31 protein-coding genes, 1 tRNA gene and 2 pseudogenes (2 of these 34 cut by a window edge) are annotated in these 57,671 nt (G+C 56.6%); 22 read left to right on the plus strand and 12 right to left on the minus strand.

What is annotated here, in order from left to right:
* From ileS to ACUIAF_RS04055, 6 genes are all read right to left on the minus strand, one after another.
* Positions 1-800: the 5' end (the start) of a mupirocin-resistant isoleucine--tRNA ligase gene (ileS, locus tag ACUIAF_RS04030; protein WP_445339087.1), read on the minus strand. It extends 2,545 nt beyond the left edge of the window; 800 of the gene's 3,345 nt are visible here — the first part of the coding sequence; it begins with the start codon at positions 798-800; its stop codon lies beyond the left edge, outside the window.
* A gap of 275 nt (positions 801-1,075) precedes the next feature.
* Positions 1,076-2,350 carry a glutamate-cysteine ligase family protein gene (locus ACUIAF_RS04035; protein ID WP_445339088.1) on the minus strand — a complete coding sequence of 425 codons (1,275 nt, stop codon included), beginning with the start codon at positions 2,348-2,350 and terminating at the stop codon, positions 1,076-1,078.
* 70 nt (positions 2,351-2,420) lie between these two features.
* On the minus strand, positions 2,421-4,721 hold the full coding sequence (locus ACUIAF_RS04040; protein ID WP_445339089.1) for a glycoside hydrolase family 3 N-terminal domain-containing protein: 2,301 nt from the start codon (positions 4,719-4,721) through the stop codon (positions 2,421-2,423).
* An 83-nt stretch (positions 4,722-4,804) separates the two neighbouring features.
* Entirely contained in the window at positions 4,805-6,817 is a 2,013-nt protein-coding gene (locus ACUIAF_RS04045) for a beta-galactosidase (RefSeq protein ID WP_445339158.1), read from the minus strand.
* Between the two features lie 135 nt (positions 6,818-6,952).
* Positions 6,953-8,308 (minus strand): glycoside hydrolase family 30 protein, encoded by a 1,356-nt coding sequence (locus ACUIAF_RS04050; RefSeq protein WP_445339090.1) that lies wholly within the window; start codon positions 8,306-8,308, stop codon positions 6,953-6,955.
* 51 nt (positions 8,309-8,359) lie between these two features.
* Positions 8,360-9,694, minus strand: coding sequence for an MFS transporter (locus ACUIAF_RS04055; protein ID WP_445339091.1), 1,335 nt, complete (start codon positions 9,692-9,694; stop codon positions 8,360-8,362).
* A gap of 298 nt (positions 9,695-9,992) precedes the next feature.
* Between ACUIAF_RS04055 and ACUIAF_RS04060 the strand changes: the two genes are divergently transcribed.
* Positions 9,993-10,610, plus strand: coding sequence for a TetR/AcrR family transcriptional regulator (locus tag ACUIAF_RS04060; RefSeq protein ID WP_445339092.1), 618 nt, complete (start codon positions 9,993-9,995; stop codon positions 10,608-10,610).
* Positions 10,611-10,730: 120 nt separating this feature from the next.
* Here ACUIAF_RS04060 and ACUIAF_RS04065 read toward each other — a convergent pair whose 3' ends face one another.
* Both ACUIAF_RS04065 and ACUIAF_RS04070 read right to left on the minus strand, forming a co-directional pair.
* Complete coding sequence (locus tag ACUIAF_RS04065) at positions 10,731-11,375, minus strand: sugar O-acetyltransferase (RefSeq protein WP_445339093.1); 645 nt, start codon at positions 11,373-11,375, stop codon at positions 10,731-10,733.
* A gap of 86 nt (positions 11,376-11,461) precedes the next feature.
* Positions 11,462-16,882, minus strand: a complete 5,421-nt coding sequence (locus tag ACUIAF_RS04070; protein WP_445339094.1) for an acyl-CoA dehydratase activase-related protein — start codon at positions 16,880-16,882, stop codon at positions 11,462-11,464.
* Positions 16,883-17,389: 507 nt separating this feature from the next.
* On the opposite strand from ACUIAF_RS04070, the gene xseA reads away from it, so the two are divergent.
* Both xseA and ACUIAF_RS04080 read left to right on the plus strand, forming a co-directional pair.
* The gene (gene xseA, locus ACUIAF_RS04075) at positions 17,390-18,664 is read left to right on the plus strand and encodes an exodeoxyribonuclease VII large subunit (RefSeq protein ID WP_198203915.1); all 1,275 of its coding nucleotides are present in this window, start codon (positions 17,390-17,392) and stop codon (positions 18,662-18,664) included.
* A gap of 105 nt (positions 18,665-18,769) precedes the next feature.
* Positions 18,770-19,081, plus strand: coding sequence for an exodeoxyribonuclease VII small subunit (locus ACUIAF_RS04080; RefSeq protein WP_198203739.1), 312 nt, complete (start codon positions 18,770-18,772; stop codon positions 19,079-19,081).
* 6 nt (positions 19,082-19,087) lie between these two features.
* Here ACUIAF_RS04080 and ACUIAF_RS04085 read toward each other — a convergent pair whose 3' ends face one another.
* A complete protein-coding gene (locus ACUIAF_RS04085; protein ID WP_445339095.1) occupies positions 19,088-20,197 on the minus strand; it encodes an endonuclease/exonuclease/phosphatase family protein in 1,110 nt (369 codons plus the stop codon).
* Positions 20,198-20,321: 124 nt separating this feature from the next.
* Here ACUIAF_RS04085 and ACUIAF_RS04090 point away from each other — a divergent pair.
* A tRNA-Arg gene (locus ACUIAF_RS04090) sits at positions 20,322-20,394 on the plus strand.
* A gap of 1,393 nt (positions 20,395-21,787) precedes the next feature.
* Here ACUIAF_RS04090 and ACUIAF_RS04095 read toward each other — a convergent pair.
* Together ACUIAF_RS04095 and ACUIAF_RS04100 are read right to left on the minus strand one after the other, a co-directional pair.
* Entirely contained in the window at positions 21,788-25,726 is a 3,939-nt protein-coding gene (locus tag ACUIAF_RS04095) for a YobI family P-loop NTPase (protein WP_445339096.1), read from the minus strand.
* 181 nt (positions 25,727-25,907) lie between these two features.
* Entirely contained in the window at positions 25,908-26,771 is an 864-nt protein-coding gene (locus ACUIAF_RS04100) for an AraC family transcriptional regulator (protein WP_445339097.1), read from the minus strand.
* 719 nt (positions 26,772-27,490) lie between these two features.
* Here ACUIAF_RS04100 and ACUIAF_RS04105 point away from each other — a divergent pair.
* The 6 genes and pseudogenes from ACUIAF_RS04105 to ACUIAF_RS04130 all read left to right on the plus strand — a co-directional run bounded on the left by ACUIAF_RS04105 (position 27,491) and on the right by ACUIAF_RS04130 (position 31,829).
* Complete coding sequence (locus ACUIAF_RS04105) at positions 27,491-27,940, plus strand: MarR family winged helix-turn-helix transcriptional regulator (RefSeq protein WP_445339098.1); 450 nt, start codon at positions 27,491-27,493, stop codon at positions 27,938-27,940.
* 133 nt (positions 27,941-28,073) lie between these two features.
* Positions 28,074-29,362, plus strand: a pseudogene (locus ACUIAF_RS04110) (MFS transporter).
* Between the two features lie 229 nt (positions 29,363-29,591).
* Entirely contained in the window at positions 29,592-29,801 is a 210-nt protein-coding gene (locus ACUIAF_RS04115) for a hypothetical protein (RefSeq protein WP_445339099.1), read from the plus strand.
* 241 nt (positions 29,802-30,042) lie between these two features.
* Positions 30,043-30,426: a hypothetical protein gene (locus ACUIAF_RS04120; protein ID WP_445339100.1), complete on the plus strand. Its 384-nt coding sequence runs from the start codon at positions 30,043-30,045 to the stop codon at positions 30,424-30,426.
* A gap of 206 nt (positions 30,427-30,632) precedes the next feature.
* On the plus strand, positions 30,633-30,848 hold the full coding sequence (locus tag ACUIAF_RS04125; RefSeq protein WP_445339101.1) for a Fic family protein: 216 nt from the start codon (positions 30,633-30,635) through the stop codon (positions 30,846-30,848).
* Between the two features lie 402 nt (positions 30,849-31,250).
* Complete coding sequence (locus ACUIAF_RS04130) at positions 31,251-31,829, plus strand: hypothetical protein (RefSeq protein ID WP_445339102.1); 579 nt, start codon at positions 31,251-31,253, stop codon at positions 31,827-31,829.
* Between the two features lie 2,400 nt (positions 31,830-34,229).
* Here the strand turns inward: ACUIAF_RS04130 and ACUIAF_RS04135 are convergent.
* Positions 34,230-34,859, minus strand: coding sequence for an NAD(P)-dependent oxidoreductase (locus ACUIAF_RS04135; protein ID WP_445339103.1), 630 nt, complete (start codon positions 34,857-34,859; stop codon positions 34,230-34,232).
* A gap of 161 nt (positions 34,860-35,020) precedes the next feature.
* Here ACUIAF_RS04135 and ACUIAF_RS04140 point away from each other — a divergent pair, with 161 nt between their 5' ends.
* The 12 genes and pseudogenes from ACUIAF_RS04140 to ACUIAF_RS04195 form a co-directional block, all read left to right on the plus strand.
* Positions 35,021-35,362: a winged helix-turn-helix transcriptional regulator gene (locus ACUIAF_RS04140; protein WP_445339104.1), complete on the plus strand. Its 342-nt coding sequence runs from the start codon at positions 35,021-35,023 to the stop codon at positions 35,360-35,362.
* 759 nt (positions 35,363-36,121) lie between these two features.
* Positions 36,122-39,994, plus strand: a complete 3,873-nt coding sequence (locus ACUIAF_RS04145) for an RCC1 domain-containing protein (protein ID WP_445339105.1) — start codon at positions 36,122-36,124, stop codon at positions 39,992-39,994.
* Positions 39,995-40,528: 534 nt separating this feature from the next.
* Entirely contained in the window at positions 40,529-41,449 is a 921-nt protein-coding gene (locus ACUIAF_RS04150) for an ABC transporter ATP-binding protein (RefSeq protein ID WP_445339106.1), read from the plus strand.
* Positions 41,446-42,222, plus strand: a complete 777-nt coding sequence (locus ACUIAF_RS04155) for an ABC transporter permease (RefSeq protein ID WP_445339107.1) — start codon at positions 41,446-41,448, stop codon at positions 42,220-42,222. The genes ACUIAF_RS04150 and ACUIAF_RS04155 overlap by 4 nt, the downstream gene beginning before the upstream one ends.
* A 6-nt stretch (positions 42,223-42,228) precedes the next feature.
* Positions 42,229-42,894, plus strand: a complete 666-nt coding sequence (locus ACUIAF_RS04160; RefSeq protein ID WP_445339108.1) for a TetR/AcrR family transcriptional regulator — start codon at positions 42,229-42,231, stop codon at positions 42,892-42,894.
* A 277-nt stretch (positions 42,895-43,171) separates the two neighbouring features.
* Entirely contained in the window at positions 43,172-43,354 is a 183-nt protein-coding gene (locus ACUIAF_RS04165) for a hypothetical protein (protein WP_445339109.1), read from the plus strand.
* Positions 43,355-43,410: 56 nt separating this feature from the next.
* Positions 43,411-46,950, plus strand: coding sequence for an RCC1 domain-containing protein (locus tag ACUIAF_RS04170; RefSeq protein ID WP_445339110.1), 3,540 nt, complete (start codon positions 43,411-43,413; stop codon positions 46,948-46,950).
* Positions 46,951-47,304: 354 nt separating this feature from the next.
* Positions 47,305-47,505 carry a hypothetical protein gene (locus ACUIAF_RS04175; protein WP_445339111.1) on the plus strand — a complete coding sequence of 67 codons (201 nt, stop codon included), beginning with the start codon at positions 47,305-47,307 and terminating at the stop codon, positions 47,503-47,505.
* Positions 47,447-47,833: pseudogene (locus ACUIAF_RS04180) on the plus strand (InlB B-repeat-containing protein); the annotation flags it as partial. The gene ACUIAF_RS04175 and the pseudogene ACUIAF_RS04180, both read left to right, overlap by 59 nt.
* Positions 47,834-47,839: 6 nt before the next feature.
* The gene (locus tag ACUIAF_RS04185) at positions 47,840-51,178 is read left to right on the plus strand and encodes an RCC1 domain-containing protein (protein WP_445339159.1); all 3,339 of its coding nucleotides are present in this window, start codon (positions 47,840-47,842) and stop codon (positions 51,176-51,178) included.
* A gap of 827 nt (positions 51,179-52,005) precedes the next feature.
* Entirely contained in the window at positions 52,006-55,317 is a 3,312-nt protein-coding gene (locus ACUIAF_RS04190; protein WP_445339112.1) for an RCC1 domain-containing protein, read from the plus strand.
* Between the two features lie 277 nt (positions 55,318-55,594).
* On the plus strand, positions 55,595-57,671 hold the 5' portion of the coding sequence (locus ACUIAF_RS04195) for an RCC1 domain-containing protein (RefSeq protein ID WP_445339113.1). It continues 1,640 nt past the right edge of the window; 2,077 of the gene's 3,717 nt are visible here — the first part of the coding sequence; the start codon lies at positions 55,595-55,597; its stop codon lies off the right edge, out of view.

The raw sequence follows: 57,671 nt of genomic DNA on the forward strand, positions 1-57,671 counted from the left end.
ATGGCAAGGTTGGTGGGCACGGTCCAGGGAGTAGTGGTCCAGAAGACCGCATAGGCATCCTCGTCCCTGAGCTTGACGGCCACGGAGACGGTGGTGTCCTGCCGGTCCTGGTAGACATCGGCATCCATGCGCAGCTCGTGGTTGGACAGCGGCGTCTGGTCCTTCCAGCAGTAGGGCAGCACCCGGTAGCCCTCGTAGGCCAGGCCCTTTTCATAGAGTGTCTTGAAGGCCCACATGACCGACTCCATATAAGAGACATTCAGGGTTTTGTAGCCATGGTCGAAGTCCACCCAGCGAGCCTGACGGTGGACGTAGTCCTTCCACTCGCTGGTGTACTTGAGCACCGAGGCGCGACAGGCGTCATTGAACTTCTCGATGCCCATCTGCTCGATCTGATCCACGCTGTCGATGCCGAGCTCGCGCTGGGCCTCCAGCTCGGCGGGCAGACCGTGGGTGTCCCAGCCGAAGACCCTGTTGACCTTGTGGCCCTTCATGGTCTGATAGCGGGGAATGACATCCTTGACGTAGCCGGTCAGCAGGTGCCCGTAGTGGGGCAGGCCGTTGGCGAAGGGCGGGCCGTCGAAGAAGACGAACTCGTTGTCGGCGTGATCACCGGACGGGCGACGATCCACCGACTTGTTGAAGGTGTCGTCATGATCCCAGTAGTCCAGCACGGACTCCTCCATGTGGGGGAAGGAGGGATTGGGCGTCACCTTGGCCAGAGCCGGGTCCACCACCGCCTTGGGATAGACTTCGCCATCCCGACTTGTCGCATCTGAGGTATCAGTGGTCTGATTCACCGTTCACGCTCCTCGCTGGTCGTTCATATCGCCATGTCGAGGACGAGGGACCCATGGGGCCCACCGCGGTACCACCTCGCTTGCCCGGCCAATGACCCGCGCCGGACCGCTTGATCTGGGCTATGCGGGCCCACCCGTCGGTTCTACTGAGGACCGCCGCAGGCGATCCTGTTCTTCCGAGGGCTCCCCGCTGATGACGGATCAAGGCCCATTGGTGACCAGATTATACCATCCTCAGGAAACCGGTCTCGCCCGTTCGCATAACGAAACAGTCGTCAGGACTGGAAAAGATCGGGATGGCGCGGATCGCCCGGCAGATCTTCAAGGGTGTCCTCGGCGCCCAGCGCCTGCCGCCAGAAGTCCAGGGAACGACCATAGGGGCTGGCCTTGCCGCCGCGAACCTGCAGGTCGGCCTTGGCTGCAAGCACATCCTCCTCGCTCACCCCGTCCAAGAGCGTGGCAAGTCCGGCGAATCGATCCGAGTCGTAGAAGATGCCACCGACGACCTCAAGAAGTCGGCTGGCACGTTTCATGGGCAGTGAATCCCAGTGCCTGAGCTCGATGTAATTCTTCAGGCGGACGTCATTGAAGTGCGTGGTCAAAATGTGCGCTATCTCGGCATCGTTGAGCCGCCGATCCGGATAGATCTCCCCGGCGTTTTCATGCCAGGCTATGAAGACCTGCTGTCCCTGCGGCCCCTCCACCTCCGGGGTGTGGGAGACATCGGCCACCATGAGCGGAGTGGAGAGCATGTCCACGGCATAGTCCTCCCAGCCGTAGCCATCCTCGAACAGTCCAGGAATCAGACCCGTGCGCTGGGTGTCGAGCCAATCCCAGATCCGCTGACGCCTCAGGGGCATGCGGTTGGGCTTCCCCTCAAAGATTGGAGTGTTGCGGAAGAAGTAGGCCAGGATAGGCCCGATGGCCGTGCCCAGACGAATCTTGCCGATGGCATCGTCCTCGTCCTGGTAGTCGATGCTGATCTGGGTCGAGGCGGTGCTGCGCATCATCATGGGCCCGCACTGGCCGATGCGACCCAAGTAGGTGTTCATGACCGCATAGCGTTCCTTGGGGTTGACGCCCACATCCGCGTATGACCCGGCCGGACGGTACCCGTACTCGACCAACCGGAACCCCAGCTGCTCGGCGATGGGGTCGACCTCGGCACGGAAGCGACGGTAGAGGTCTTCGAATTCTCGACTGTCCCGCACCACACCCAGGGAGCACTCCACCTGGCTCCCGGGCTCCAGTGAGACCACGCAGCCCTGACGACTCAGTCCTACCAGGTGACCGTCCTCCCGATATTCCTTATCGCCGTCGTAGCAAGGCTCCAAGGCCGATAGCAGGGCCTCGATGCCCTGCTCCCCCTCATAGGGAACCGGGGCATCGGACCCGTCGTTGCGGACCGGCAGATGCTCGATCTCAATACCGAAACGCCACTGGGAACGTGGTTTGGATCCTCGTCTAAAGTAGTCGACCAGGCTGTCCACATGCCGCGGATTTGGAACCGTCAACAGGTGCGCATACCCAGCGCCTACGCTTTTCCTCATGCTGTCATGGTAGGAGCGGTCGAGGGCCCTGGGCAACCAACACGCGAGGAGTTCCGCTATCGGATGGTGGTCAGTCCACGGTCACCGTCACGGCCTGCAGGTCCTCCCTGCGCGAGGAGGATCCCACCAGCACCTGGAACTGACCAGGCTCGACCCTGCGGTTGCAGTCGGCATCGACCAGGATCCACTCGGACACCGGTAGATCGAAGACCACCTTCCGGGTCTGCCCTGGATCCAGCTGAATCCTTTGGAAGGCCTTGAGCTCGCGGTCAGCCCAGCTGACTGAGGTCACCAGGTCGCTGATATAGGCCTGGACCACCTCGGTGCCTGGCCGCTTGCCGGTGTTGGTCAGGTCTACAGTCACCTTGACCGTATCCTCGGGTCCAACGGTATCCGGTCCATCGACCTGTGGCTTTCCGTAGGCAAAGGTGGTGTAGCCCATACCCTGACCGAAGGCGAAGGCCGGATCCTGCGTCAGATCTGCATAGCGGTCTCCATGCTGGCCCCGGATCTGGTTGTAGTAGACCGGCAGCTGCCCGGCATGCCTGGGGAAGGTGATGGGCAGTCTGCCTGTGGGTTCAACCTTGCCGGTGAGTATCCTGGCCAGGGCACGACCGCCCTGCATGCCCGGGTCGGGCTGCCAGATCAGAGCCCTGGCCGACTGTGCGGACGGGGGCAGGATCAGCGGCTTGGAGGACATGAGCACGATGACCATGGGCTTGCCCGTCTGCGCCAGGGCATCCAGCAGATCGCGCTGAGGACCGTAGAGTTCCAGTGTGGCAGTCGAACGGCCCTCGCCCACCAGCTGGACCACGTCGCCGACCACGGCAACTACCAGGTCGCTCTGTCCGGCCAGGTCCAGAGCCCTGTCGAAACGGGCCTGATCGATTTTTGCCGGGGCCGCCACCTTGGGCCTGGGCTGGCCGTCGGGGAAGAGCTTGCCCGACGGGTCGTCAACCAGACGGAGCACGTCGACGCCCTGCTCGCAGCTGAGCTGCCAGTTTTCCGGCAACTCCTGGCGCAGACCGTCGGCCACGGTCGAGATCATCTCCCGCGGCTGGTCCTTGATCCAGTCGCACTGACCCGAGCCGCCGGCCCAGTCCCCAAGCTGGTTCTGGGCATCATCGATCAGCGGACCCACCAAGGCGATGCTATGTGCTGAATCATCACCAGGACGGCCATCTGCACCCACCCCACCGAACAGGGGTAGGATGCCGTCGTTCTTCAAAAGAACCGCCGACTCCTGGGCCACCTGAAGATTGAGCTCCTGGTGCTCCGGTGAATCGATGACCGCCTTCTGGGCCTCTGGGTTGGGCAGCCGCGGATCCTCGAAAAGTCCCATGCGGAATTTCAGAGCCAGGATGTGCTTGACCGCCCGGTCAAGGTCCTCCTCGTGCAGAAGCCCGGCATCCAGTGCATCCAAGGCTCCCTGGTAGAAGCCGGGCGTGGTCATGATCAGGTCGTTGCCTGCCTTGACGGCGGCCGCAGCAGCCCTGGTGTAGTCGGGCTGCACCTTCTGCTCCCAGACCATCCGGCCCACGTTGTCCCAGTCGGTGATCAGAGTGCCCTGGTATCCCCACTCCCCTCGAAGCACGTCGTTGAGCAGCCAGTTGTTGATGGTGACCGGAACCCCGTCGATGGACTCGTAGCCCAGCATGAAGGTGGCCACGCCCTCCTTGGCCAGGCGCTCGAAAGGCGGCAGGAACCAGGAGAGCAGCTTGCGGTGCGAAAGGTCGGCCTCGGAGGCATCACGCCCACCCTGGGTCTCTGAGTAGCCGGCGAAGTGCTTGGCCGTGGCCAGCACAGCATCCTTGGGAAGGGTTCCGGTCATGGCTGATCCGCCCTGGTAGCCGCGCACCATGGCCGAGGCCATCTCGCCGATCAGGAAGGGATCCTCACCGAAGGTTTCATCCACCCGGCCCCAGCGGGTGTCCCTGGCTATGCAAAGCACCGGAGAGAAGGTCCAGTGGACGCCTGTTGTGGCGACCTCCTGGGCTGTGGCCCTCCCCATCCGCTGAATCAGTCCAGGGTCGAAAGAGGCTGCCATGCCCAACTGCTCGGGGAAAATGGTGGCCCCTCGGAAGAAGGAATGGCCATGGATGCAGTCGTCGCCGATCAGCAGGGGAATGCCCAGACGGGTGCGGTGGACCGCTTTGTCAGCATTGATCATGTTCTTCGGCGAGACATGCAGCAGGGACCCGGCGTGCTGATCCACCACCTCCTTGTCGACCCCCTGGCGGGCATCCACCTGCATCATCTGGCCCACCTTCTCCTCGCGGGTCATCCGGCCCAGCAGGTCGGCCACTCGCTCATCCACACTCAGGTCGGGATCGCGGTAGGGCAGGTCCTCCGTCAACTTTCTTGATGCCATCTGGGCACCTTCCTTTCTTACTGAGCACTGATCCGCTCATATTGGCGTCCGGTCGGACTGAAACCGGTCAGACTGAAACCGGTCTATTGAACGATGACCGCCAGATCCCAGGGTCCAATGGTCATGGACTGGCCCTGATCCACATGCGCTTGAGGATCAGCCTGCCCGTCAGCCACCAGCAGATGCCCCCCGTAGGGCGTGTCCAGCCTGACCTCCTTGGATGAATAATTGAGCAGGTAAGCGACCCGCTCTCCCCGGGCGTTGATGCCCTCCCGCACGGTGACCAGGCCAGCCAGGTCCCGGGCAGGACCGCTCAAGCTAGCCGCATCCGCCGCATCCGAAAGCAGCATCCGCATGCCCTGGGCCGAGGGCAGGGTGCCGATCCACTCCGCGATCCCGTTGCCGTAATCATGACGGGTCACAGCCGCATACCGTCCCCAGACCGGATGCTCATAGGAGGCCAGGACCTGAGTGCCGGGGCGCGGATTCAGCAGCTCAATCAGCCCCTGGCAGGCAGGTTCGGCCTGGTCGGCCCCACGCAGATCCAGGCTCAGATCCTTGCCAGGACGGGTGAACTGGTTATAGTCGATGCCGAACACGTCGGTCAGCAGGTGCGGAGCCTTGTCATGCCAGACCTTGAGGTTCTCGTCCGCCACAAAGGAGCGCAGCGTGGCCACCAGGTGACCTCCCTGACGGACATAATCGGCCAGTGCCTTCAGCGTATCCTCATTGGTGCTGTACAAGGCGGGAACCACGACCATGGCATAGTGGCCCAGCCGGGACTGGTCGGCCTTGTCGCTGATGAAATCACACTCGATGTTGAGCTCGAAGAGGGCATCGTAGACCCGTCTGACCACATCGTTGTAGGAGATCTGCCCCTGCTGACGGGGGAAGCCGGTTTCCAGGGAGAACCAGTCCAGGGCGGTCAGGGAATCGTTGCCCACCATGATGGCGACCTTGTTGCGCTTTTGGAGGTTGATCAGACGCTCCCCCACATCCTTCTGCGCTATCTGCCTGCCGAACCGGCCGGCCTCCTCATAGGAGGGGTTGGGTTCCATATCCTGCGAAAGCAGCCCCTTCCAGTAGGTCTCAAAAGAGTTGTGGATGGAATGCCAGTGCCAGTACATGACCCCGTCAGCCCCCGAGGCCAGATGGCTGTATGCCTGCAGCCGCAACTGCCCTGGGTAGGGCAGCCAGCCGTTCTGCCCCTGGGCCTCGGTTTCCAGAACCAGGTAGTTGGCGCCACCCTTCAGACTGCGGGTCATGTCCCCGCCGAAGGCAATCTCCTTGCCGGTCAGGTCGTCCTCGGTGGGATGGTAGATGTCCACACCGGCCACGTCCAGGCATCCGGCCGCTTCGAAATGATCGACGGCTGGCTGAACACCGTATGACCAGCCAGGACCCCAATCGAAATCGAAGTTGTGGGTGACGAACTGGTCCTCGCGGGCATATTCGCGCACAATGCCAGCCTGCCAGGCCAGGTAGCGGCTGACCTGGCTTCGACGGAAGCGGTCGAAAGCCGAACCCAGCGATGCATTGATGGTCCCGGTCAGATCGGGAAAGTCCTCCCAGGAGTCGATCCTGTTTGACCAGTAGTCCAGGCCAAAGGCCGCATTGAGACGGTCCAGATCATCATCAAAGCGCCGCCGCAGATCCTTGACGAAGAGGCGCTGCATGTCAGGCGATACGCAGTCGTAGTACTTGGTCTCGTTGTCGACCTGGTAGCCGATCACCCGGGGGTTGTCGGCCACATGGCTTATCAGCCTACGTATGACGCGCTCGCCATAGTACCGGTAGGAAGGATTGACGATGTCCATGATCTGGCGGGCGCCATACCGGTTGTGGCCCTTGGGGGTGTCCGCCAGGACATCCGGATGCATGGCGACCAGCCAGGAGGGGACGGCATAGGTGGGGGTGCCCACGATGACCTGAATGCCGAAGCGTTCAGCAGCATCCAGCACACGGTCCACATGGCTGAAGTCGAATACGCCAGGCTGGGGCTCCAGAGTGCTCCAGGTGGATTCGGCGATACGAATGGTGTTGATGCCAGCGGACTTCATCATGGACATATCCTTGTCCACCCGCTCATAGGGCATGTATTCGTCGTAGTAGGCACAGCCGAAGATGAGCCTGTCTGGCAGGCGCGTGATGCCCTGCGAAACCGAATGGTCCTTGGTTCGGACTGCATTGTCTGTCATGATGAACTCCAATCTCGATCTACAGGTCTACATTCATAGGACGAAGGTGTTGAAGGATCGCGGCTCCAAGGTTGCCTGGAAACCTTGGCTCCTTTCGCTATCCCCTCCCGGCCCGGAGAAGGAGAAGGGCATGGCGCGATCCAGGGCGTTCTGGACCACGACAACAACCGATCCATCCGGATTTTCGAAGGCTGTGGCCATGGAGCTGAAATGACCGCGAGTATCCAGCAGCCGAGCGCCCGGGCGTACATAGTGCGAGTAGTGGCGCATGACGTAGTACTCGGGATTCCGACTGACCCGGCCGGTGGTGGTGTCGATGGAGAAGAGGGAGTTCTGCCGCCAGCCCCATGTGGATATGCCTTGGCCCAGGACCATGTTCCAGTAGGTGTAGCAGGTGGCTCCGGCCCGCAGATAACGGTTGACCAGCGAGAAGATATATTCGGCGTACTCCCAGGTGTTGCCGCCCATGCCACATTCGGACTCGGTCTGCTCCAACTCAACCTCAGGCCAGGACTGATGGGTGCGCTCGATGTCATGCTGGCCGGCCCACTGGTAACCGATGCCGGCAATGTACCTGCGGCAGTCCTCGTCGAAGAGGATGTTGTCCACGTACCGGTTGTAGTTCTCCAGGATCATGCCTTCGGGTCCGAATTTCATATCCTCGGGACCATTGAGGGTCCCCAGGAAGATGGCCGTATCCGGTGCCTCTTTGGCGAAGAGGGGCCCCAGATAATCACGGATGAAGATGCGCATGTCCTCGCTGGACCAGAGGCAGGAGGGGAACTTCTGGTCCGCGAAGACCTCGTTCTGCACATGCAGCTGGTCGATGTGGATGCCACGACGGTCATACTCGCGCACATATTCCAGAAGGTAGCGGGCATATGCAGTGAGATTGCGCTCGCTCATGTCGATCCGCCCGAAATTGTAGACCTTGGGCCGTTTCATCCAGGTGGGCGGACTCCAGGGGCTGGCGAACAGTCCCATGTTCGGCTGATACTTCTGAGCCTGGCGGATATACGGAATCAGGGTCCGCTCGTCGTGGTCGACGCTGAAATGCTCCAGGTCATAATCGCCGTCGGTCTCGTCGTAGCTGTACCAACCCGCGGCGAAGTCGTTGGCACCCACCGGCGTCCTGTTGAAGGTCAGATTCAGCTCGTCCGGACTGAAGAGCTCACGGATGACCCCCTCACGTTTCTCCTCCCCCAGCTCCTGCAAGGGCAGCCACCCCAACTCATTGAAGCAGCCGCCAAACCCTCGCAGAGCCTGCAATTCGGCACCGGTGCATTCCAGATCGGTTGACGCCTCCAGGTCGGAGACAGCCAAGTGCTGCTCCTGCATGGCCTGCCGCCGAGTGGTTGCAACCCAAATCGGTCCTGTATTCCTATTCATGGATCTTCTGCTCCTTTGCATAGTTTTCCTGTATGCCCGCATAGGCCGGGATCACTTGACGTTTCTGATCATCAGGATAAAGACGCATCCCAACAGTGCGAAAACGATAGCAGTCGGGAAGGCCGCCGCATAACCCCAGTTCAGCGTGATGAAGGACATGACCAGAGGACCGGCCATCTGCCCCAGCGTGGTGGCCAGGTTCAGAATGCCTAGATCCTTGCCGGCCTCCTCCTTGCTGGGCAGGACATCGACGTTGAGCGCCTGGTCGACGGACGAATAGACCCCGTAACCGAACCCGGCGATGCCGGCATACAGATACATGCCCATGACCGTGGGGCTGATCCAGGGCATGGCGATGCCGATGGCGAAGAGGACGGAGGCGACGACCACCGGCACCTTGCGCCGTCCGATCAGGTCGGAGACAGGCCCGGAGACCAACGAACCCAGCAGGGAAACCACCATGGTGATGACGGACATGACCGAAATGGTGGCGGCAGCCTGGGTTACGGTTTGACCCACATACTTTTCGATGATGTAGAGCTGATAAGCGGAGATCATCTGATAGCTCAGCAACATGCAGAGCCTTCCTGCGAAGGCCTTATAGAAGTCATGGGCCCCATGGAAGCGCGGTGGCTGGAAAGACTTGAGGACATCCATGAGGGTGCCCTCGTCCTTGGGCAGGTAAGCAGCCGAGCCTTCCTTGGGCATGATCAGAATGGCCACGACACCACCCAGGAACATGAGTACGCCGGCGAGAACAAAGCCGGTGAACATATGAGTCACCAGGGCCGCGCCAATCAGGGAGCCGATGGGCGAACCGATGGTAGAGCCTGCCCCATAGAAAGCGGACAGGGTTCCGCGCACACCGGATGGCACGCGGTCGGACAGAATGGCCACCATAGGGGCGATCATGCAGTTCAGACCGAACATGCAGAGGCAGTAGACGATGGTCAGCAGGACCGGGTTGGTGGTCATACCGGTCAGGAACAGGGTTACGCCGCCCAGGACTGCACCGCCCAGGACCCATGGGGTTCGACGTCCGTAGCGGGAGCGGCTGCGATCGGAAAAGTTGCCAAAGAGCAGGTTGGAGACCAACGAAGCCACAGCCGTACAGGCATTGACTATGCCCATCAGCGCCTCGGGCGCGATGCCCGGGACCTGCTTGAGGTGCTCGGGAAGCAGCACGATACTGACGATGCCCAGGCCTGACATCCACAGAATGCCGAAGGCCAGGAAGCTTGCCCCAAACCGAAACAGGGTCTTTTTTGGAACCGGTTTGCCCGTCTCGGGCGATAGGAGCGGATCCCGCTGGGCTGCAGCAAGGGCGGCCTTATGCGCCTGCAGAAGTTCAGAATCTTTTGATGCCGGGGTTGTTGAGTCGCTCATGGTGTCGACCTCTTTCAACTAGTCTTCTCTGACACATCCAATGTTTGGCAGCCAACCATATCTACCATCCATTAGATAATCATATATCTAGCAGTTATTCGATAGCTTTGTCAAATCATTGACTCGATGCAAATCAGCCAGTACCCAGTGCTTGTTTCCCCTTTACCAGTAAGGGACGAAACCTTATTGGGCCATACATCCGACGCTTTTATGAATTTGTCCCATGTACCATGGATATCAAAAGATCAGCAGCACCCAGGCGCTCAAAAATAGTGAGAAGGAGCCGCAAGACCAGACAATGGCGAGTCGAACCAGAAAATCACCAGAGGTGAGGCGGGCTGAAATCACAGAAGCCGCCGCCCACCTCATCAGCCAGCATGGGTACAACGGCATATCGCTCAAAGACGTCGCCGACATGGTGGGGATGTCCCAGCCGGGGGTCCTCCATTATGTCGGCAGCAAGGAAGGCCTGCTCTCCCTCCTGGTCACCGATATCTATGACGTCAATGGCACCCCGGAGGAATTCGTGCAGACAGGCCTGCCCGGGTCCGACCCCGATCATCCGCATCTTCCTGCCTATTTTGACTATCTGGTCGCCCACAACGCAAGCCAGCCTGAACTCACTCAGCTATATACGGTCCTGGAAGCCGAGGCCATCTCCACCAACCACCCTTTGCATGACTATTTTCTCCGCAGGCCTTCAGAAGTCTGGGAACACTATTCCAAATTCCCCTGGCTGCTTCCTGATGGCATAGAGTGGGCGACAGACATGCAGGGCAAGGTGAGAATGAGCCTGGAAGTCATGGACGGCATACAGATACGGTTGCTGCGTGAGCCGAGAATCGACTACGTCCGAGAGTGGGACCGGTTCAAGGCGCTGATCTTCCCCTCTCCGCTCTGGGATGGATATTGCTGATCAAATCAGACACATCAACAGTTCAACATTCAAAACCACGCCCACCGGAGTTAAACCAGCAATCGGATGCCGGAAACCGCCTGCAGAGGAATCAAGGGAGTCAGCCCTCAATCAACCCGCCTAATCCATCCTGAAGGGCCGGGCATCATAAGGCGGCTGAAACCGGCGATCCTTCCAGAAGTATTCATAATCGTGCTCGTCGATGGGACGGACGACCTTGCAGGGGTGGCCGTAGGCGACCACGTCGGAGGTGATGTCCTTGGTGACCAGGGAGCCTGCCCCGATGACCGTATTGTCGCCGATGGTCACTCCCGGCATGATGATGGCACCTGCTCCGATCCATACATTCCTACCGATGCTGACCGGAACCGTGAACTGGGGCGTTCCATAGGAACGTATATCGGGGCGAATGGCGTGCCCGGTGGTCACGATGGTGACATTGGGGCCGAACATGGTGTGGTCGCCTATGTCAATGCGTCCATCGTCGACCAGAACCAGGTTGAAGTTGGCATAGCATTTGCTCCCCCAGTAGGTGTTGCAGGCCCAGTTTGCCCGCACCGGTCCCTCAATCCAGCTGCCTTGGCCGAATGAACCGAACATCCGCCTGCAGAGGTCCTGCTTTTTCTCCACCTGAGTAGGACGGCAGGCGTTGAATTCGAAGACCAGATCCTGCTGAGCGTCCTGGACCTGCTTCATTTCAGGCGTATCGGCAATATAGATCTGGTCGGTGTCCAGCAGAGCCTTGATCTCTTTGCGGCTGGTCATGGGAAACCCCCTCTTTCCTTGATCCTCGTGGTTCAGCAATTCCGAGGCCGGCGCGTTGGCTCCGGACACCGGCCTCGGCCTGGCGGCTACAGGCTCTCCAGAACCCTCTCCTCGTCCTGGACGGGTGCTGCCTGCCCCGCATCCAGACCGGTCGATTCCGCTGCTTGGAATCCGGCGCCAATCTTACGGTCCTGGCCGGGCTTTTGCTGGTCGCCCGGCTTCTTGGCGGCGGCGATCATCAGCTTGATCCTGTTGAGCTGGTTGGCCTCCGAGGCGCCGGGATCGTAGTCGATCGAGACGATGTTGGCCTCAGGGTAGGTCCTGCGGATCTTGCCGAACATGCCACGTCCAGTCACATGGTTGGGCAGGCAGGCGAAGGGCTGTGCGCAGACTATGTTGGGGGCGCCGGACTGAATCAGCTCGATGATCTCGCCGGTCAGGAGCCATCCCTCTCCTGCTTGAACACCCAGGGAGGTGACCGATGCGGCCTTGTCCCTCAATTCGCTGATGTGGGCGGGAATGTCGAACTTTCCATGGGAGGCCTTGAAGCCGGCGATCATGGGGGCACGATAGACATCCGCAGCCTTGAGGACGATCTTCTTGACACCCACCTGGCCGCCGGTGCCCAGCATCTCCTCGTTCCATTCGGCGTTGGAGATGCCGTTGACCATGAAGTCGCAGACACCGGGGAGCACAGCCTCGCAGCCCTGGCTCTCAATCAGGTCGACCACGTGGTTGTTGGCATCGGGATGGTACTTGACCAGGATCTCCCCGACAACGCCGACCCTGGGCTTGCGGGGAATATTGCGCAGCGGAAGCTGGTCGAAGGCACGGATCATCCGCTTCATCAGGGTGCCATAGGGCAGATAGCCGTGGCCATAGACCTTCTTAGCGGTCTTGGAGTACCCGTGGTGCTCGATGGTCTCCTTGCAGATCGTGTCCCAGAGCTTGTAGAGCCTGTTGGCCGAGCCAGGCTCCTGCTCGTAGGGACGGACCCTGAGCAGGCACTCGATCATGGCATCGCCCAGGTAGAAGGCCTTGACGGCGCGGTGCAGCAAGGCTGGGGTTACCTGAAGACCTGGGTTGGCCCGGAATCCCTGGACGCTCAGCGTAATGATCGGGACGTAGCCATAGCCCGCATCAGCCATGGCCTTGCGCAGAAGGCCATAGTAGTTGGTGGCCCTGCACATGCCGCCGGTCTGGGTGACGATGACCGCGCACTTGTGTGGGTCGAACCGGCCGGACAGGAAGGCGTTGACCAGCTGCCCCACCACGATGATGGCCGGGAAGCAGGCATCGTTGTTGACGTACTTTACCCCGGTGTTGATGTCTTCGGCCGTGGCATGCTTCAGGAGCTCGAAGTGATAGTCCGCGCTGGAGAAGACCGCCTCCAGGAGGGAGAAATGCACGGGGGACATCTGCGGCGCTACCACTGTGAATTTGTGCCCCATCTCCTTGGTGAAGCGATGCTCAGTGGCGTACTTGGACAGGGTCGGCTTGGCAGCGGCCCCGCTGAGCTGGTCATCCTTGCCCTGATTGTCGGCTTCCTGCCGCTTTTGCTGCGATGCCATGGTCTCCCGGATGGGCCTGATGCCCATGGGATGGAGGCCTATCAGACCCTGATCGCTCTTGTCGTGCAGAGCCACGAACCGGGCCAGAGCCACAATGTCAGCCTTGCGCTGGGATAGGTTGATCTTCTGAGCGTTGGTGGACCGGAACCCATCGGATTTCGGCTTGTCAGACGCATCTGCATCCACTGCTTCAATATGGCTGGCAAGGTCTTGCAAATCCTGAGAGTCGGATGAATCCTGCGCCTGTACTTGCCCCTTGACGGGGGCTTCCTTTTGATCTTCGCTGCCCTCCTGGGCCAGATCCCGCTGGTGGCGTTCGTCCATGGCGGCCTTCAGCGAGCGCAGACGGATCTTGGCTGCACCCAGGTTGGAGACCTCGTCGATCTTCAGCTGCGTGTAGACATCACCCTTGTCGGCCAGAATCTCCTGGACCTGGTCGGTCGTGATGGCATCCACGCCGCATCCGAAGCTGACCAGCTGGACCAGCTGCAGGTCGGGATACTCGGAGACGAACCTGGCGGCGGAATAGAGCCTGGAGTGGTAGGCCCACTGGTCGGTCACCCTCAGAGGCATCTTCTGATGGTCGTCACCGAAGCCCGGCACGGTCTTGCGGAACTTGGCGGCCGTGGGATTGTTGGAGGCCAGGGCACGCTCCCCCGCTGCCGGAATGATGTAGTCGCTCAGCTTGGGCAGGTCGCGCACGTTCAGCTCGCAGATGGAGTCCTCGGAGAGCACGGCCATACCCAGGGAGCAGATGGTCTCGGGAATGCCGTGGTTGACCTCGGGATCCACATGGTAGGGTCGTCCGGACAGAACCACGCCCTTGACTCCGTACTCCTGCATGTAGGCCAGGGCACGAAGCCCCTCCTGGCGGACATCCTCCTTGAACCGGGCATCCTCACGGTAGGCCTCCTGGACGGCCGTCCGGGCCTCATCCTCGCTCACATTGGCCCAGTCGAAGACCTTGACGATCCGCTCGACCATCTTCTCCTTGTTGGAGAGGTTGAAGTAGGGCCGCATGAAGCGGACGCCGTTCTCCTTGAGCTCGGCCATGTTGGCCTCGATCACCACCGGGTAATTGGCCACGATGGGGCAGTTGTAATGGTTGTCCGTATCGGGAACCAGCTCCTGCTCATAGGTGACGCAGGGGTAGAAGATGGTCTTGATGCCCTTGTCGACCAGGGAGTGGATGTGCCCGTGAACCAGCTTGGCCGGGTAGCAGATGTTCTCGGAGGCGATGGATTCCATACCACTTTCGAAGAGCTCATGGTTGGAACGCCCGGAGATCATGACCCGGAAGCCCAGAGAGGTCAGTAGGGTGAACCAGAAGGGGTAGTCCTCGTACATGTTGAGCACACGTGGAATGCCGATATCGCCCCTGGTGGCCTTGTCCGGGGTCAGACGGCGGTAGGCGAAGGCCCGCTTGTACTTGAAATCGTAGAGGTTTGGCCTGTCGGAGCGCTGCCGATTCTTGTCTCCACCACGCTCGCAGCGGTTCCCGGTCACATAGCGGCCGCCGTCCTCGAATTCGGTGATGGTCAGCTTGCAGTGGTTCTGGCAGAGCTTGCAGACATCGTGGGTGGTGGTCATGGAGAGGTTGTCCAGATCATCCCCTGCCAGGATGGAGCTGACCACATGGCCGTCTTCCACCCTCAGATCGGGTAGAGTCGTCTTGAACCCCCGGTCATTCTTGGAGGCAATCTTGTTGACGGCGGCCGGTGACAACTTTGGCTTGGTGGAAGCCGGGACCGAATTGGGAGTGGTGGGCGTGCCGCCCACGGACTTCGCCCCGTCGACCACGTTCAGTGAAGGGTGGGCCATGTTGGAGTTGGCTGCAGTAAGATCCTCGACCTCTTCATTCTGCGGGCAGTGCATGCGGGCCGTCAGCGCGGCACCGTAGGCCCCCATGAGCCCGGCGATGTTGGGCCTGGTCACCTTGCGACCGGTCAGGAGTTCAAAGGCCCGCAGAACGGCATCGTTGAGGAAGGTGCCTCCCTGGACCACGACCACCGGCCCCAGGGCATTGGCATCACGCAGCTTGATGACCTTGTAGAGGGCGTTCCTGACCACCGAATAGCATAGCCCGGCGGCGATGTCCTCGGGGGAGGCGCCCTCCTTCTGAGCCTGCTTGACCGAGGAGTTCATGAAGACCGTGCAACGGGAGCCCAGATCGGTCGGGGCCTCGGAGGCCAACGCCTGCCTGGTGAACTCCTGGATGCTGATGCCCATGGACTGGGCGAAGGTCTGCAGGAAGGACCCACAGCCTGCCGAGCAGGCCTCGTTGACGCAGATCGAATCGATGACCCCGTCGTTGACGGCGATGTACTTCATATCCTGTCCGCCGATGTCGATGACCGAGGTGACCCCGGGGCTGATCTCCTCGGCGGCCCGGTAATGGGCCATGGTCTCGACCACACCCTCGTCAACGTGCAAGCCTGCCTTGACCAGACCCTCACCATAGCCGGTAGCGCAGGCACGGGCGATGTAGGCGCCCTCGGGCAGGGACTTCCTGACTTCCTTGACGATGTTGGCGGCTGCGATCAGAGGGCTGTCCTTATGCACCCCGTAGGTGGACCAGACGATGGTCTTGTCGTCGTTGACCAGCACGGCCTTGATGGTGGTGCTGCCCGCATCGATGCCCAGGAAGTGCGGCCCCTTGGCCCCGGACAAGTCTCCGGTGGGGATGATCTGAGCCCCATGACGGTCATTGAACTCCTTACGCTCCTCCTCGTTCAGGAAAAGCGGACGGATGGTTCTGGCCGTCGAGGGCATGTTCTCCAGGCCCTTCAGGGCGGAGAGGACGCCCTCCAAGGAAGTCAGATCAAAGTGCATGTCTTGATCTTGGCGGGCATCCTTGGCGGTTTCCGTTGCGGGAACCTTTTTCTCGCCGTCGACCAATGTGGTTGTGCGGCCATCCTGCATGGCATCCTGAAGAGCCATCTTGTCCAGGTTCGAAGCCTTCTCGGACCGCGCCCGGTCGACCTCCTCCTGGTCCAGTCCCCAAGCCGGGCCGAAGGGATCGTTGACATCAGACTCAGGCGAGTAGTCGGTCTTGACCTGCGCAGCACTGTCCTGATCGTCCTGGTTGTGGCGGCCAGCCATGATGGCGGCGCCATAGGCCACATAGAGGTGCGCGTTCTCAGGGATGATGTAGCGACTGACCCTGTCCTGGAGGATCCGCTTAAAAGCCTCCCTGAGCTCGCTCATGAAGAAGAGGGGCCCGCCCAAGAAGATCACGTTGCCGCGGATGGGGCGTCCGCAGGCCAGACCGGAAATGGTCTGTGTGGCAACGGCATTGAAGATGGATGCAGCCAGATCCTCCTTGGCGGCTCCGTCGTTGATCAGAGGCTGGAGGTCGGATTTGGCGAAGACCCCGCAACGTGAAGCGATGGGATAAATGGTCTTGTACTTGGAAGCCATATCGTTCAGGCCTGAAGCATCGGTGTTGAGCAGGGTCGCCATCTGATCGATGAAGGCTCCGGTTCCGCCAGCGCAGGATCCATTCATCCGCTGCTCCGGAGTGGGCTTCAGATAGGTGATCTTGGCATCCTCGCCGCCCAGCTCGATGATCACATCCCCCTCGGGATAGGTGGCGTTGATGGCCTCGGTCTCGGCAATGACCTCCTGAGCGAACTCAGCCTGAAGCTGGCTGGCCAGTTCCAGCCCACCCGAGCCGGTGATCACCAGGCTGATGGGATTGCCGGCCAGACCGACCCTGGACAGTGAAAGCTTGATGTCGGTGACCAGTTCCGCCACGCACTGCCGCACATTGGCGTGATGACGGCGATAGTCGCTGAAAAGCGCCTGATCCAGCCTGTCCCCTGTGCCAAGAACCACGGCCTTGACTGTGGTGGAACCGATGTCCAAACCCACACGCAGGAGATCCCGCGGTCCTGTGCCCTTAAATCGACCCGCTATGTCGACGCCATCAGACATGAAACAACCTCAATCCGTGAGACCGCCGCATGATGGGTTCAAAAAGCAGACACCACATCATATCCGGCTTACTCTATTTATGCTACCGCCGGAACGTAAACAACTTCTGCGATATCAGGGAATCAAGACTGTCTCCTTTGACACAGCCGCCGGCAAAACCGCCTCTGTTGCAGGCAAGCCGCAGACCAGGGCAAGTGCATCAAGGCCTTGGTTGCAACCCTTGTCCTCCAACTTTCACCTCAGTCCCAACCTCCTAGCTGGCGGGAGAAAGGCCGCTGTGCCCTCGGCGAAATCGGCTCAGGAGCAGCCGGCAGAGGGCCTGTAGGGAATTTGCAGAGCATATGGAATTGTCCCCGTATTGAGAGACCCTGAAAGGACGTTTCCTTCGCTGACCAACCCGAATACCATCCTGTACAGGCTATGCCAGATGAGTTGGTCGGGCTGGCGGAACCGATGGTCAGGAGGCATCAGGTGCGAGCATACATGGGTTCGAACATGCAGGGGTCGATGGGCGCACCGGCTGGCTCAGCCTCGTCCGGACTGGCCCCCAAACCCTTGGACCAGCTGCCCCGACTGGCACGGGATACCACCGAGGAAGACCCCTGGCCGGTCAGCGTGCTCAGCCAGAAGTACCACGACGCGGTGGCCCGCTGGCCGGGAGCCTGGGTGGAGGGTCAGATAGTGGAGATCAACACCCGCCGGACCGGTTCAGCATATTTGACCCTGCGCGACAACTTCGAGGACATCTCCATCAACGTCATGGGATTCCGGGCCTTCGCCACCCAGGCCAGGGAATTCCGCCAGGGCGACCGGGTGGTGGTACACGGGCGACCCGACCTGTGGATCAAACAGACCCGTCTGAGCTTCATGGCCGACCGGATCAAGCGTGTGGGCACCGGCGACCTCAAGGAGCAGATCGACCAGCTCAGGCGCAAGCTCAAGGGCGAGGGCCTCTTTGATGCGGAAAACAAGGTTCCCCTGCCCGAATTCCCCCGGCGCATCGGCCTGATCTGCGCGCCCAAGGCCAGAGCCGAAGGGGATGTGATCACCAACGCCCGTCTGCGCTGGCCCACCATCGAATTCTCCGTTGTACATGCCCACGTCCAGGGACCTCAATGCCCGCCCGAGGTGGTCGAGGCCATCCAGAAGCTGGATGCCGATCCTGCTGTTGATGTGATCATCGTGGCCAGGGGCGGCGGCAGCTTCGAGGATCTGCTTGGATTCTCCGACGAGTCCGTGGTCCGGGCCACGGCGGCCTGTGTCACCCCCATTGTTTCGGCCATCGGCCACGAAGACGACTGGACCCTGATTGATCTGGCGGCGGATCTGCGCGCCTCCACTCCTACCGACGCAGCCAAGCGGGTGGTGCCCGACCTGGTCGAGCAGGAGGGAATCATCCAGGAGGCCCGGATGCGTATAAATGCGCGTATCGAAAATATGGTCGAAGGCGAGACACGTTTGATTGAGGGATATGCCAATCGTCCCAGCCTGACCAAGCCGCAGACCATGCTGGACAAGCCCCAGCGGCTGGTCGACGAGTCTTTGGTCCGCCTGGACATCGCCCTTCGGCGGATTGTGGACGACGCCTCCCTGACCGTGGAAAAGCTCCAATCCTCGCTTACCGCCCTCTCTCCCCAGTCCACGCTGGACCGCGGATATGCGGTCGTGCAGGCCTTGGACGGGAAGGTGGTCGTCAGCCCCCAGCAGGTTCGGGTCGATCAGAATCTGACCCTGACTGTCAAAGAGGGCCGGATCGAGACCAAGGTCGTCAGCGGGCAGTGACCAATCCCACGTGGTCAGCCACATATAATCATTCGCGATGATCATCTGCGTCATCTGCAATTTGATAACGCGCCAAATAAGAATCAGACAAAAAGAGGAGCAGGCATGAGCGACACCAATGAGGAGCAGACCAAGGAACAGCCAGTACTAGCTTCGGCCCTAAGCCAGAAGGAACGCGAGACCATCGCCAAACTGCCTTATGAGCAAGCCCGCGATCAGCTGATCCAGGCGGTTCAGGCGCTGGAGGCCGGCGGGCTGGATCTGGATGCGTCCATGCGGCAGTGGGAGATTGGCGAGGCTTTGGCCAAGCGCGCCCAGGAACTCCTCGGTCAGGTGAGGGCCAAGCTCGATGCCGCCCAGCAGGAGCAGGCCAGCGCCGGGGCCCAGGCCGGAACACAATCCAACTTGGATGCCTGAAGTCCCCTACCCCACCATCACCGTGGCCAGCAGGGCCGCATGATCCGACCCCGAGATCGGTATCGTCTGCAGCCGATTGGCCCTGATGTCACGGTCCACCACAACATGATCGATGGCCACCAACCTGGGTAATGGGGCTCGGTTGGCCGGCCAGGTCATGCTCATGCCATGCCCGGCCTGACGGGCCCCATCGCTGAATCGCTCCCCCAGCATGTCTCGAAAAACGGCATGATCATAGGTGGCATTGAAGTCGCCCATCAGCACGTATCGAGTGTGCTCGTGTTTCCGCAGCTTCCCCAGGTCGGACACGCTGCGTCGCCATGCATTCCAACTGCCCGGTTGCGGCGAGGTGGTATGGACCGAGACGAATCTGACACTGGTCTGGCCCCTGCCGAAGTCGATGCTGGCCGCCGGCATCATGGAGGAGCGAGAGCCCACGTCGTCCCTTGAAGGCGACTGCATCGGGGCGGCCGTCCAAAGACCGTTGCCGTATTCCTTCGAAGATGTGGAAAGCTGCTCGTGTGGCAGGTAGCGGTCGATGCCTGCCTTGTGCAGACGGTCCACAAAATCGTTGCTGACCTCCTGCAGAGCCAGCACCTCCACCCGGTTGTCGCTGACAGTCTTGACCACCTGATCGGCATCGGCCTGACCCTTGTAGACGTTCAGCGTCATGACCCGGGCCACATCGTCGTACCGGTCGGGATGCTCGAGGGCCATGAGCTGATCAGCCTGCCCGTTGAGCTCGGATCCTTCCTGATAGAAGGGATACTGCCAGTAGACATTCAAAGCCAAGGCGGCGATAAGCACCAAAGCTGTGAACCATCTTGAAGCCATCAGGGCCAGGATCAGGGCCAGCAGACCCAAGAGGATGAACCAGGGCGTCAGAGCGGCCAAATCCGGCAGGTATGGTATCGACGACAGCCATTCCGGGCAAGCACGCGCCGCTAGAGCCAACAAACTGGCCAACGCCAGCAGCCTGGCCGTCCACCCAAAGACATGCTTCACCAGGAAGGACTGTCTGAATTTCGCCATGGTCTCCTCCAGCAAATCATCGCCGACCCGGTCCCCTTCCGAGGAATGCACAATCAGCTCGGCCGTTGAGCAATTGTAAACCATGACCGTATAGCGAGCCGGTATAGGAGGCTGACTTCCCCAAGAAGAGCACGGTACCAAGGCCTTCCCTCGGTCTGCACACCAGCGACCTGTCCAAGTCTCACTTCGTGGTACAGTAGTTTCCGTTGCCCCGGTAGCTCAGGGGATAGAGCACTTCTCTCCTAAAGAAGGTGTCGTGCGTTCGAATCGCATCCGGGGCACCCTGTATTTGCCAACGAAGTTGATATTCAGCGCTTTTTGGGTGGCTTTTCTTATGCAACGAAATGTGTTCAAGAAAGACAGACCAATCATAGAACGACAACCGACAACAAATAACATAGCAAATATACTACTGTGGGATAATTGAGATAAAATTAACTCAGCGGAAACAGGAGCTAGCAGGATTCTTTACATTGGCGGTGTAAACTAGACATCATTTTTTCTTTTCAAATCAGATCCACGGCTTGATCTCTACGAACCGCTGCCGATCATCGTCCGACGGTCGCATGAATAGTCTTTTCTCACCTCCCGATCGGCCAAGTCAAGTCTGAATCTTGAGTAAGAACGATGAACGAAAGCCATCTTCAGTTGGCAATCAGCTTTTCAGGGTGAAGAATGCCATTCCAGTATTGCTATGCCAAACGGCTTAATCTTGCTGAAAAAAAAAGAAATACACATACGTCTTTCCTGAATCACTTTCGAGCTTAACATGGTACGCGCTACGTATTGTTTTTTGAACTAAGCAACAAATGCTATCAGAGTTAGTACGTTCAGGCCATATTCCATGTGACGGAATGCTCATCCACACAAGATCACATTCATCGCGCGGCGCACTTGCATCTGTCGCCATAGATAATTCAAACTATTAAATTTATATCTTTCTAAATGAAATTAGTCAACTCGTATGCACAACCCTAAAAAAGAAGATACTCATCCGTCTACTCTAAACCGAGTAGAGACTATACTTGTTTTGAAAATTGATTCCTTAATATTTGCTAGCACGAAAAACGACTCCGATACCTAAAAACTACTGAAACCACCCGAGCAAGCAAAACAGTCAACAAAAGGATCTGAAAGTTACTTGGCACCTCATTATGGCCACTTGCTCATACACGCTTTCCACCGCAATCTATTTTGGCTAGCTTCTTTAAGTTCAAAGTAATTCTTGTCGGCTATTCTCCACTAATCCCCAAGACTTGTGGTCAATTCATAACGCTTTGCAAAGAAATTTTGGACATAGCTGGTAACTTTTTCAAAATCTGCTGGCATGTTCGAAAGCCTTTGAACTAGCTACAAGTAACTTAACAACGAATTAAACGATGTATTGAAATTAACATTTCGTATGATTTCCGCAGAATGCAGGGAACCAGAGCCGGTTATTCTTTAGGAAAAATCATAATCCGAAATATAACATTGACGATCTGCCGCAATCTACAAATGCCTTTCGAATCACTAATTGTGCCCATTATGCCTGTAACAAATAACTCAAGGTGAGCTGTGAAGACAATTCCTTCATTACCCGACGTTTTCAGCTCCTTGAGCATGTCTAAAAATGGTTGAAATTACAGAAAGAGACTTCTCCTTAGCTTACTTTTATATATGAAAGATAAAACATCAATCGTTATGGCACATAACGCATTGTAAAGTTCCTTTACCGGCATAGCCCTTTACGCTCTTTATTGTCTCAAGAAAACTCTGAACCCCATAAGCTATACTCCTATTGTCACCATTAAGAGGAAGATATATGGTTTCGTCCGTTTTGGCGGTTAACTTCGGGTACGGATTAGGTAGTACCCTTAATACAGAACTGAGACTCTCCCTCACTTTAGCCTTATTCTCGGGGCTATCAAGATTCGCATACATCGGAATAGCCTTTGCAAGCAGGTGGATGAAAGGCTCAAGAGCCTCATCAGAAGCGTCTTCAGAGGAGTTAACCTTCTCCTCAGATTTGTTGAAGAGATGCTCTGCAATCCAGTCTACAACTTCTAACTCGAGTTTCGCATCCTGCTTGGCCGCCTCTTTAACAGTGGATTCTAGGACTTCTTTATCCGCTTTCTCAAGATATTCTGGCAATTTAAGATACAATTCTGATTTAACTTCAGGCGATACCTGCGAATCGGCTATTACTGAAGGAATTTCGCTTGCTGGCATCCTGACTCCTTCCATTAGAGTTTTCCACTCTCTTATACAAGCCATACGAGCATTTTCACTATTAAGTATATTGAAATTATCAGCCGTCGAAGACAAAAGACCATTTTTCATGAGTTCAGCAAACATATCACTATCACGATCCATCAGCTTACCGGCATCGAGAGCATCAGATGGCAGATTTAAGCCCTGTACGAGTTGAATTTTCTTCGGAAAGTCAAAACCTGACGCATCAGAATTCAAAATCATCGCAGCCAATAAGGCCAAATGCTTATCATCAAGGTCATTGTTCTCCAAGTCTCTCACGGAAAGGGGCATATATTCCATCAAGTGATCAAAAAGTACCTTGTCTCCTACAGAAGCCTCGGAAGAAGCCTCGAAAGAAGCCTCGAAACCTGGATCCATTACACTCAAATAAACGAAAATATTGTTTGGTGTCGGTACAAATAGTCTATACTCCGCCATCGCATCGATCACATGTTGTGCAGGCTCACCCGTCCACTCCTCCTCAGTATTTGTGAAAATATCAGTTAAATCTGTAATGCGCTCATTTGGTTTAGATCTTTTTATTAAAGAATCGAGGTTATCGTATCTGCTATCATCATCGGGTCTTTTATTAAAAGTTTCAATAATTTCACGCACTATTTGAGCATATTCACTTTTATCACCATTTATAGTTACATTAGGATTGACTTTGCTCAAGTAGCAAGGCAAATAATCATTGCATAAAAGGTTGTATTCCTGCATATCTTGTTTACGAATCGCATTAAGAGAAAAGTCACATTGAGCACCGAAAATCGTTTCAAAATTTATTTGGTTTATTTTATAGTTATGTTGAGTCTTTATAGCATCCAACATATTGGGGCATAATGGACTTACATTTTTCAAAAATATCTTCGCGTTTTGATAATAATTAGCAATCAGCCTTGCTTGTTCTTTTGAAAGTTCAGGATTTTGCATACATTCTAATCTAGAATCGCAATTTTGAAGGTAGTCTTTGACAATTGCATCCCTACCTGCTCCATCTGCGGTTTCTACACGAAGATTGTTCAAAGCTACGCTTATATATTGTTCTCGCTCATTTTCCGATAACTCTTGAGAACCCACCAGAAAATCAAGTATTTTATCAGACTTTGCAGTCATAATGCCGATAATGTTATTACGATTCTCTCTGCTTACATCCCCATCACTCAAATATGCAACATAAAATTCTCGATCCCAATCATCATAGTCAGAAGGATCTCTTAGCATATTCTCTGCCTGTTCAGGATGCTGATTAAGCAGCCAATCGAGGAACTGAACATTATAGGCATCCCTGCTTTTCGTTATTTCCGGTCCGAAGTCTGTATATATGGCTTCACAGTCATCCTTTGTTAGCTTCCAATCCAAAGAACGCTCACCTTGTGCAAGGTTATGAATTTCGAAATTAACTCCGTTATTCGAAAGCCACTGACGATTACGAGACGCTGCGTACAGCTGATAATCGTCTGAAATGTAGCCCTCCGCTATGAGATCGCTACCTACAGTGTGCCCATAACTATCCTGGACAAACTCGTCAAGAGTACATTCTGATTTATCGGAAGAGGGAAGAGCCTTCCATTCGTTCTCATTCATTACCGTTTGAATATTGGCATGAGCCGTTTTGCGAAGTACAAGATTCAGTTGGTCGATCTCCGCCTGCTCTACTATAGCTAAGTTATCTATCCAATTCTCGTCATCTACTGCATTGGCAAAAAGATCATATAAATAACTAGACTTAACTCTTATACCGTCCGATAAAACAAGCTCTACCTCTTCATTCTTCTTATAACTGTCAGCTAGATAACGCCAGAAGTCGATGGAATCCAATTGCTTTTCGTTCTCGCATCTATACTGGCCTACTGTAAGAGGGAATGGCCCCTTAGAATAGATGTCACCAATGGCTAATAGCTTTAATATATTTTTTAGAATACTCCCCAGTCTTCTAGTTCTCTCTGTGGACCTATTACTATCAGCTAATTGCTTTTTTAATGCTTCGCTTCTGTGTAAAGTATTGCTTCTAACTTGTTCAACAATCTGAAGTTTAAATCTGTAAATATCGTCTAAGCGGCTCGTTCCCAAACGTAGCTTTTCAAAATCTCGTGGATACATATTTTTGTACGCCACCATAGCTAAAACACGGTTCACATCAAGGGAAGATTGTCCACGGGGCTCTTGCTTTCCAGGCATAAGTTTGGATCTGAAAATTAGAAACTCATTGTGAATGTTTTTTATAAGGCGCATGTCTGTTACGTGCCTTGCTAACAGACGAATGAGTCGTCTATCAATTCCTTCATCCTTAAATTCGCTACTAATCCAACCCTTCGCAGCTGTAGGCGACATGAACGGAACCATAGGAATAATCAAATCAAAGAACTTTGTTCTGTTGGCTCTCTCGAGATTTTCACTCCTCACGTAAGAGCCATCCTCTGAATTTATCGATTCCGATACATCGTTTTCGCCAAAGGTGTCGAAGATGCTGTCTCGTACCGCGTAGACAAAGCAAATCGACCTACCCTCATTAGCAGGGTCTTGATTGAGAATGGTATTAAGTTCTTTGAGGTCTTCAAATATACGAGTATTATCAAACCGATCTATATCCTCAAATATAACAACTCTCTTCTTTGACGAGCTAAAGAAGTATGTAATCTCGTCTAAATATTTATCAAAATAAGTCTCACTATCGTCTCCATCTAGTGATAATGAAGCAGAGCCTGCAGTCAAAGATTTCAACCGTATACGACCCTGTACGGTAGAGGGTATAAAAACAAAACAAGCGAGAATAAAGAAAACCAACAACGCCAAGACAATAATATTAGAAGTCCCGAACTGCTGATTAGGCGAGAAAAACGATCTGATTCTCCCTGTCCATCCAAGACCCGTACACAATAGAAACATCAAGAAACCGAGAATGATGCTGTACAAACAACGTCTTGCAGGCTTGATATTGCGCAACCTGCGAAAATGCGAAATAGTGCTACTTTCCTGATATAAAAGCTGCTTGACTATCTCTTTCTCAATTAAATCAGTCTGATCTGAACCGCTGTGTCCATTATCAGACGAGTCATCACCCTGTCCATTCAAGGAAGACAAAGAGATGAATAGACAGTTACTATTACCCTTATCATCTTGAAATCTTGAATCATTCTTAAACGCGCAAAGAACGCTACTTTTGCCGGTTCCGTATCCTCCTGATAAGGCAATATTACGCACTTTTGAGAAAGCGGAGCTTTTTGTAGAAGTCTTGTCCGATTCCAAAGCATCACAAAGAATCTTGGATAGCAGGTTATAAATCCCGCTATGCCTTACTTCGTCATACTGTTCCGTCAAAGGTTCCAAAACTTCGTTAGCTGGATAGCCTTCAGACTGACCCTTCATCTCACACATAAATACATTATACAGAACTATTTTAGTCGAATCTACTTAGACTAAGTCCAACCATTCTAAATATACAGGCAGCTTAAATCGCCACTAACCCCTCTCCCATGAACATCAGATCTCACAAATGAATGCAGAAGTATTAGTGCACAACCTCCTTGACGTAAAGTACCAGTATTGAGCTTTTTTCTCAGATGCTGCCAGAACCCTGCTTGAATCTGCGATACTGCATGGGTGTCATTCCTGTGCGCTTCTTGAAAGAGGCACACAGTGAGGATTCGGATGTGAAACCGCACTGCTGACAAATCTGTCGTATGGACATCCCTGTGTTTACCAGCAAATACTGCACAGCATGGATACGGGAATCCACCAGATAAGCATGGGGCGTGAGGCCGGTTTCCTGCTTAAACAAACGAATAAAGTGATACTCGCTGAGAAAGACCCGCTTGGCCAGCTCGGAGACGGTGAGCGGCTCGTACAAGTGGGAGGACACATAAGCGATCGTGTCTTCAACCACCTCCTCCTGCTTTCGCTTGAAGGAGCGCGGCTGCTCATCAGCAAACTCGGTGAGCAGGTCGGTGATGTATTTGGACATCCTAGCTTCCGAATAGCCGTTTTCCGCCGTCATCCAGGAGGTAATGGTACGCATCCGCTCCAAGGCGTAGGTCTCGGAGGAGAGCATGAAGACATTGCCCAGCTTCCTGATGATGTAGTCGTAGTAGGGCCGGGCCATAACGCCGTCGAAATGAAGCCATTGGGCCGTCGTCGGGACATCGGTACCGTAGGCATGGCATGCGTAGCAGTTGACCAACGCAAACCGGCCCTCCTCAGCCACGAACGAACCTTCAGGCAGATTCAGCGTCAGTCTGCCGCTATCGATATGAATAATCAGATAGCTGTCAAAGGATCGTCGCTCCAGCCTATAGCCGGATTCATAGGAGAATTTGCCCACCCGCAGCGGATAGAAAAATGTTGTTCGCGCAATAGCCGAAGGGGTGTGAATCAAAAAGTCAGAAGTATTGGCATCGATGCCGTGCTCGGCAGGCTTCGCCACGATGCACCCTCCTTTCCGCACAAACCACTTCCCCCACGAATCACGACGGCCGCTCCTGACGACCTCCAAACGAACTCAGGACCATTAAGAAAGCAAACGGCAGCTCCAACCTTGCACATGAAACCACGAGATAAGGCATAAATCAGTTATAGGCATCGTCCTTGCCGATACAGCAATGCGTTACCGCATACTCAAACAATACAAGGCAACGTCAGCATTTCTATTACTTTATAGAATCAGTGTACGTTGAAGCCCTGCTGCTCACCATATTCTTCAGGTGCTTCTGCCAGGCATCCACACCCTGCTTCAGACTGTCTTCTTGTCGGTTTAGGCAGAACCGACATCGTCGGCAAATACGGTCCGAGCGTAGACTTCGAAGGGTAGCTTGGCCTGACCTGGGATCACATCGTTTGCCGCCTTGCACCGGCCTGATGACGGCCGCTGAATTACCGATCATTTGGATGACAGCTCTAAATACAGCGTGGCTTGTAAAAGCCTGCTGATGCTCAAATAAGGAGCAATAATCATCGAGACTCAAAACTGAAGACGAATTGAACTTGACCTCGGTCCACAAAAGATCCTGTGTCCGATAGAATTTCGCAAATACGAGGAAGAAACGCAGAGCCTCAGGAGATTGCATCGACGACCTATATACGCAGGCTTGTCCATACTTGGGAGATTATTCATTAGGTAGCTAACAATCTAACCGAAGAGGGCCTTTGAGCGAAGACTATGGCAAGCGGATCAAACGGGCAACCAACCTCATGTTACGATCCATGGATGTCTATGCGGCCCAGTACGGGCTGACCGGCACTCTAATGTCCATCATCGACTACCTTGGAGAGTCCCAGGACCACACCCAGCGGGACATTGAGATGGAATTCGACATTCGCCCGTCCACAACGACAAAAATTTTGCAGCGAATGGAGGCCGGTGGACTGGTCGCCGCCAAACGCGACCCCAGGGACGGCCGCCAACGCATCATTGCCCCGACAGCCAAGGCCCGTGGCCTGCAGACAGCGGTTCGGTCCTACATAGACGACCAACAAACAGCCATGGAGCGCCGGTTCGATCAGCATGATCTGGCTGCCTTTGACCGCGTGTTGGCCTATTTCATCGCCTTGAATTCCGATGATTCCTCCCAGTCCGGAAAGGAATCTCGCTCATGAGCGCAACCCAAGCCACGCAAGCACAAAGCACAGCAATCCCCACAGGGTCATCGGCGCGGTTGTAGCCACTGGCATCATGTCCTTCTGCGGCGTGATTGTGGAGACGGCCATGTACATCACATTCCCGGCCCTCATGAGCCATTTCGGTATCGGGACCTCCAGCGTGCAATGGATGACCACCCTCTACCTGCTGGTCGTCGCCTCCATCACCCCGCTCTCAGCGGCCCTCAAACGCCGATTCCGCAGCCGGACCCTCTTTCTGTGCGCCAACCTGCTCTTCCTGGCAGGCCTGGTCATCGACGCGCTGGCTCCGGTCTTCCCCCTCCTGCTGCTGGGCAGGGCCATACAGGGTCTGGGCACCAGCATCGCCCTCCCCTGATGTTCAACATCATCCTTCAGGAGGTTCCGACAAAGCGCATCGGCACCATGATGGGCGTGGGCACCCTGATCACGACCATCGGACCGGCCGTCGGCCCGACCTTCGGCGGACTGATAGCGACCACCATCGGATGGCGTTACGTCTTCATCATCCTGATCCCCGTATTGCTGATGTCACTGGTGACCGGCCTGGCATGCATACCCTCGGTTCCGGTGGCGGCAGATGGTAACCAGGCCGGACTGGAGCCACTTGACATATTCCTTATGGTCCTGGGCTTTGCAGGTCTTATCTTCGGCATCAGCAACGCCTCGGCAGGATGGCTCTCCTGGAGATTCGGCGGTGCGCTGGTCCTGGGGCTTATCGCCCTGGCAGCGTTCACCCTTCGCGCCCGGCATCAGACCCAACCGATCATCGACGTGCGCTTGTTCACGGACACCCGCTTCTCCCTGCATGTCGGCGCTTATATCCTCTTTGAGATCTGCGCCCTGGCCCTCTCTTTCATCCTGCCCAACCACCTGCAGCTGGTTGATGGTTGCACCTCGCTGCAGGCCGGACTAGTGGTGCTGCCGGGCGCGGCAATCGGAGCTGTTCTAGCCCCGCTCTCCGGCAGGCTCTACGATCAGCTTGGCCCACGAATTCCCATCATCAGCGGCAGCTGTGTCGCCCTGATCGGTCTTCTGGGATTTGCCCTGACGGCCCGTCGGCTGACAGCCTTGACCATCCTGATTCTCTATATTTTCTTCATGCTGGGCATCGGGCTGAGTTTCGGCAACATCATGACCAACGGCCTGCACCGGTTGAGCCAGGAGCAACAGGCCGACGGCAACGCCATCTTCAACACCGTCCAGCAGTTCGCCGCAGCCATCGGCAGCAGCATGGCGGCCACCATCGTCGCAGCAGGTCAGGCAGCAGTCACAGACCGACGGCTTGGCACCATCAACGGCTCACAGCATGCCCTGACCCTGTTATTGATTGTCGGCGCCCTGGAGGTTCTGCTGATCCTGTCCGCCCTGCACCGTTCTCAGAAACCGCAGCGCGTTTGAGAGACGGCGACCTTCAGTCCACGTCCAGGAAAACCCTTATCTCGTTTTCGCCACGGTTGGACCAAACGAAATAACAAAATGAGGAATCAAAGTGGTCACGGTTGACAGGTGACGAACAGGTTGCCATTGGCGGTAAAACGGAGCAGCATCAGCCAACTCTGCAGACTCTCGCCAGGCAGGCACCCCGCAGTCTGACCATGCTGCGGCTGACTGCGGAGGCGCCCAGATCATGGATCGGCCTGTCGAAGGCAATGGAGGCATTATTGGCGACTCGAACACTTCCATCTCCGCCGCCAGCATCGAACACACCACTGAGGGCGCCGACGACAACAGGGACAGCATCCGAGGCCCGCTCAACACCAGGAATGAGCTGCACGAACACGATCCGACCGGCTACGACCTGCGGCGGACATCTATCCGTATACTGCCCTACCTCTGAAACACCAATCCGGTCAACCTTGACTACAGCGGGCATATGAACCAGCTGCCCTAAACGCGAAAATCAACAAGACAGGAGGTGAGAATTACATGTATGCATTGACTATCGCCAACATGCTGATCAACTATCGTCGGTCACACCTGCATCTGACCAATATAAAAATCAACAAGTTGGTTTACTTCGCACTGGTTGAATGCCTCCGAAGACATGGGCATAGGCTGTTCAATGACCCTATATAAGCATGGGATTACGGTCCCGCGGAACCGAGCGTTTATACAGCATTCAAAAAGTATGGTTCAGATCGAATCACTGCCCCAGCCATATCGAGGACAACAATCAAGCCAATTCCTTAGCGGACCTCCAAGACACAAAGGATGTGGTTCAAAAGGTTGTCGATTTATACGGACCATTGGCAGCTTTCGAACTTGTGGACTATTCACATCGCAACGGTTCAGCTTGGAAAGCGGTGTATGAGCCCTGCAAGAACAACGAAATCACTGAAAAAGCCATACGCAGCTGTCACGATAGCATCGGTCATCCTGGTTTGCGGAGGACCTTGGCCGGTGGTGTTCGTGCAGTGGATGAGCGATTCCACAATGCGCTGAAACTGTTGAAGGACTCATGAAGAATGAGAAGTTGGTTGCAAAGAACAAACCAGCAGAATATTTGATTTGCACAAGCTGGAAATACTGCAAACTGGAGGTTTTGGTAAAACTGATATTCGGGGCAAACAGAAACAACACCTAGTAGTTGAGAGCAAATTGCTGACTCCGGTTTACATAGTCTTCTGTATTTGCTTTCTTCTGCATCTGCTTTGGCATCGGCCCTGCTGTGCAATATGAATTCACTGACATTTTCAATCAGGTAAGCAGGTTGGCAGAAATGCTGGCAAAAGACCATATTTTCGGTGATGGCAACAAAAGAACTGCCCTGCAAGCTCCACTTTCTTTTCTCTTCAAAATGGGTATCGAATTGGGTGTTGACGATTCAGACAAGCCGAAGCGCAATGGCATGTATTGCTGGATACAAGAAATGGCCAGAGGGTAGAAGAAATTCACTGAGCTTGCCGCACAACCCAGGAATGCAGGCAGACTCATATAAATTTTCTAGCCGCTGTTTCTGTATTGGTAAATGGCCGGTAAGACAACGTTGTGGCAATGGCACACCTTCAAAGACTTCCCCAAAGCAGAGCACAATTCTTGTTGTGTTTCAGGCCTACTGAGGTTAGAGACCGCGCTCGTGATGCCAACCCGATTGGCAGGCGGAATAACGGCCAACCAGGTAAATATGGCCAGCATTCGACCACTGCAGATACCGATCGGCAAATATTTGTATATCTTAAATAAAGAGTTAAACTCGATTGAACTAATAACCGCTCTTCTGGGTTATGAAACTTAAATCTAATCAACAGCGTCGTGAACTCGCCCCCCACCTACCTAAGGAGAACTGATGAAGAAGACAAAGGCTTTTGAACAGACGGACTTTGATCCGGCAGAGGCGCATCAGCGGGATCCCCAGGGACACATGGGACGGCTCACGGCATTGTCGGCCCCGTTCCGTAGCGGGGCAAGAACGGCTGGGGCTATCTGGAAGAAACAAATAATTGCCGTCGTAGCAGTATTGATGAGTGTGGCCCTGTTCTCGGGCTGCCAGGGATCGAACCGTTCAGAGCCGTCCGTGGAACAGGTCTCCAATTATCTTTCATCTTTGACCAAATACGACGTTTCTGGTGACGGCACCGTCAAAACCATCTCTGCGGACAAATCGGGAACCCTGTATGTACTTGCAAAACGGGCTGACCTTAAGCAGACAGAGGCCGCGCAGTGCAAGGTGAATGGACAAGCCATGCAGCACTCTTCTTCAAACTTGAATTATCCAGCAGGCGACGGGCAGAACTTCTTCCCCTTTGCGAAAATCGACATTAGGCAGGGCAATCCGCACAAGCTCACATGCGACCAGCCCAATGGTGTCAAATTGATCGCATTGCTCGATCCCCACGTTCGAAGCTTGCCAAAGCAGGCCGCATAATTCCTGTTATGGCCTTTCCACACTGAAACGGCGAGTCAATTCCTGCGTTAATTGCTCGACTCCTATCAGTAAGTGCCTCCATAAATAACGAATCGTCTTTCGCCCGGTCTTTTCTGATACATAGGCCGATCGGTTTGCTTCAACCAGGCCTTCCCGGATTGCAGCTTTTAGTAGAAAGCAGAGAGGATCTGAAGAACCAGTCAAGTGTAAAGAATCCTTACCTACAACATTTGCACCTAAGCCGGGCCACATCGCATTCTCCGGCCAATGCAGTAAAGAATGGTTGAAATCCTACTGCGAAAAAACACGCTGGCGACTCAGCATCTACGTGGCCCAGGCGGCCACGGCCACCGCCCTGCACGCCCAGCCGGAGCCCGGGCGCAGGAGCCTTCCGGCCCAGCGTCCGATCTTTCCTGGTGTCATCATTGATGTTTCCCTTCCACTACTATGAAGGGGACGGCCTCATGGCCGCCCACAAGTAACGCCAGCGGGATAGGAGACCTGCCAAGCAACCGGTCCCGCTGGCAAATTCTTCAATTTTCTAATCAGTCAACCGATGCCACAAGATCCATCTGGATTGCAACCATGATTTCCAATCGGCTTGTGATTCTGCATCCACTGGTTCCAATCAAAGCCTCCGCCGCTGCCGCCGCCTTGCGCAGCTGCTGGAGCGGGCGCGGATCCGCCCCATCTACTCAAAACAGCGGCGGATTCAATCTTCAGGACTACCCCAACCTGTGGAACCAGTTGCAGCATTACCACGAAGGGCCAGCCATCGACAACCAGGGGAACTGCATCGCCGATTGTTATGGATGGACAGGTTCTAATTAGGCTTTTACGGAACCAGCGAGGGTCTGTTAATACAACGGAGTCGCTGTACTCAGACCCCTCAACCTTGGCCTGAACATAGCCATTTATAAAACGACTCCGGTCTTGATTCTGAAGCCGGAGTCAAAAAATCCCAAGTACTGCTATGAATTGGTCAGCATCTGACTCGGTCTTGACAGATGACTAAATCAAGTACTTTCACACGTATCAGCGATAAGTGCCCAAATAACCCTCTGAGGCCCATCAACACCACCTGGGCAGACCACTCTTCAATACTGTTATTTTAAAATTACTTATTAATCTTCATCCGTTTATCTCACTCACTCATCACTTCTACGCTCACGACGGTGTAACTCCTGGGCTGACTTCAGTCAGAATCGTATGACCTCACTAGCCTGCCGAATAGATTCTTCAGAGCTTTCAAATCCCCCATGTCCGTTCGGGACTCCAGCAGGGCGCCCTGACTCTGAGACATTCGTATGTAAGTCAAGACGAAACCGGGATTTACAAGGCATTCGTCCTCGTAGCTGCACCTACGGGAGCAATCTGGACCACGTCTTGTGTTTGAAGACCTTGATAAAGACTGGTCCAATTTGGTCAATAGCCGTTCTGAGGTATATGACATCTATGACATCAGTGTCATAACGTTTCTGTAGTGATTTGTAAGGAATCAGTACTTCATTGCTCCTTGGTTAGGTTTCACATGAAAAACCAGGTTTGTTATTTTTATCATCATGTCGTCCTATCTTCTCGTCCAATCCACGACTCAACCGCAGCAACCTTAACCCGATGTGTGCTTGGTGCACTTTAAAGAGAAGAAGATGCACATGTTGTTATCCCCCAGTGATCAGCGCACAACTTCCTGCTTCTCTATTGTCGTCGTCGGCTGCTTGTTCATCGCCGTTGTTGCCGGCGATCATCAAAGGAGCCGTTAGGTCATAACCCTCCTGGCATCTTGTTTCGGCAAGACCACCTTCATGAATCAGGACCTTACATTCATTCGTTGATACTTAGAGTCATTAAAAGTGGTAACGGTCTGAAAAAAATGTCGATGTTGCTTTAATCCTCTCCAACAGGAAAGCAGTTGTATCTTCAGGCCTCCTGGCCATCCCCCAAAATGACACCAATCCGGCATGCAGGCTTTCATGATCGTTCTTTCATTGTTCCCTCTAAAAACCCGGATCCTCCATCAACCAGCTCAAGGGCGGGGGCTGCCTGTGATGTGTTATTCCAAGACTAATGCCAAATCTGTTATCTGTTGAATGCCGGCAACACAAAATGCCGTCCTTAGCGTTTGATCCAACATACTAGGTGATGTTCAATGATTATAAAAATAGGGGGAAGCAACAACAACGAAGCAGAATCCAAGCACCAATTCACATGAGACAATTCCATCAGGTTCAGTCAAATAAACCGCATCTAGACTGTCGATCAGATAAAAAGCAATCCAACAATCAGAAATCGCCGTGTATAGGCATCTGCTTCGACTCCCTATAACAGAAACGGCGCAGTTCAAACAAAGCAGGTTACTCATACTGTATTTCCAATTCAAATGGCTTGGACTTTAGCCAATTACTTGGCATAAACAGAGATGCGTTCACCGACGTGTCTGCCCGACTCGGCTTCATCCACCACGGCAATTGCATAATCGGCATAGCTGATGAAACTCTCCCCTTCAGCATTCGCAATCAATTCTTGACCTGCCAACCCGTATGAACCGGTGCGTTTTCCATCGGCCTGGAAATCAGCGGCAGGACTGATGTAGGTCCACTTGACATCGGAACGGTTGCGCAGGCTTTCAAGCGCCTTGCTATGGGCGGCCGAGACCGGCTTGTAGTCATCCGAAAAATCAGGAGTATCTTTAAGCGCCAAGGTGTGCTCCTTATTAACAAACAAGCTACCGGCACCCCCTACCACAATCAATCTGATACCGGTTCCTGACAGTATGTCAGCAAGATGCTTGGCTGCATCCGGAATGACATGCAGAGTCTCCGATGTCCATGTGCCGACGGCATCCACAATTACATCGAAGTCAGCCAGATCCGCCGTGGTCAAATCAAATAGGTCCTTAACGATGGCGTGTGGGGCTGCCGACTTATTTTCATTTCGTACCACAGCGGTTACTTCGTCTCCACGCGACAAGGCTTCCTTGACGACAAGTTGGCCTTCTTTACCGTTTGCCGCGACTACTGCAATCTTCATAATGGTTCCCTCCATATTCGTTACGGACTAATTCTGTTTTCTGCTGTCATGATGTACCTTATGGTCATACAGAATAAAAAAGAAGTAGGCATAAATATGTTCTATAGTTACTTTTTGGGAACTTTTGCTGATTTCCCTGCATTCTTCTGATTGGAGCTTAGATGGAGCGCGAGTTACCGACGTGTCCAGTGGAGACCACTTTGCTGATGATCTCCGATAAGTGGAAGGCACTGATCCTGCGCGATTTGCTGAACGGAACCATGCGATTTGGCGAACTGCGCCGTTCCGTTGGCAATGTCTCGCAGAAGGTACTGACCTCGAACCTGCGCCAAATGGAGCGTGATGGCCTTGTGCACCGCAAAGTATATGCGGAGGTACCTCCTCGGGTGGAATATTCCTTGACAGAAACAGGCAAGAGCCTGAGACCGGTCATCAACGCTATGCGAGATTGGGGCGTTAGTTATCAAGCAATCCATGGCAGTCAAGAGCATCCTGCATCTTGAGTCGAAATAGTTCAACCCGGCAATTCAAAGAAGCATCTCGCAGATGGCTGGTCGGCAAAGCAATCCCGACCACGACGAACGACGCCCGACCATCACCAAGACCGCTAATGCAATAAAAGAAAGCAAACAAAAGAAAGCAAACACAACCATTTGCGACATACACCCCGACTAATCAGCATGCAAAAGCGGATAAGCCAGGGCTCCGCACCCGGATAGGGATGCGAGTGGCTGTCTGGTCGTCATCTGTTCCATCAGAGGGGCCAAAAGTAACGCCAAAGTGGCTCATAGTTTGCACACCGATTTAGTTTGCACACCGATTGTCAAATAGCAGCTTTACGTTTGCCGCTATTGGAGCTCGCTATGGACAGCATCGGCTGGGCAGGCATGCTCGGGCCCGATTGGCCATATACCTACGAAGACAACCGACATATACGAACAACGCCAGAATCCTTCTTTGGATCCTCCGGGCTTCTCTCTGTGAGAGCTGTAACAGCCCAAAGCTACATCAAGTAAGCCGCCGGGCCAGTGGTGCAGCTCCATAATCACTGCCAACTTGAAGCCACGCATTACTTTATAGATAGAAAAAGAAAGTCATACACAATATGATTGGCAGCATTTTTTCTTCTGTTATTTTTACTTCGCTTTCACATCTGTGGTAAAATTGTATTAAGTGGTCGTTGTTATTTTCGGCGCGCGACTCGCCGAATGTTGGGGATAATTGACAATGCGGCTGCGATTCCTGGGGAAAGGGATATACCTATGTCTCGTCAACGCTCGAACATATTGGTTCGACCGGCCTTGTTGGTCAGTCTCCTGCTGGCCATTATCCTGCCCACAAGCCTCCTGGTCTGCACCTATGCCACGGCAGACAACGCCGCAACCGAGTCAAGCGTGGCCGACGCGGTCGCACCGACCACACATGCAAATAGCAGGGGGGGGGGGGGGGGTCGTCAGACCCCTCTAGTAGCTGAGCAAGAGTCCAGTGATGCTCCTGACATCGCCGCCCAGCCAACCGGAACAGCAAACACTCCTACAGCAACAACTCCTACTTCTTCTACTTCACCGTCTCCCCTTACCACATCCTCTCCACTGAATCCCACACAGCAGACCCCCTCCCTCTCTCCCACGCCTGACAAGACCAGCAGCCCAGGCGACACCGACATCGCTAGTCTGCAAGCACGCGCCTCCATAACGCACACCGTCACCTTCAGCAATCCCCAAGGCACCGACACGACACAAACAGTAACTGACGGGGGGTGTGTGAAACGTCCAGCGGATCCAACCCGAAACGGCTACCTGTTCGACGGATGGTTCATTGGTGATACACCAGTAGCCTACAATTTCAGCAAACCAGTCATCAACGATCTGAAACTCACCGCCCATTGGAGCAAGGATTGGAGCATGAGCCCCGTGCATGGACCGGCCGCTGGTGGCACGAGAGTCACCCTAACCCCGCCTGGGCCGCGCGGAATCCGCTTCAGCCAGGTCAGCGCCGGAAGAGGACACACCCTTGCAGTCGCCTCGGACGGCAACATCTACGCTTGGGGAAGCAACGATTATGGCCAGCTCGGGGACGGAACCACCACCGAACGTCATGAGCCGATCCAAGTAAAGAAACCTCAAAACGTATCCCAGGATTTCACCTGGATCCAGGCTTCAGCCGGGTACATGTTCTCCTTTGGCCTGGGGTCGGACGGCAAACTCTACAGCTGGGGAAGCAATCTACACGGATACCTGGGAGACGGCACCACTAACGATCGACACACTCCCGGCCCAGTGGCTCTACCACCGAATGTGCCAACCGGATTCACCTGGAAGCAGGTCGCAGCAGGCAGCCTGCACGCTCTCGGTTTGGGATCCGACGGCAAGCTCTACAGCTGGGGCAACAACCTATACGGATACCTGGGAGACGGCACTACTAACGATCGTTACACTCCCGTCCCTGTAATCACGCCACCAAATGTGTCTGCCGGTTTTACTTGGAAGCAAATAAGCTGCTGGGGCTGGCATTCCCTGGCATTGGGATCAGATAACTGGCTCTACTCCTGGGGCTACAACCTAGGCAACGAGCTAGGCACCGGAACACCAACAGAAAAGGAACTCATCCCTGTGCGTGTAGCTGCACCGCAAAATACAGCTTCCGGATTTACTTGGGTACAGTCCAAAATGGGTGACTATTACTCTCTCGCTATCGGATCTGATGGCAACATATATGGGTGGGCATATGGCGGAAGCGGCAATATCGGCAACGGTGCCACTAATGATAAGCCTAGTCCGACCCAGGCCTTCAAACCCAATGGAGCTCTCCCAGGATTCGTCTGGAATCAGATCAGCAATCTATCTTTTGCATCCCTGGCTATAGGTTCTGACGGTAATCTCTATTCCTGGGGAGGCAACGCAAACGGTCAGCTTGGCGACAACACCACTACCCAGCGAAACACCCCTGTCAAAGTTGCAGCGCCGCCCAATACGACTTCCGGACTGACCTGGCTACAGGTAAGCGCCGGATGGGACAACACATCGTTCGGTCTGGCTTCGGATGGCAACCTGTACTCCTGGGGCAACAACACCAACGGTCAGCTGGGCGACAACACCACCAACGAACGACACATCCCTGGACGAGTGAACATGCCCGGTACTACCACAGTCACTGCGGTCAGCTTCGGTGGAACGGCGGGCACGAACATAACCAAGAACGCTAACGGCACATGGAGTGTCACCACGCCTGCGCATGCGCGAGGAAAAGTGGACACAGCCGTCTCATGGACTTTGAACGGCCAGCAGCCGGACGCCCAGCTGGCCTACAGATACCTGGACTCCTACACCGTTGCCTTCACCAGTGCGGATAGCTCCTGCCCGACACCCTCGGGCATGCCTCTAAGCCAGACCGTCACCGAAAGCAGACAGGCCAAACGCCCCTCCCCCGATCCGAAGGCAAACGGCTGCCTGTTCGACGGATGGTTCACCAAAGACGCCGGCAACGACTCCAAAATCGCCTACGACTTCAGCCAGCCCGTCACCGGCAACATCACCCTGGCCGCCCACTGGACCAGAACGGACACGCGCTGGGCCCTGAACCCCGACAAGGGCAACGTGCTCGGCGGCCAGCATGTGACCATCACACCGCCCACCATCAACCGGGGCATCCGCTTCAACCAGGTCAGCGCCGGAGGCCACCAGGCCACCAGCACCAGCAGCTTCTCCATCGGCGTCGCCAGCGACGGAAACGCCTACGCATGGGGCAACAACAAATACGGGCAACTTGCTCAGAAACCGGCCGACGTCAGCATGCAAAAAACTCCTATCAGAATCCCCCTGCCCGACGGCGCGGATTCCAACTTTACCTACACGCAAATTACAGCCGGTGACTCGCACGTCCTGGCCATCGGATCCAACGGCATCCTCTACAGCTGGGGACGCAACGACCACGGGCAGCTGGGTGACGGCACCACCACGGACCGGTACAATCCCCAGCCCGTCAAGGACACCGGCGGTCAGCCTTTCAAAGCAGTCCAGGTCAGCGCGGGCGTGGCAGACTCGGCCGCCATCGATTCTGAAAACCGCGTCTACACCTGGGGCAGCGAAAGCACTGGCAAGGGCCAGACGCCCGCGTACAGCACGACCCGGAAGAACCCCACTCCAGCCGCTGACCCGGACAATCCGGGACAGACCTTGCATGCGGTCCAGGTCAGCCTCAACTGGAGCTTCGTCATGGCCCTGGATGCTGATGGCAACGTGTACACCTGGGGATACAACACGAACGGCCAGCTCGGCAACGGCACCAGCGACAGCACCAGCTACGCATCCAACCCGGCCCGACTGCCCAACCAGTCCTTCCAGGCCACCCAAATCAGCGCAGGAAGCTGGCATGCCTTGGCCATCGATACGGACGGAAACACCTGGGCCTGGGGATACAACGGGTACGGCCAGTTGGGCGACGGCAGTACCAGCGACAAATACAAGCCCCAAACCGTGCAGAACCCCACTAATACCAGCCAAAGCCTTAAAGCCGCCCAGATCAGCGCGGGTGTGAACCACTCCCTTGTCGTCGACCGGGACGGCAGCCTCTGGGCATGGGGTTGGAACAGCAACGGGCAGCTGGGCATCGGCAACACCGTCAATCAGACCAAGCCGGCGACCATCAAGGACCCCGCCAACGAGGCCCAGACATTCAAGGCTGTTCGGAGCAGCGCTGGACAACTCCATTCACTGGCCATCAGGCAGGACGGCAACCTCTGGGCCTGGGGAGACAACCAATACGGGCAGTTGGGCAATAATCAAACGGCAGCCAAGAGCACGACCCCCATGCCGGTTGCATTCGATCCGACGCCTTTGGTTCTTACAGACGTCAGGTTCGGCGGCATCGCCGGGACCAGCCTGTACCGGAACGCCGATGGCACCTGGAGCATTACCAACCCGCCCCACGAAGCAGGGCCCGTCGACGTGGCCGTCGACTGGACCATAGACAAAGCCGCGCAGACGACCGCCCACCTGGGCTACACCTACGAGGGCATCCTGACCAGGGCCGGCAGCACCGGCCTCCTGGTCCTGCTCGCCGCAGGACTGCTCGCCGCCGAAGGCGCCGCAGCAGCGGCCTCCCACCAGCGAGAAACCAGCAGCCGCCGGCACTGAGCTCTTTGCCCGAGTAAGCGGGGTGACTCTGCAAAACCCCAAGATCGCAGAGTCACCCCATTTCTTTAATTTGCTGCTTTGATCCCAAGCTGGAGCTTCCTCGCAAGCAGGGCCATCATTCTTCTGTCCTTCTGTCATAGGCCAGCTACTGTATACGCCAGCTATTGCCATCGCCCACCAGGTCCCTGAAGGCTGGCATCTGCGGAATCGCTACCAGGATAACGGCCAACCGGAGGCACAGCAGCAAGGACAGGATCGTGTCCCGCTCACGCTTGAAATCCCCCGAATCTTCTTCATTGAAGAGCAATTATCGGATTCCCAACACTGCTAAGGAAAAGCATAGTTCTTCCAGGACGGTCCGAGGCGTATATCCCCGCCTCGCCACGCCAGAATCCCGCTGCCCACGAAAAGCATGATGAAACTTGGTTGTTAACAATGTTATTATAGTTAACGTTGTTAAACAAAATCGTCAGGAGGTATACCTTGCAACCCGCAAAAAACGATTCGGGGGAATATGCCCTGTCCTGTTGCCAGGTGCGTAAATCATTCGGGAGCAGGCAGGTGCTCAAGGGTGTGGATCTTCAGGTCAGGCGCGGCAGCATCTTGGGTCTGCTGGGTAGGAATGGAGCAGGCAAGTCAACCCTGATCTCGGCCTTGACCGGGCTGGGCGAGCCGGACTCAGGCCACATCTCAGTAGAGGGGCGCAACCCTTATCGAACCCCCTCGCGCATCTTCGGCCGGGTCATCGGACTTGCTCCCCAGGACCTGGGCATCTATCCCCATCTCAGTGTCCGAGACAACCTACGCGGCATGGCCGGCCTGCAGGGACTGAGCACCAAGCAGGGCAGCAGAAGGGCCGACGAACTGATAGAGCTCATGGGATTGGGATCCCAGTCAGGAACAGCAGCCGAGAATCTATCGGGAGGGCAGAAACGACGCCTTCACACTGCCATGGCCATGGTCCACAATCCCCCGGTGCTCTTCCTGGACGAGCCCACTGTTGGGGCGGATGTGGAGGCCCGCTCCAGAATACTGGACATGGTCAAGGCCATGGGCCGACAGGGCACCACCATCATCTACACCACCCACTACCTCAAAGAATTGGAAGAGATGGGCGCGGACCTGGCCTTCCTGATCGACGGGCGGATCCAGGTCCGGGGCTCCCTGCAGGAGGTACTCCATAAATATGCCCGGGCATCCCTGCGTATCTCATTCGTCGGCCCTGCCCCAGGCCAGGTCCCGGGATGGCGGACGGCAGACGGCTTCCTGGAGCCCGATCACCCGGTGTCCAGCCCAGATCAGGAGTTGGCCTGCCTCTTGCAGGAGCCGGTCATGAAAAGTGCCCGTCTGGCATCAATCACCATCGTCCAGCCTGACATCGAGTCGGCCTACATGACCGTCATGGGCACATCCTCAAGCGACCCTGCCGGGTCACGAGCATGGGAAGACAGGTGAGCGCCGTGCATTTCAACGGATATTTAGCAACATTCCGCCTCAATTTCAAAATCGAGCTGCGAAGCATCTGGCTGCAGGCGGTCATCGTGGCCATTCCACTGATCATCATCCCCTTCATGCTGCCCTCCTACCGGGACTCGCTGAGGGCCCAGGGGCATCTGGGCGCCAATGGATCCGAGCAGGCGCTTCCTGGGTTCGCCATCCTTTTCGCCATGTTTTCCCTGCAGCTGGTCCTCCAACTCTTCTTCCAGGAGCATGAATGGCATACCTGGGACAGAATGCGGGTGTCGGCAGTATCCCTCTTCGACCTGGTCATGGCCAAACTGAGCGTGTCCTTCATGGTGCAGGTGGTCCAGGTCGCTGTCGTCATGCTGATCGGGACGGCGCTCTACCACTATCGGCCCAATGGATCAGTCCTGGCCCTGGCTGCGGTCTGCCTGCTCATTTCGATTGTGCTGACCCTCTTCGGCCTGCTGCTCTACATCTTCTCGTCCTCGCAAAACATGGCCATGTCCTTCAACAACATTCTTGGCATGCTCCTGGCTGGCATGGGCGGAGCCCTCAGTCCTGTCTCCGGATTCCCGGACTGGGCACAGAAGCTGGCCAAGGGCAGCCCCGTCTACTGGGCCATGGATGCCATAGGAAAAATCAATTTCGACCATGCCGGAATGGCGGATGTATGGCCTGACCTGCGTATCCTGCTGGCCTTCCTGCTCGCCCTGGCTCTCCTGGCAACGGTACTATTCAAGAGAGGAGTACAGCGGAAGGAGTGAGGAAGCATGGCTGACCCACCCAAGGCACCCGTCAAGACGACGCTCAACCGAGACTACATTCTGCGCTCTGCCCTATATTTCGTCGACGAGCACGGACTGGAGGCCCTGAACATCCGCGCCTTGGGCAAGCAAATGGGGGTGTCAGGACCAGCCATCTACCGCCATGTACCCAGCAAGGCCGCCCTGCTTGATGGAATCGTCGAGCTCATCTGGCAGTCAGCCACCGACCTGAACTCCATACCCCAGGACATGGGATGGCGGCAAGCGCTTGAAGATGTCATGCTTCAGGTTCACCGGACGCTGCTTTCGCATCCCCGGGCGCTCCCGCTCATGGCCACGCATCCCATCAACACCGACCAGTCCTTCCACATGGTCAGCACCTGGTTGAAGCAGCTGACAACCCATGGGCTCAAGGTCGATTCCGACACCATCCACCTGCTCAACAGCCTGGCCGGACTGACCCTGGGCAGTGCCATCGCCCAGGCCTCTCCCCCTGTCGGCGGTGCGGGCGGCCAGACCAATACGGATCTGGCCAAAAGACTGGCCGAGGATACCCAAGGATTCGATGATCTGAAAACACTCTTCGCTTCTACGGACGACGGAATCAGCGCCCTCATGGAGACCAGCTACCGCAAGGGCCTGCACGCCCTGATCGCCGGTTGGCCCGCCTGATCAGTGGCCAATGGATCGTTCCCTGCCACGTACCCATAACACGCACTCATAAACTTCATGTTCTACTCAGAATTACTTCCCCGACATTCCACCTGAGAGAACCTTATCGGCACGTAGTATAGTTGAAAGACGCAAGGCTTCCTGCTTGTACCCTCGCACAGAGGGATGGGGATATACGCTACGTCATGGAAGCCTCCAAGGGTATTTCAACCGGTAGGGGCCGGTGGGTCAGCCTTTGGGGAAGGGGATTATGCTTAATAGGTGTCAGCATCAGCACATGTCGATCAGACCAGCCGCGGCCATCAGTCTTCTGCTATCTTTCGTCCTGCCTCTAGGCCTCCTCGCCGGCACCAGCGCCGATGCCAGCACCACCGCCAGCGAGCCTGCTGTGGCCGGCGCGAGCGCGCCGGCCACAGCAGGAGGCACCGGGGGGGGGGGGGTCGTCAGACCCCTCGCGTAGCTAAGCAAAATTCCGGCATTTCCCCCAGTAAGGCAACGCCGACAACCGTACCTTCGATGCCCCAGCCACCACTGGCCACACCATCGCCTTTACACACATCGTCGCCCCTGGAGCCAATTCAACCTACAGCATCCGCCGCGCCAAGCACGAACGTCGAAAATCCCCAGACCCGCTCAGCCACTCAGCACACCATCAGGTTCACTGATACAGAGGGCGGGACCACCACACCTGATCAGACCGTCGATGAAGGCGCCCAAGCGCAGAGGCCTGCCGACCCAGCCCGACCCGACTATTCGTTTGATGGCTGGTTCATCAGCGGCACATTGACCGCCTACGACTTCAGCCAGCCCGTCACCGGCGACATGACTCTGGAAGCCCGTTGGACCAAAAACGGTGATGTCTGGGACCTATCACCCGCTCAAGGCCCCACAGCTGGCAACACTCTTATCACCCTTACTGCACCTCCTGCCCGGACCATCCGCTTCAGCCAGTTCAGTGCAGGATACCAGTACTCCGTGGCGGTGGGATCAGACGGCAGCATCTACCACTGGGGAGAAATGTATGGCTCCGACTACAACTGGCAACCCAGCAGGGAGGACACGCCAGCCGGACTTCGCTTCATCCAGGTCAGCGCAGGTTACGATCACTCCCTGGCCCTTGATTCAGAAGGGAACCTGTACAGCTGGGGCAGCAGCAGTTATGGTCAGCTTGGGCGTGGCACCGGCACCACACCAGCCGATACTCCGGGAAAGGTGGATGCCCCTGCAGGAGTTCGTTTCACCCAGGTCAGCGCAGGAAAGTACCACTCAGAAGCATTAGCCTCGGACGGCAGCATCTACAGCTGGGGATACAACAGCGACGGCGAACTGGGACGCGGGACCATCACCACGCCGAGCACCAGGCCAGGCAAAGTGGACACCCCGACAGGAATCCGTTTCACCCAGATCACCTCTGGATATGACTACTGCATGGCTTTCGACACTGATGGAAACTTATACAGCTGGGGAGGCAATGGCCATGGTCAGCTGGGCCGCGACGCCAGCACTACACCGACCGGCAGTCCAGGGAAAGTGGATACGCCTGCTGCCGGAGTCCGCTACACACAAGTAATCGCCAAAGGCATGCACTGCCTGGCCTTGGATTCGAATGGGGTGCTCTACAGCTGGGGATACAACAATTTCAGCCAGCTGGGACGATACACCGGCAGCACAAGGATCAACCCGCGAGGCAAGGTCAACGTACCTACAAAGACACACATAATCCAGATCAGCGCGGGAGACTGGAATGGCTTCGCCTTGGACGACAAAGGGATCCTATATACGTGGGGAAACAACAGCCACGCACAACTAGCAAGGCCATATTGGAATGCGACAGATCCCCAACCAACTAAAATCGACCCGCCAGCGAAGAACGTCAACTACACCCAGGTTATCGGAGGCGGCGATCATGCTGTGGCAATCGGCTCCGACGGCAACCTCTACAGCTGGGGACGCAACTCCAATGGCCAACTGGGACGAGACACTAAGAAACGGGATTCTTATCAGCCAGGTACGATTCCCCTGACCAACCATGCCGCAATCACCAGCGTCAAATTCGGCGGGACACCAGGCACAGGGCTAGCTGCCAACGCGGACGGCACCTGGAGCGTCACCACTCCGCCGCACAGCAAGGGATGGGTGAATGTCACCATCACTTGGAGCATGAACGGACCTCAGCCGGACGCATATCTGTCCTACACATACACCGGGCCCAAATACAACGTCGGATTCACATCCACAGACGCTGCCTGTCCAACGCCTTCGGACATGCCAGGAGACCAGTCCGTCACAGAGGGCGGTCAGGCCAAGCGCCCCTATCCAGATCCAAAAGCAGACGGTTGTCTGTTTGATGGCTGGTTCCTCAAGGATGCCGAAGGTAATTCCAATGTGGCTTATGACTTCAGCCAGCCGGTCACCGCGGACATCACGCTGGTCGCGCACTGGAGCCCTGCCAACACTGGCGGTTGGTCGATCAACCCGGTCAAGGGCAGCTCGATGGGCGGCCAGCAGGTGACCATCACGCCGCCCAAGATAAGCCGAAGCATCCGCTTCAGCCAGGTCAGCGCCGGCGGCTACCAGGCCGGGGACTTCCACGGATTCTCCGTGGGCGTGGCCAGCGACGGGAACGCCTACGCCTGGGGCAGCAACCAGCACGGCCAGCTTGGCCAGGGCACCGCCAACAGCACCACGCAGAAAGCGCCGGTCAAGGTTCCCCTGCCCGACGGCGTGGCCGCCGGCTTTACCTACACGCAGGCCGCGGCAGGCGGCTACCACGTGCTGGCTGTCGGCAGCGACGGCATCGTCTACAGCTGGGGGGCCAACGACCACGGGCAACTGGGCGACGGCACCACCACCAGCCATTCCAAGCCGCAGCCCATGCCTGACCCATCTGACAAAAGCCAGCCCTTCAAAGCCGTCCAGGTGAGCGCCGGCGCCTACGACTCGGCCGCCATCGACCAGCAGGGGCGCGTCTACACCTGGGGCAGTGAAAACAACAACTACACCGCATACAGCACGTCCAAACTGGCGCCGACCCTGGCCAAGGACCCCAGGGGCTCAGGCCTGGGACTGCACGCGGCCCAGGTCAGCCTCGGCTGGAGCTTCATCATGGCCAAGGACACGGACGGCAGCCTCTACACCTGGGGATACGACAACTACGGGCAGCTCGGCAACGGAGCGGCCACAGGAGAATACAGCACCACATACGCCGCCGACCCGGCACCCGTGCCCGACCCTGCGAACACCAGCAGGACCTTCAAAGCCTCGCAGATCAGCGCAGGCGCCAACCACGCCCTGGCCATCAGCCAGGACGGCGCTACCTGGGCATGGGGATACGACGACCACGGGCAGCTCGGCGACGGGACGACAACCAGCCGGCCCTCCCCCAGGCAGGTGTCAAGTCCCACAGGCTCCAGCCAAGGATTGCAGGCAGCATGGATCAGCGCCGGCGTGCATCACTCTCTGGCCATCGACCAGAACGGCGCATCCTGGGCATGGGGATGGAACACCGACGGCCAGCTCGGCACCAACACCACCAACGACCAGCTAACACCTACGCGCCTATCACCGCCCGCCGGCCAAGGCAAGGCCGGCAGCGGGCTCTCAGCAGCACGCGCCAGCGCAGGACGAAACCACTCCCTGGCCATCGGTCAGGATGGCAACGCCTACGCCTGGGGCGACAACACATACAGCCAACTCGGCAACGGGAGCACAACACAGAGCAGCTCTCCGGCTCTGGTGGCCTTCAACCCGGTCCTGCTGATCACCGGCGTCAGCTTCGACCAGACGGGCGTGGACACCCTGCAACAGAACTCTGACAGATCCGTCACCCTGACCACCCCCGCCCACAATCCAGGACAGGCTGATGTCATCGTCGACTGGACCCTGGGCGGGATCGTCCAGCCCCAGGCGCATCTGGCCTACACCTACGAAGGCATGCTCCCCCACGCCGGTAGCAATGGCACCATGATCCTCCTGCTTGCCGCTGGACTGCTCGCCGCGGCCGGCGCCGTCGCGGCCGGACGCCACCGGCGGGAGGCACGCAGCCTGCAAGCCTGAAGACTTCACACGAGTAAGCAGCCAGACCATACCCCAAGGTGGCCCGGCCAAACAGGGTGGCCCCGCGCTCCCCCAACACAACGGAGCCACCCATTTTCTCTTTTGCTTCCGCTCGGCCGGAAGAATCAATAAGCCAGACAGAAGAACCAGATAGAACAAAACTCCTCAGGCGGTACAAGATCAATCTCCCTGAACTTGCCAGAACCTCGATGAAGCTTTGAATAGGCATGTCCACCAGAGTGATAAAGTTGTTGCAGATGAGGCCGGGATTGTGCCCGGCGCGCGGCGGGGGATCCGGACTGGGGAGTTCCGGGCATGTAGCCGCAGTTCCTGGGGAAGGGGATCATGCTTATCATGCGTCAGCATCAGCACACGTCTATCGGACCGGCTATGGCCATCAGCACACTGCTGGCTGTCATCCTGCCTCTAGGCCTGCTTGCTGGCACCAGCGCCGATGCCAGCACTGAGACCAGCGAGCCTGCTGTGTCCGGCGCGAGTGCGCCTGCCACAGCAGGAGGCACCGGGGGGGGGTCGTCAGACCCCTCGCGTAGCTAAGCAAAATTCCGGCATTTCCTCCAGCAAGGCAACGCTTCCAACTCCAACCACACCCCTATCTACACCATCACCCCTAGCTACATCCTCCCCGCTCAACACAACGCAGCTGCCGTCACCCACCATCCCAGAGCCTAATAAAAGAATCGCTGCCGATGAACATGTAAACGGCCGATCACAACCACGCTCATCCGCTCAACATACCGTCACCTTCAACGACCCTGAACAGCAAACCAGCACAGAACAAAAAATCACGGATGGAAATCGTGTAAGCCGACCTGCAAATCCCTCAAGAATCGGCTATATATTCGTCGGATGGCACATAGGTGATACGCCCGTGGCCTACGATTTCAGTCAGCCGGTCACCAGCGACATCACCCTGACAGCTCACTGGACAAAAGGCTCCAGTACCTGGAGCATTGATCCCGTCCATGGACCAGCGAGCGGCAACACCAAGGTCACTCTTACCCCACCCGTCATACCTAATATTCGGTTCAGTCAATTCAGCGCCGGAGATAATTTTGCCGTGGCCTTGGGATCAGACGGCAACCTGTACAGCTGGGGATTCAACCAGGAAGGCCAGCTGGGACGTATAGCCAGCAGTAGCCTATACGATCCAAATCCCACACCAGGTAAAGTTGACAAACCCGCAAACGTATCATCCGACTTCACCTGGGTTCAGGTCAGCGCAGGAGACACTTTTGCCCTGGCTCTCGGTTCGGATGGCATTCTCTATAGTTGGGGTTCCAACGAATTCCGTCAGCTTGGGCGGGACGGGGTTTTCAATGTCTTCGGCGGTGATCGGACGCCGAGGCCTGTAGACAAGCAGGAGACCATCAAATTCACCCGCATCAAGGCAGCAGCAAACCACGCTATGGCATTTGATTCCCTTGGAAATCTCTACAGCTGGGGATGGAACGAGTATGGGCAACTGGGTCATGATGGGGGAACTCAAGAAGTCAAAGAACCAACCAAAGTCGACAAACCTGCAAACGCTTCATCCAATTTCACTTGGATTGAGGCAAGCGGAGGGTTCTACGATACAGTGGCAATCGGTTCAGACGGCAACCTCTACAGCTGGGGAAACAACGACTTCGATCAACTGGGCCGCGACACTACCGATGCGACGAACAATCCCATTCCCGGCAAAATCGACAAACCTGCAGGTGTTCCCAGCGACTTCACGTGGCTCCAGACAGGATCAGCCCATTACAATTCCATGGCCCTTGGCTCAGATGGGAACATTTACACCTGGGGATCGGATGAGCAAGAAATTATGCTGGGACGCGATCTGAGCCTCAAAGTCGCCAACCGTCCAGCAGCCGTCTATAAACCCGCCAACGTCAATTACATTGACTGCATGACGACTGACTACCACTCCATAGGGGTCGGCTCAGACGGGAACCTCTACAGCTGGGGAACCGACGGTGACGGCGAGCTTGGGCAAGCTACACCAGTAAACGGCCCGGGAATTGTGTCCAAGCCTGACAGCAATCAGGATGACTTCACCTGGAAGCAGGCCAGCATAAACAATGGCTACACGATGGGGCTCGGCTCAGACGGCAACCTGTATACCTGGGGCTTCAACTATTACGGTGAACTCGGACACGGAGCCGTCAACGACGAAGAGCGCGGAGTGGTGTCGGCACTCGGCACACCCAACCTCACTGGCATGAAGTTCGACGAAACAACCATTACAGATCTGTCGAAGAACACGAATGAGGACACCTGGAGCGCCACTGCCCCGCCACATGCAAAGGGGAAGGCGGACGTGACTGTTCAATGGACCATAAATGGGGCGTCACAGCCGGATGTGCATTTGACCTATCGGTACGACGGACCAAAATACACCGTCTCCTTCAGCAACGAAGACAACTCCTGCCCGGCATCTTCCGACATGCCCCAAAACCAGTCCGTCACTGAGGGAGAGCAGGCCATGCGCCCGTACCCCGATCCGAAGGCGGGCAGCTGCCTGTTTGATGGTTGGTTCATCAAAGATGCCGATGGCGATTCCAAGGTCGCCTATGACTTCAGCCAGCCGGTCACCGCGGACATCACGCTGGTCGCCCACTGGAGCCCCGCCGACAACGGCAAATGGTCGATCAACCCGATCAAGGGCAGCTCGATGGGCGGCCAGCAGGTAACCATCACGCCACCCAAGACCAGCCGGGGCATCCGCTTCAACCAGATCAGCGCCGGCGGCTCCCAAAACAGGGAGATGCGCGGCTTCTCAGTAGGCGTGGCCAGCGACGGGAACGCCTACGCTTGGGGCAACAACAGGTACGGACAACTGGGCACCGGCGACAATAAACAGCAGGACAAACCAATCGAGATTTTCAAGCCGGAGGGCGTGAAGAAAGACTTCACCTACACGCAGATTTCGGCAGGGGGCGCGCACGCCCTAGCCATCGGCTCCGACGGCATCCTCTACAGCTGGGGGCATAACGATTTCGGCCAGCTAGGCAACGGCAGCACGGACACAAACATCCACGCCAAGCCGGTAGCCGTCATCAATCCCAGCACGGGCCAACCATTCCAGGCCACCCAGGTCAGCGCCGGAGCCTGCGACTCGGTCGCCATCGATACTGCGGGCAAGGTCTACAGCTGGGGAAGCGAAACTACGACCCTGGGCGACAATGTCAACACCGTAAACTCCGATGCCAAACCGAAGCCCACTGTGGTCGCCGACCCGAGTAGCAACGACCAGGTTTTGCATGCAGTCCAAGTCAGCGCCAACTGGAGCTTCATCATGGCCTTGAACGCGGATGGCGACATATACGCATGGGGATACAACAACTGGGGGCAGTTCGGCAACGGGTCATCAACCCACAGCACTTGGACCGCTTACTCCTCCATCCCCACGCTGGTGCTCGATCCCACGGACACCAGCAAAGGACTGCACGCCACCAGGATCAGCGCAGGCGCGTGGCACGCCTTGGCCATAGGCCAGGACGGCACGGTCTGGGCATGGGGAATGGACAACAACGGCCAGCTCGGCTTCAGTACCGACTATCAGTCGTTGCCCAAGCAGGTGCCCAATGTCAAAGCCCAGCAGGTCAGCGCAAGCACATGGAATTCCTTGGCCATTAGCCAGGATGGCACAGCCTGGGGATGGGGCAACAATGCCAACGGCCAGCTGGGCGACGGCACCACCAGCAAACGGACCACACCTCGGCCCGTCTCACCTCCGAAAGGTCAGAGCAGCGCCGACACCGGATTCGCGTCCGTGCGGATCAGCGCGGGATGGAGCCATTCCGTAGCGATCGGCCAGGACGGCAAGGCCTACGCCTGGGGCGACAACCGCTACAGCCAGCTTGGATCCGAACAAAGCATGACGCAGAGCCGCACGCCGACTCTGGTGGCATTCAACCCGGTGCTGATGATCACCGGTGTCAGATTTGACCAGACGGCCGTAGACACCCTGCAACAGAACTCTGACGGCTCTGTTTCCCTGGCCACGCCCGCCCACAATCCAGGGCAGGCTGATGTAATCGTGGATTGGACCCTGGGCGGAACCAGCCAGCCCCAGACACATCTGACCTACACCTACGAAGGCATGCTGCCCAACGCCGGCAGCGGCGGGACCATAATCCTGCTGGCCGCAGGACTGCTCGCAGCAGCTGGTGCCGCAGCCGCCGGACGCCACCGGCAGGAGACCCGCAGACTGCAAGCCTGAAGACTTCACACGAGTAAGCAGCCGGACCATACCCCAAGATGGCCCGGCCAAACAGGGTGGCCCCGCAGTCCCCCAACACAGCGGAGCCACCCACCCCCTCTTCACCTCATTCCCCTGTCGCATCAAGCCCAGCAGCAAAAACAACGCAATGTAGACACCCACAAGGCAGCAGCTGGCACCGGCAATCCCGCCGAATTCCAGTCCCGCAGTCAATGTGTGTAGAGCGTGGTAGCATGATGAGATAGAAGCCGGGACCGTTCCCGGCATGCAGCTCGTTTTCTTGGGATTTTTATTAACGGGCCGTTGATTTTGAGGAAGGGGATCGCACCCATCATGCGTCATTGTCGGAAAAAGCAGATTCGGTCATCCACTGTTGCTGGCCTTCTGCTCGCGATTATCCTGCCTACCAGCCTTCTGACTGGCCTTGCTGCCACTGCCGAGCCAGTCACGGACGATTCCAGTGCAGCCAGCGCGAGCGCGCAGACTGCTCTGGAAGGCACCGGGGGGGGGGGGGTCGACCGACCGCTCGGGTAGATAAGCAAAACCCCGGCACTTCCTCCAGCACCATAATCTCGCAGAGCCCGTCAACAAAACCCGCGACACCTTCTTCGCCTACAGCAACCCCAAACACCTCAACAACCCCATCAACGCCTTCCACTGCCCCAGACACATCGGAATCGCCGTCGGCTACTACCGCACCCCAGAATCCCACCAAGCCGACTCCCTCTTCCGACTCCTCCCCTGCTCCTACGGCCACCCCATCTGACAGTGATTCCAATAATGCTGACAAGGCAAACGAAAGCAACGGAAACTCGGTCCAGCCACGCTTGGCCACAACATACACAGTAACTTTTGACAGCACAATAGGTTCGTCAACACAAAAGTCAACGCTCAGCCGTGGAAGCAGGGTGGTACGTCCCCCAGACCCCTACTGCAAAGGCTATTCCTTTGTCGGCTGGTTCATTGGGGATGTCGCTTATGACTTTACCCAGCCCGTCACCGAAAACCTCACGCTGACAGCCCGCTGGGTCAAGGGTCTCAATTCCTGGAGTCTTAGCCCCAGCCATGGTCCTGTCACCGGCAACACGACAGCCACCCTGACCCCGCCGGCCATAGGGGATATTCGCTTCAGCCAGTTCAGCGCAGGAAAAGACTTTTCGATAGCCATCGACTCGGTCGGAGTGCTATACAGCTGGGGCAACAACAGCGAGGGGCAGTTGGGACGCATACCAAGCGCCAGCGAACCTGCCGATCGGCCTGGACGAGTTGACGTTCCAGGTGGCACCCGCTTCATCCAGGTCAGCGCAGGAGACGAATTTGTTGTGGCCATCGATATCAGTAACCATCTATACAGCTGGGGAAGCAATGAAAAAGGCCAGTCAGGACTTGGACCCATCCACTCATCAAGTCCCGTGCCAAATCAGGTGGTCCCATCTGTAAATTCCTCCAAAAGTTTTGTTCAGGTCAGTGCAGGATCAAACTATGTGCTGGCCGCATGCTCGGACGGAACTTTGTACAGCTGGGGAGACAACAGCAACGGCCAGTTGGGACGCGAAACCGACGAACTCCATGGTGACTCGTCGATTTATGGGCACGCGTATCCGAACCCAATACCGCTTCCAAAAGGCGTAAAGTTCACCCAGGTGACCGCAGGCGGCAATGCCTCCCTTGCACTCGCATCCGACGGCAGCGTCTACAGCTGGGGAGACAACAGCTACGGCCAGCTGGGACGCACACCCACCGCCAGCGAACCGGCCAATCAGCCATACAAGATGAATACTGCGGACGGTTTGAGCTTCACCCAGGTCAGCGCAGGATACCGCCACACACTGGCTGTTGATTCAGATGGCAATGCATACAACTGGGGGTATGGCAGCACCAGCCAGCCCAGCAAGGTAGCCCTGCCTGACGGCATCAGAACAAGGCAGGTCGGCGCGGGATACGACTACTCTCTGGCGACTGGTTCCGACGGCAACATCTACAGCTGGGGAGACAACAGCAGCGGCCAGCTGGGACGAGATACGGGTGGTGAAACCACAAACCAGCCGGACAAAGCGAACATGCCCGACGACATCACCTATACTCAATTCAGTGCGGGTTACAGGCACATCCTGGCTATGTGCTCGGACGGCTACCTCTACGACTGGGGAGACGACAGCAGCGGCCAGCTGGGTGCCGGGAACACCAGCAGTGTGCCAGTTACCACACCAAACAAGGCCGACTTCCCACAAGCATTCAAATTCATCAGCGCCAAGCTGGATGGAACCCCGATTACCGACTTGACCAAGAACCAGAACGGCACCTTGAGTTTCCGCACCCCAGCGCACGAAAAGGGCCGGGTGGACTTAACAGTCGCATGGATCAGGAACGGCCATCAGCCCGATGCACACCTGCCCTACAAGTATGATGGTTCCACGTACACAGTCACTTTCGACAGCGCAGGCGGTACACCAACACCAGATGCCCAGCGGGTCATGGATGACGATCAGGCCTTCCGCCCCGACAAGGATCCGGCCAAGGACGGCTATCTGTTCGACGGCTGGTTCCTCAAAGACTCCAAGGGCGACTCCAATATAGCCTACGACTTCAATCAGCCCGTCACCGGCGACATCACCTTGGTCGCCCACTTCAGTCCCGTCTCGCACTGGAACATCGACAAGAAGGAAGGACCGCAAACCGGCGGCCAGAGCGTCAAACTCACCCCGCCGCAAGGCCCACGTGGAATCCGCTTCTCTTGGATCCAAGCGGGACAGGATTTTTCCCTGGCTCTCGGTTCAGACGGCAACCTTTACAGTTGGGGAACAAATTATAATTACCAACTTGGACACACCCCCTCAGATAAGCCTGTCGTGGTGGAAACTCCCGCCGGAGTCCGCTATACCCAGGCCGCTGCAGGACAAAAGTTCGCCTTGGCCCTTGGCTCAGACGGCTATGTATATACCTGGGGAAGCAACGATTGTGAACAGCTGGGACGCAACACCTTCACCAACAATCGCAATCCCCCAGACAAAGTGGCACCGCCTGCGGGAATCCACTACACTCGAGCCTACGCGGGCGATAGCTTCGCCTTGGCATTAGGCTCCGATGGCAACCTCTACGCCTGGGGAGACGATAGGGAAGGCGCACTAGGGCAAGGCAGGTCAGAATTAAAGAGCAGAGACCCTCTTAGAGTCGCTGCACCCGAAGGCATCACATTCACCCAGGTTTTCACAGGTCCATTCAGCAAGCATGTCCTCGCCCTGGGCTCGGACGGCAACCTCTACAGCTGGGGATACAACAATTCGTTCCAACTGGGCCGCCAACGTAGTACGACAACTGACCTATATGACCCTCTGCCCTACAAAGTAAAGGCCCCAACCGGCGTCACATTTACACAAGCCAGCACGGGCCTGAACTTCTCGCTGGCTCTCGGCTCCGACAATAATCTCTACAGTTGGGGAGGCAACAACAAAGATCAGTTGGGAAACACGGAACTGATTTCTGCGACCCCTTCCAGGGTCGTCATGCCGTCAGGTGTTCATTTCACCCGGTTTGTGGCGGGAAGTTACTTTGCCCTCGCCACAGGATCGGACGGCAACCTCTACAGTTGGGGATACAACGATTGCGGACAACTTGGACGCACCACCAGCGGCAAATCCGACTATCTGCCCACCAAAGTGGACGCTCCAGCCGGCATCACCCTCATCCAGCCTCAGGCAGGAGGCAATCACTCTTCAGCCATAGGATCGGACGGCAACACCTACAGCTGGGGAAAGAACGACCAAGGTATGCTGGGACGCGACATCAGCGGTGACCATGATCCGACTCCAGGCAAGATCATTTTCCCTGGAGTCGGCATTCCCAAACTCGTTCAGTTCGGCAACACGAGCGGAATTTATCCGACAGCCAACAATGACGGCACTTGGAATGTGACTACGCCGCCTTACACACCAGGGCCGGTTACGGTAACCATCAACTGGACGCTGAACGGGGTTACGCAACTCCCTGACACCAGCAACACCTACCTGTACACCTCCATCAGCGTCCTGCCTCGGGCCGGCGGCACCGGCATATTCCTGCCCCTCACCGTTGGTCTGCTCATCATCATGGCAACCATGGCAGCGCGACACCTGAGAAAGGCCGGAAGCCTGAATCAGTAGACTTCGCACGAGTAAGCAGGCCCGGATTACGTCTATCCCCAAATTATGACGATCCTGGCCCTACAGGGTGGCCCCGCAATCCCCCAACACAGCGGAGCCACCCTTCTTTATTCAACCGGGTGTTGCATTCACCCGGGTGTTGCTTTCACTCTTGCCCGTCCGCGCATGATAGACTGCAATACAGCTGTCGGGATGGTCCCCGGCACACGTCTCGTGAAGCGACTTGGGGATTTTCATCATCGAGCCACCTGTTTGGGGAAAGGGGTTCGCAGCCATCATGCACCATAGGGATGCTTCTGCCCGGCCATGCATTGCCGCGAGCCTTCTGCTTGCCATCATCCTGCCCGCATGTCTGATCATGGGCAGCCTCGCCACAGCCGACACCGACACCAACACCGACACAAGCCAGCCAACGCTGCAGACCACGCCGACGACACCCCGGTCCCCATTGACACCAACACCCTCGCCACTGAACACCACACCCTCGCCACTGAACACCACACCCGAACACGATCAAACACCTGACAGCCGCCCCCAGGCACGCTCAACAAGGCACACCGTCACCTTCGACAGCGCCGACGGCAGTAGCATCGACCCTCAAAACGTCGATGACGGCGCACTGGCCAGCCGGCCCGCCAAGGACCCGACCCGGGACGGCTACCTGTTCGACGGCTGGTTCACCGGCAATCTTGCCTACGACTTCACCCAACCCGTCACTGCAGACCTCACCCTGACCGCCCACTGGACCAAGGGAACCAGTGCCTGGAGCCTCTCCCCCACCTCCGGGTCAGCCGCCGGAGGCGACAAGATCACCTTGGTCCCACCCGCCAAACCCGGCGTACGATTCAGCCACATCAGCTCGGGTCTATGGCATACCTTGGCGATGGGCTCGGACGGCAACCTCTACAGCTGGGGACAAAACAAAGCAAGTCTGGGACGCGACACCAATGAGATACCAGCCACCGCACCGAGCAAGGCGCCAGAAGGCACCCCAGGCCTGGTCACCCCGCCGACCGGCGTCCACTTCACCCAGACCAGCGCAGGAATGAGCCTTTCCCTGGCCATGGGCTCGGACGGCAACCTCTACAGCTGGGGACTAAACGACAACGGGCAGCTGGGACGCAGCACCACCATCACGCCAGCTGACAGACCGGGCCTGGTCACCCCGCCGACCGGCGTCCACTTCACCCAGTTCACCGCCGGATACTCGCAATCCCTGGCCATCGGCTCGGACGGCAACCTCTACAGCTGGGGAGACAACAGCCGAGGCCAGTTGGGACGCGACACGGGATCAGCGACCTACGACGCCACGCCAGGCAGAGTGTCAATGCCGACAGGCATCACCTGCACCCAGATCAGCGGGGGAACCTTCTATTCCATGGCTCTTGGCTCGGACGGCAACATTTACAGCTGGGGAGACAACACTCAGGGCGAACTCGGACGCAACACCGACAGCGAAAATCCAGGAACCCTGCCGAACAAAGTGATCCTGCCGAAAGGCGTTACGAAATACACCGCGATTGCCGCACAGGGATGGTGTTCTCTGGCCATGGGCTCAGACGGCAACCTCTACAGCTGGGGTTACAACAGCTACGGCCAGATGGGACGAGATACCGACACGCCAACACAAAACATCGATCCAGGCAAAGTGACGCTGCCCCCAGGCGTCACGAGATTCACCCAGTTCGGCGCAGGAAACCAACACACCCTGGCCGTAGGCTCGGACGGCAACCTCTACAGCTGGGGAAGCAACAAATTCGGCCAGCTGGGACGCGACGCCAACAGCTTGAGAAATGCCACACCGGGCAAAGTATCCCTGCAGGCAGGCATCAGCTGCATCCAGATCAACGCAGAAAATACCTCCTCCCTGATCCTAGGCTCGGACGGCAACCTCTACAGCTGGGGAGACAACAGCCGAAGCCAGTTGGGACGCACGACCACTGGTCATTCTGACGCCGACCCCGGCACAGTCACATTCCCCGAGGATCCCAGACCCGTCAGCGTCAGCTTCGGCGGGACGCCCGGCACCAACCTCATCGCCGAGTCGAACGGCACCTGGAGCGTCACCACGCCCCAGCATGCAGCAGGCAAGACCGATGTCACCATCATCTGGGGCATGAACGGCCAGCAGCCCGACACCCACCTGACCTACCGATACATGAACGCCTACCATGTCACTTTCTCTTCCGACAGTGACTCCCCTACAGCACCCTCGGGCATGCCCGGACCCCAGTCCGTCACCGAAGGCAGGCAGGCCACACGCCCGATCGCAGACCCGACCAAAGACGGCTGCCTGTTCGACGGCTGGTTCCTCAAGAACTCAAAAGGCGAATCCAAGGTGGCTTATGACTTCA

This window comes from Bifidobacterium sp. ESL0822 (assembly GCF_052606675.1).

Coding starts and splice junctions, on each gene's coding strand:
- ACUIAF_RS04115 (WP_445339099.1), top strand. CDS start 29,592: ATGGATCGGCCTGTCGAAGGCAATGGAGGCATTATTGGCGACTCGAAC.
- ACUIAF_RS04035 (WP_445339088.1), bottom strand. CDS start 2,350: ATGAGGAAAAGCGTAGGCGCTGGGTATGCGCACCTGTTGACGGTTCCA.
- ACUIAF_RS04060 (WP_445339092.1), top strand. CDS start 9,993: ATGGCGAGTCGAACCAGAAAATCACCAGAGGTGAGGCGGGCTGAAATC.
- ACUIAF_RS04055 (WP_445339091.1), bottom strand. CDS start 9,694: ATGAGCGACTCAACAACCCCGGCATCAAAAGATTCTGAACTTCTGCAG.
- ACUIAF_RS04160 (WP_445339108.1), top strand. CDS start 42,229: ATGGCTGACCCACCCAAGGCACCCGTCAAGACGACGCTCAACCGAGAC.
- xseA (WP_198203915.1), top strand. CDS start 17,390: ATGGGCGCACCGGCTGGCTCAGCCTCGTCCGGACTGGCCCCCAAACCC.
- ACUIAF_RS04130 (WP_445339102.1), top strand. CDS start 31,251: ATGAAGAAGACAAAGGCTTTTGAACAGACGGACTTTGATCCGGCAGAG.
- ACUIAF_RS04165 (WP_445339109.1), top strand. CDS start 43,172: ATGTCGATCAGACCAGCCGCGGCCATCAGTCTTCTGCTATCTTTCGTC.
- ACUIAF_RS04045 (WP_445339158.1), bottom strand. CDS start 6,817: ATGCCCTATGAGCGGGTGGACAAGGATATGTCCATGATGAAGTCCGCT.
- ACUIAF_RS04135 (WP_445339103.1), bottom strand. CDS start 34,859: ATGAAGATTGCAGTAGTCGCGGCAAACGGTAAAGAAGGCCAACTTGTC.
- ACUIAF_RS04145 (WP_445339105.1), top strand. CDS start 36,122: ATGTCTCGTCAACGCTCGAACATATTGGTTCGACCGGCCTTGTTGGTC.
- ACUIAF_RS04065 (WP_445339093.1), bottom strand. CDS start 11,375: ATGACCAGCCGCAAAGAGATCAAGGCTCTGCTGGACACCGACCAGATC.
- ACUIAF_RS04095 (WP_445339096.1), bottom strand. CDS start 25,726: ATGTGTGAGATGAAGGGTCAGTCTGAAGGCTATCCAGCTAACGAAGTT.
- ACUIAF_RS04120 (WP_445339100.1), top strand. CDS start 30,043: ATGGGATTACGGTCCCGCGGAACCGAGCGTTTATACAGCATTCAAAAA.
- ACUIAF_RS04080 (WP_198203739.1), top strand. CDS start 18,770: ATGAGCGACACCAATGAGGAGCAGACCAAGGAACAGCCAGTACTAGCT.
- ACUIAF_RS04040 (WP_445339089.1), bottom strand. CDS start 4,721: ATGGCATCAAGAAAGTTGACGGAGGACCTGCCCTACCGCGATCCCGAC.
- ACUIAF_RS04050 (WP_445339090.1), bottom strand. CDS start 8,308: ATGAATAGGAATACAGGACCGATTTGGGTTGCAACCACTCGGCGGCAG.
- ACUIAF_RS04140 (WP_445339104.1), top strand. CDS start 35,021: ATGGAGCGCGAGTTACCGACGTGTCCAGTGGAGACCACTTTGCTGATG.
- ACUIAF_RS04175 (WP_445339111.1), top strand. CDS start 47,305: ATGCGTCAGCATCAGCACACGTCTATCGGACCGGCTATGGCCATCAGC.
- ACUIAF_RS04070 (WP_445339094.1), bottom strand. CDS start 16,882: ATGTCTGATGGCGTCGACATAGCGGGTCGATTTAAGGGCACAGGACCG.
- ACUIAF_RS04170 (WP_445339110.1), top strand. CDS start 43,411: ATGCCCCAGCCACCACTGGCCACACCATCGCCTTTACACACATCGTCG.
- ACUIAF_RS04085 (WP_445339095.1), bottom strand. CDS start 20,197: ATGGTTTACAATTGCTCAACGGCCGAGCTGATTGTGCATTCCTCGGAA.